Consider the following 43,297-nt stretch of genomic DNA (forward strand, 5'->3'; position numbering starts at 1 on the left):
CGCCCGCGCCGCCCAGCAGCGCGCCGCCCAGGAACGCGGAACCGACGTTCAGCGCCGCTTCGGCGCCAGTCATGCGCTCGCCCAGCGCCTCACGCCCTCGCATCCGGTCGGGCGTCATCGCCAGTTCCTGCCCCGCGTTGATAACGCCTTCGCGAAGCATGGTCTGCAAAACCGTCTTTCCGCCGCCGCCCAGCATCAACGAAAGCGGTCCTGCCGGGCTGTCACCGATGTCCACGGCGGTTCCGCCGATCACATTGGCGGCAAACCCGGACACGCCTCCGCCCCGTGCCAGCGTGGCAAGGTCCGCGTCACGCCCGCCATTCCGGCGGCGGACTTGCACTTCAAATTCTTCTCGCGTCGCGGGAATGTTCTTGAAGGCGCTGGGGTTGCGCTGGCGTTCCGCTTCCACCGCTTGCCAAACCTTGTCACCATCGACGGAGACCGGCCCCAGCAAACCCCACAGCGGATCGCGGCGCAATGAGGCGGGATCGTGCCCCATGTCCTGCAACGTCTGCGCCAGGCCGTCGTATGCCTCATAGACACGTCCGCGCCGCGCATCCTCCGTTTCATCGGCCGCCGTGCGGAAGCTCGCCCCGATCTGGTCAAGGAATGAAGGAGCGGGAGGCGGGGGCGGAAGCGGCGTTTCTTTCGGTGCGGCCCTACGTTCGTTTGAAACTGGATAGGGCATCAGCGACCTCTGTACTCTTTGGCCTGCGCCTCATGTAGGCTCTGCGCATAGGCGTCCGCTTCCTGTGGTGTTCTGAAGATGCCAAGGTGGCGACCCGTTCGATAATAGGTCGCCATCGCTTCCTGATCGGTCATGATGCGACCATCGTCGGAAACCGTTGGCACCAACACTTCGCCCTGATCGGTGCCAAAGCTCATACTGCGAACGGTGGAAATGGAGCCGTCGCTATTGTGAACCACGGGCCGCTTGTGGAGATCGATATTTCCAGCCTGTATCAGGCCCGGAATCGCAGGCGACGGAGTGCGCTTTGCCACATTCCCTGGCGTTGCATCTGCACCAAGCAGAAATGGCCTGCCGCTCTTGGATACCAACCAGTTGCCACCCCGATCTTGCAGGCGGTAATACATTGATCCATCGGGGTCGGCATGGTCGACGACAAGTTGGTAGTTCGCCAGCACGTCCGCCTTGTTCACAGGTTGACCACCCGGATAGCGCACGTCTTTCGCGGCAAAGTCGTATCGGGATAGGCGCGCATCAAATTCGGATTCGTTCCAGCCACGCGGCAGTTCAACTTTGCGCCCGCGCACCGTGCCAAGCCCGCCTTGCCACGTCCCGTCCGGCCGGGCCGTCGCCCCGAACATGATCTTGACCGCCTTTTCGAAGCCGGCGGCGCTCCACGCGCCGGACGTGCCGCCTTTCGCCTGCGATCCCACGTAGAAATCAACGGCCGCCTGATAGATGTCTTCCGCGCCCCCAAGGGAATTCATGATTGCGGGGGAAACGACGCGGCGGAACGTCTCGCGAATTGCGTCCTGATCGATGCCGCCCCCCTTCGTGGGTTTCACCGGCAGAAACGGGGCCTTCGCCGTATCGGGCAACCGCGCCCCCAGCAGCGCGGTATCCTGTTGCGCCGGCGGCAGATTGGCGATCATCGCCAGCTTGTCCTGCCCCATCTTCACGGCAACGCGGTGGCGCTGATCTACCGGCATGGCCGAAAGCCGCGCCATCACTTGCGCCTGTCCGCCTTCGCCGGATTTCCACAGCGTCGATAGGTTGTCCCCCTCGGCATCGTCACGCAGGCCGATTGCCTTGCGTGCAGTCGCTAGGCGGCGCGTTTCTTCCGCCGATGCCGTGCCGGCGTTCACCTTCGCCTGCAACGCGGTCGCCAGGTTGGAAAGTTCGGGCGTTGCCATGCCCCGGTACTGCTGCATCTGCGCGGCGGAATCGGCCATGTAACCGAACTCCAGCAGGTCGGCCTCTTTCAACCCGGCCGACTTCGCCCGGTTGAACGCCGAAACCACTTCGCTTTGCGGCACGGCATCGCCATTCTCGATGCGGACCTTGATCGCAGCCAGCGCATCCTTGGCGGCCGATCGTTCTTCGCTGGCCGCACGCTCCGCCATATAGGCGGCTTCCTTTTCGGCCGCGCCCGCACGCTGGCCATAGAGCCGCATTTCTTCGGGCGTGAACACGCCGTTCAACTGGCCGGATTGCAGGATTTCCTTGGCCGCGCCGAACTGCCCGCCGCCGATCAATCCATCCAGCGTAGCGCCAAAGCCTTGCCGCAGGGCATTGTCCCACAATTTGGCCTTGGCATTACCCGGCCAATCGGCCGCGTCCATCATTTGCTTGATCGGCACGAGGTCACGGATCAGCTTCTGCGGATCGGGTGCGCCAAGCTGCTCGTTGGCAACCGAGTTTATAGCCTTTTCTACCCCGCGCCCTTGCGCTTCTGCGCGCTGACCCAGCGCCCATACCGATTCATCCCCGATCACATCGGCCCGGGCCGAAGCGATGGCGGGGGCGAAGCGCTGCATGACTTCCGGGTCGTTTCCGGCGGCGCTGGAAAGGCCATCCATGAACTTGCCCCAGCGATCGTCCATCGCCTGCGTTACCGCCGCTTCATGGCCCATCGCCCCGTCGGCCGTCTTGGTGCGCAGATCGGCGGCCTGGATGCGGGCCTGCTCTTTTTCGTCAGCCAGCTTGCCAAGCCATACTGCGGTGACCGCGCTCTGCTGGCGTCGCCTTTCCTCCATGGCGATCCGATGTTGGCTCGCCGCTATCTGATCCTGCGTTTGCGCGTTCTGATCGGCGATCCGCGATCCAGCCTGGCCCAGCGTGGAAAGCCCCTCGCCGATGGCGTCCAGTGTTGAGGACTGGCGCACCTGCTGGCGCAGGACGACACTGGAAGGAAGCTTGGCGACGTATCCCTCTGCCATGTCAGTAGCTCCGCAATCCCGGGAAGCTGTTGGCATCGTATTGGCGGGAATATCCGCCAGCGAAGCCGCTTGATGTCGTTCGCGGTGGAGCAACGGTGCTACCGCCAAGCTGCACTCGGCGTTCGGTCGCCAGTTGGGTCTGCAACAGGTTCCGGTTCCGCATATCGTTCGCGCCCGAAAGCACGGTGGAAATCGCGTTGAACGCGCCCGAGATGATCGCGTTGCGCGCCGCCACGCGATGCTGATCCGCGCTCATCAGATAGTTGCGCTGCTCGCCCATGGCCTGGGTGCGCCGCGCCGCGATGTCCAGTTCGGCCTGCTTGGCGCTGGCCGCGATCACGTCGGCCGCGCTGCCCGTGCCCACGGCAATGCCCGATCCGGCCATTTCCGTCAGGGCATCGCCCGCCGCCCGTCGTTCCGCGCGCCGGATCGCGCCCACGTCCTGCTCACCCGCCAGCAGCGAAAGGCGTGCGTTCTCGGCATCGACCGCCGCCGCGGCACTCTCGCTCCGGCTCGCGCCGATCGATTGCGTCAACCCGCCCACCGTCTGCATCGCCAGCGCGGCGGCCGGAAGGATACTTCCCATGATTATACTCTCCGCCAGATTTGCAGGTCGCCGCCATCGGGCGCGGCATCGGTCAGGATCGCATCCGGCCGCAGGCCCAGCAGCCATGCCCAGCGCTTCGCTTCCGCCCGGTCCTCAAGCGTCGCGTCCACGCGCCGGTGCGGCAGGCCGGCGATGAACCGGCGCGTCGCCGTCAGCAGCCGGAACGATGCATGCCGCTTGTCCAGCGCGAACAGGCCCCACAGCGTCGCGTAGCCGGCGTGCTGCTCGATCGCGCCCCCGCAGAAGATCGCCCGGTCGCAGGCATCGCGCACGGTGAAGGCATTGCCCGCTTCGCCAAACCGGTGCGCCGCGCGCTGGCGATCGTGCCAGGAAAGCGCCACCAGCTGCGTCGGTTGCAGCACCAGCTCAAGCGCGTCTTCCGCCCGGAAGGGATTGATCCGGATCATCGCTGCTGCACTTCCGTGGTGCCGCTCCACGCAAGGATCGTGGCCTGAAAGGGCGCAACGCGCCGCGCTTCCAGACGCGGCCGGCGGGTCCAGTCTCCGGCCTGCTCGATAATCCGGATGCCGCTTTCCGGGGCGAAGCCTTCATCGGTCGGGGAATCGCCCTGCAACTGTTCCAGCGGAACCAGGGTGTCGGGCACGCCCACCTCAAGGCCCTGCGACAATTCGACTTCGATCCAGCCTCGCCCGATCCGCGCCATTTTTCCGCGCGCCGGTCCTGTCTCTCCCCCGCTTTCGATGGGCAGGCCGGTCAGCACCGCCTCATAGGGCAGGCCGGCCACAACCGGCGTCGCCGGTTCGGGCAGGGTAAACTGGCCGGCAGCGTCGGTTTCCACCTGATACCACGCGCCGGACGCCACCACGTCGATTGTGCGGTTGCGCAGCACGGGATGGGTAAAGGTCGCCAACGGCTCCGCGTCATCATAGATCGCCGCCATATCCAGCATCACGGCGTTGACGTCGCTATCGCCGTCCTCGCGCCACTGCGCCATGCGCAGCACATGCCACGCCCCGCCGAACTCGGCCGCGATCCAGACTTGATCGTACACCCCATCGGGATCGGTGATGCAGCACAGATCGCGCGCAAGCATCCCGCTTGCCAGTTTGCGCCTGCCCCAGCCCAATACCTGTTCGTCGGGAAGATAGACGGCACAGGCAAGCGTGCCATCGCCCACCACCGCCCACAGATGGTTCAACGGCAGCGACTGCGCGGCCAGGCGAACGAACTTGGATTTGCCGATGTGCCGGGCATAGCGGGTCAGGTCCACGCCCGCTTCGGTGTTCCGGCCCGGATCGTAATCGCCTTCATGCACCCGCCGCCCGGAACGGTCGATGTAGATGGTGCGGCTGTCCAGCGCCACCGGCTCGGGCGTGCCGCAACTGCGGTTGTTCTGCCGATCGACACGCCGGTTGTTCGGCCCTACGCCACTGCCGGTGCCCGCCGGGCCAAGCGCGAACATGCCCGTCTTGTTCAGGATCAGCAGCTTGTCGTCGCCCACCATGTGGAAAACGGGGTTCGGGTCCGGCAACTCGGCCGTCAGGGCCATATCGTTGGTAAGCTCGCCCAGCTCGTTCCAGACGGCGAAGTTGTGCAGGTCGCCCGATGCGCTGCCATAGACGGTGTTGTCCTTGGACAGCCACAGCCGCTCGTTCCAGATGCAGGCGGATTCCGGATGCCCGCGCGTGTCGCTGAACGCGCCGAAGCGCCAGCGCCATGTGCCATAGGCATAGCTGACCGATCCATCGACTGGCACCCATGATCCCCATTCGGGATCGTAGTAGCCGCCGGTGTAGTCGTAATTTCCGTCCACGCTCGAGAACGGCAGGTGCCGAAGCACCGTCGCGCCTACCTCGGTTGCGCTCGTGAAGCTGGTTATGCGCAGGATGCCGATCTTGTCGTGCACGTATTCAAGCTGCACGCCCGCCGCCGGCTTGTCGTTGATGTCGGTGCCATGGCCAACGCCATCCCACTCCACGCCTTCGGTATGCACGGGGCTATAGCCGCCCGTCCGCATCGCCGCGCCGCCACCCACCACGCGATAGACGCGCTCCTCATAGGTCAGCAGTTGCCCGGCGGTTACCGTGATGCCCGGCTCCCATGCCGGAATGTCGCCGAAATCCTCCGCTTCAAGCTGGAACAGGCCGCCAACGTCGGTGGCCGCGAAGATCCCCGTTGTGGCGGTCAGGGTCACGTCGCCGGAAAGCGCGGACGCGGAAACGCGCAGTCCCTTGTCCTCGTTGCGATCTTCGAACGGGCCGTTCTTCAGTTCCAGATCGGCGAAGGAAAACGCGGTCGCGCCATCGCGGCGGAACTCGCGCGGCTTCTTGCCCCGCATCGTGCAATAGAGCACGTCCTTGTCGTGATGCGTGCGCAGCTGCTGCACGTCGGCCCAGCTATAGGGGCTGGCCACTTCCACCGGCACGCCGCCGATCGCGATCAGCGCGTCGTTGGTATAGACGCGGAACTTGCCGGCGCTGGCTTCGATCACATGGCCTTGCGTTGAAAACGGCTCGAAGCGGATCAGCCGGCACGGCCCCGGCGCTTGCGCCACATGGATCGTGCCCGGCATCGCCTCCGCCGGGCCTTCCACCAGCGGCGCCCATCCCACCATCTGCTCCACGGCGATGGCGTAGATGCCCTGGTCGATGCGCGCGGACAGGCGGCGCGAAAGCTCGCCACCGTTGAAGCTGGTCTGAACCGGTGTGGTGCGGCTCATAACACGTCACCGCCAACCGGCGCGAGGGCTGGGCCAGTGTGCCGCTGATAGCCAGTCGCTCTTGACGGCCAGCGCGCTGCGGCTCGTGCGGCCCGTCTGAAGGCCATCGGTGCGCTTGGCCAGTTTCAGCGCGGCGTCTGCGCTCTTGCGCGCGCGATCGGTGATCGATTCCGATTGCGTCACGGCATCGGCCATGCGGGCCGCTAGCTCGGTACGCACGGCCTTGACGAAATGCGCGGGCCAGCGGCTCACCGTCATGCCCAGCTCGGCGGAAATGTAGCGCAAGGGCAATGGCGCTTCCCGGTTGGTCAGGATGCGCCCGCCTTCCTCCTCGCCTTCGAACCACAGATCGGTTTCTTCGCGGTTCGGCACCAGCCACCGCATGTTGTCCACGGGCAGGGCATAGGCATACTTCCAGCCAAGGCCCGCTGGCAGTTCTTCCTGCAGGGGCAGCACCGTGCGGCGGATCGCGAAGTTCCAGGTGTGGGCCGGCAGCAGTTCGCGCACAACGTCGGACCAGTGCTGGCGCGCCTGCGCGGCCGTGTTGCCCCTGTCGTCGATCGATTGCAGGCGGGTTGTGCTGCCAAGGTCCGCCAGCGCACCGTTGACGATACCGGTCTGCGATGGCGTATCGGACATCATGGCCTCATAAGAAAGGCGGCGCGCCGGATGTCCTTCCGATCCCCATCCGAAGTTCCAAACTCCGGCGCGCCGCAGGTTGGCGAGGCGGGCCTTGGGAGAGGTTAAGGCCCGCCTCGCTGGTCGATCAGCGCTTGGTGACGATGAAATCCACGATCAGCGTGCCCGCAGCCGGCCAGTTGGCCGATGGCGTCAGCAGCACTTCTTCGGTGTCGGTGGACGGGTCCGCCGCCAGGGTGGCGATGGTAAGATCGCAACGCTTGGTGGCATTGGCTGCGGGGCCGGCGGTGGCCGTAACGTACTTGGCCGCCGTCGTCGCATTGCCCACGGTGATGTTGGTCGCGGAAATGTTCTGGTCGCTGGAGATGGTGAAGCCCTTGGGCACAACGCCCGCCGGCAACTTCGCCACGCACAGCGGATTCTGCGTTCCGCCCACGCCGGCATCGGCGAAGTTGAACACGTTGCGAAAATGGCGGGTGCCGGCATTCACGCTCGTGCCCGGCGCCTTCTTCAGCGGATCGGTGTCGCTATAGGCGGAACCGTACTTGGTCGGCATGGCCTTGTTCCTTCTGACTGTCCCGGCAGTGGCCGGATGGATGCAGGAAAGCAGGCCGGACGGCGCATGGCCGCCCGGCCGTGCCGGTTACCGGGTCTGGAAGATGAAGCACTTGTCTTCGTCGGTGCGGGCCACCGCCGATCGCGCTTCGCCGTAGAACTGCTGCGAATGGTTCTTGTCGTTCCGGTCGCTGATCTTGCCCCAGAACTCCACCCACTTACCGCGATGGAGGCCGCTGCCGACGAAGCACGGCAACTGCCGCGTCACCCCCGCGTCGGTGTAGAAGTTCGCCCAGCTTTCCGGCATCGATTCGGCGTCGGGCGTGATGCTGAAGAAGCGGAAGCCCATGAACGGCTTGATCTCGCCTTCGACCAGCGGCTTTGACCCGTTGTAGTCGTGGCTCTTGTACTCGGGGATTTGCAGCAGCGCGCTTTCGTCCTCCGGGCACAGCAGGATGATCGGTTTTTCCCGCTGGATGTTGACGTGCCGCTTGCGCAGCAGCTCGCGCATGCCGATCAGCTTGTTCAGCGTCAGGCCCACGCCGCCATGCACCAGGACATTGGCGTTCTTGAACGGCACGGCGGTATCGCCGAACTCGCCGGACCATGCGTTGCCGAAGAAGCCCACGCCGAACATGTCGTCGTGATAGGTCGCGGCAGCGGCGGCCACTTCGCGCACCAGCGGGCTGCCAAGATCGACTTCCGTGGTCTGCGCGTCCTCGCGATCCAGCAGCGGCGCGACGTTCTCCAGCGGGCCGGGCTGAATCCAGCGCGCCACGCTGTCGATGTCGGTATTGTCGGTATCGCTGTTTCGGCCCGTTTTGGGCTTCATCTTCAGCCGGCCGAAGCGGTTCTCGATGCGGGCCTTCTTGTTGCCGGTATAGTCGTTATCGCTGCCGCACAGGGGATAGAGCATCCCCGGTTCCTGCCGCAGCGTGGCGGTCACGTTGTTGCTGAAAGTGACGTTGCGATGCTTATCAGCAAAATCTTCGGACATTTTGCCCTCCTGGGTCAAAAAACGAACGGGTGAGGTTGGTTTTTCGACCGGGGAAGCGGCAGGTGCCGGGCCGATCTGGCGGTTCACGCACCGCGTTGGCGTGGCTGCTTTCGCCAGAGCATCCGGGGCTTTGCAGGGCAAAGGGAGGCCGGAGGGCGCCGCCGGGCATCAACAGGGATGAAAACTGCCCGGCGGCGGCACGTATTTACCGTATAGGTTGAAAAAAGGTCAAGCCCCCCTGCGCGCGATAGCTTGATTGAGCGCGTCCCACTTCTTGGCCTCGGGTGATCCCTTGACCTTCGCCTTGGCCATGAAGTCGGCATCGCCCATCAAGCGATTGGCCTCCTGTTGCGCCGCTTCGGGGGCCATGTTCCCGCCGCGCAGGGCCACTGCCGCGCCATCCACCTTTTCCAGTTCGCCGGTCTTCTCGGCCAGCGTGAACAGTGCGCGCATGGTTGCCCCCGCGCCCTTGGCATTGGCCAGCGAATCCAGTGCCTCAAAGTCCGCGATGCCCGCCGCGCGAAGCATGTTGTTCACGGCCTCAATGCGCGTGTTGTAGCCTTGCGTGCCAAATTCCAGGTCCAGCGCCTGAAAATCGGCCTTGTTCTGCGTGGCGATCTTGGAGACCAGTTCCGCCTGCTGCCGGTTGAAGAACGCCGCGGTGCGTTCGGCAAAGCGCGCCGGGATACCTTCATCGAACGCGAACTGGCGATAGGCGGTCGCCATTTCGCCGCTGTCACCTTCCGGAACCTCGAAGTTGTACTTGTCCGCGCTTTCCGGCCGCAGCTTCTCGCCAAATTCCTTCCACCCCGCATCGTCAGCCGGGATCGGCACGCGCCCGCGCGCCCATGTGCGCGTTTCCTTCAGGCCCTTGGCCAGGTCTTCGACCGTCGCATAGCGGTTCAGGTCGGGATCGGCCCGGTATTCGTCCGGCAGGCCGTTCATCCAGGCCGGCAAGGATGGTGCCGGGGCCGGCGCGGGCGCTGCGGCCGGTGCAGGGGCTGGCGCGGGGGCAGGCGTCGGCGCGGGTGAGGGCGCGGGCGCGGGCGTGCCACCACCGGCAAGCTGCTGGGAAATATCACTCACTTCGGGTCTCCCTTATTTGGCGCGCCAGGCGCGCGAGCTTCTGTGAATCCGCGCGAAAGCGGCTGATCACGTGCAGCACGATCATCCGCGCGCCTTCGGTCATGCGCAGTTCGGTATCGCTGGCGTTGATCCGCGCCTTGCCAAGCCCCGCGATGCGCGAAATGTCGTCCAGCACGATCATCGCGTCCGGCGTCAGCTGCTCGCCGGCCTCCCCACCAAGGAAAAGACGCTGGTAGGCGGCAATAACCCGCTTTTCGTGTTGGTAGGCCCGCAGGCGCGCCAGCACGCCATCGCCATCCGGCTTGTGCCGGGCGGCCATGGCTTCAAGTTCGCGCTCGATCATGCCAGGCCGCCTTGTGGCAGCGGTTGGCCGCCCGCCGCATTGGCCTGCGCCGCATCGGTCAGCACCGGCACGGTTTTCAGCAGCTGGTCAAGCTGGGCCTTCTGCGCCTTGTCGGCGTCGAACGCCTCGCGTTCTTCCTCCGTGGCCCGCATCGATGCCGGCACCCCGGCGATGCGCGCCAGTTCGGGGATCACGCGCTGCATCGGGAACTCGCGGCGGAAGTCGTCGACCACGGACGGATCGAATTGCGCCAGCGAACCCACTTGCGATGCCAGGTTCAGGAACGCGGCGCTTTTTCCAGCCTCCTGCAAGGCCGTCAGGCCATTGTCATAGCGGATGCCAAGGCCGCCGCTATAGGCGAGATATTCCGCCACTTCGGGCGGCGCGTCGTCGAACAGGCCGATTTCCGCCATCAGCACAAGTTCCGCTTCCGTCATCGGGGAAAGCCAGTGCTGTTCCTGAATGGCCAGCGGGGACAGCAGCAGGCCCTTTTCCGCCGATTCCTCCGCGATCCGCGCCGCCGGGATGTGGCTTTTGTATTCGCGGTTCAGTTGCAGCAGATCGCGGTAGAAAACCCGGTCGATCAGCTGCTTTGCTTCGGCAGACAGTTCCTGCGCGTCGCGCGCGTCGCTGTTGGTCAGCATTTCGCGCACCATCGGCTCGCCGCGCTCGTTCATCCCGCCAAAGGTCAGGCCGAACGGCTTGATCTCCACCACGTCGATGTCATCATCGGGCAGCAGCAGCGGCGGTTTCAGGTTCAGTTCCGCCGCGAACACGCGATCGGTCCAGATCTCCAGTTCCATGCAAACGCGCGAAAGCACCTTCATCGAAGGGCTGCGGCCCCACGTCGATTTGTTGGACCGATTGAAGCAGCTTACGATCCGGCGTTGCGAGTTGTAGCCGCCTTCCTTGAACAGCATTTCGTCTTCAACGGACCAGTAGCCGGCCGACCACACCTTGCCCTTTGCGTCCAGGCGCTCCGGATCATAGGCCCGGTTGGGCTCGATCACATGCAGGAACGTCATCGAATGGTTCGGCTGTGCATTCGGCCCGGTCATGTACTCACGAACCTTGGGCGGCGCATCGTCACCCCATTTCGCCAGCGCCTGTTCCGCCGTCAGCTCGATGGCACGGTGCGATCGCATCACGTTGCCTTCGGCATCGCGTTCGATCCACACGTCACCCACGAACTCGGATTGATAGGAAAGCCCCGCGATCCGGCCCAGCTGGTCACGGCGTTTGTCCACCCACAGGCTTTGCGGGCCGAATGAGAATATGCTCATGGCCGATTCATGCACGTTGCCAACGAAGCCGCTGCGCGGATCGTTGCGGAGGCTGAAAAGCTGCTTTTCCTTGGCTTCCAGCCATTGCTGATGCGCCACCTTCCGCATCAGGCTTTCATCGCCCAGTTCCAGCTTCTGCCAGCGCTGGCCCTTTGGCATCACGTAGGATTCGAACACCGATACGCCGTCTTCCAGCGCCTGCGTGGTATAGGGTTCGTGGTTCATCCCCATCATGGGCTGGTTTTGCAGCCACTTGCTCTTGCCCATGCCCCCGGAAAACAGATTGTCCTGCTCGGGGAACACAAGCCGCGCGATCAAGGCCCACACGGTATCGTAATTCGATCGGGCGGCTTCCATGCGCGCCTGATTGGCCTTCACCTTGTCGGGATCGATCATCGCGGCTTGCCCTCTCTCGGATCAGTCGAAGCGCAGGAAACTGGCGGGGATTTTGGCGCTGCGGCCACCGCCCACCGGCAACGGCTGCAACAGGCTGGACTTCGCCCAGGCGTCGCCTTCGTCATCCAGCAGCCAGACAGACATGACTTCGGCCGCGTCCACATGCACGGGGAAGGCAATTTCCGCCGTCAGCATGAATGAATTGTCGAAATGGCGGAATGCGAACTTGTCGCGGGTAAAGCGCAGCCGGGAAATCGATGCGATTTCCACGTCATCGGCATCCGCAAACGCCACCGTTACCGATCCGGTCAGCGACGGGATGCCAGTGGCGATTTTCATCTTCTCGCGAACGATGGCCGGCGCTGGTTCCTTGCCGATCTGCGCAAGGACGTCCTTCGCCTTCTCAAGTTCGTCGAACAGGTTGCCGATCGCATCCGTGGCGATCACGATCACGGAATCGTCGCCTTCGACAACGTAGCCGGCGCGCTCGAGTGCAGCGCGCAGCACAAGAATGTTGCCGTCACTCTGCGATTCGTCGTTGGGCAACGGTGCATCGGGGAAGTCGCCGGGGGCAGCACCGCCGGTCTGATCGGACAGGGCCGCGCCAGTTGCCTCGCCCCCGCCCTGGGCGTCGCTCTCATGCGCGGTACGCCCGGCCATTTCCGCTTCGATCGCCTTCACCAGCGTCGTTCGCGCATGGCCGGCATGTTCCAGTTCCAGCATGGCGGCCAGATCGCCCGTGCGAATATCAGGCAGCTTGGCTTCGATGGATGCGACGGTGCCCTTGATCAATTCGGACAGGTCGTATTCCACGGTCTTTCCGTCTTCCATGGTCGTTCCTTTCGGTCAGGTGCCCAGCTTGCTTTTCGTACCGCTGGACGGGTCAGCTTCCGCGCCAAGGCCGCCGGTGCGGCGGTTCACGCGGCTCCCGCGGCGACTGGCCAGTTCGTCGGAAATGGTGCCGCTCGTGCGGTCCACCCGCTGTACCGGCGCGGCATAGGTCTTTGGTTTCGGCGCCAGCGCGGACGAAAGCGCCGCCGTCGCGCCAGCGCTCGCCACGCCGGCTATCAGCAAAGGTGCGATGGCTCCCATTATCGATGCTCCTTGTGGGCGAATTGACCGGTTCCGAAGTCCGCACGCCGGCGCGAACGGTGCTGCTCGCCATCGGCGCGCCCACGGCTGCGCCCGTCGCTATCGGCGCGCGCGCCGCGCTTGGTCAGGCCCAGCGCCAGGTACTGGCCGCCGTCATGAACGTGGCTGAAGTCGTTCTTCAGCGGCTTGTCGGCCCAGCGGCCGGAACCGTTGGAAAGCTGGCTGCGCAGGATCACGTAGCCGTTCTTGAAGCCGCGCCGCAGGAACCGGCACTTGTCCGAAATCGACAATGCGGGTTGCCCGCCAATCATCTTGGTCAATGGTCGGCGCACCGCCTCCAGTCGCTCGGGCAGGCGGTTTCCGTTGCACGGCGCGGGCTTGATCTTCCATGCCGCAGCGTTGATCCCGCCCTCTTTCAGCGTCTTCTGGAATGCCTTCCAGAATAGCTTGATCCAGCCATAATCGTCGCGATCTTCGCCGTAAAAGGCGGCCGGATCAGCCCACGCCCCGCCGAATGTGAAGTGGGCATAATGCTCAAGCCAGAACTCGCCCACGATGCGGCCGAACACTTCCGGCCCCATCTGCTCAAGGCCCTTGTCGGCATCGTCCTGAAACACCACGCATTCAGCGGTCCAGCGTTGCCGTCCAAGATCGTCAATCTGGCCGAACACAGCAGCCGGCGTTGAGCCACCATCCACCGCAAGGCACATCGGCAAGTCGCGTTGCGGCAGCAGGTCTGGCACGCAATGGATGTCGTCGTTGTACTCGGGATAGACCGGCTGACCGTTGCGCACGGCGCCGAACTCGTTGTCCACGAAGCGGCGGATGTCGTTGGCCGTCAGGCCCAGCATCAGCGATTCGTAGTAACCATCCGGCAGGTTGCGGATGTTTTCCGGCAGCGGGTCTTTCGATCGCCCGCCGGGCTGGCGATGGAACCCGATGTTGAAGCGCGGCCCCAGCGCCTTGCGCAATTCCGCCGCCAGGTCGTCGCTGATCGGCAATTTCTGCTCGACCAGCAGTTCGTAAGTCCAGTTGTCGATGTCCGGCGCGTTGAAATCCGCGATCACCGTGCGATACTGGCATCCGCCATGCGCGGCCGAGGGGTAGCGCCCGGTTCGCGGCAGGCCGAACCGCAGCACGCCCTTGTCCAGCGTATCCACCTCGTTCAGCCACAGGCCGGTAAGCTCCAGCCCCTTGAGCACGTCCTCCGCCTTCTGGTCGCCCATGGCGCGGAAATAGACCTCAATTTCCCAGCGCTCCGGCTCGCTCCCGTCCAGCAGCGCCACATCGAAGGATAGGCGGTGCACCATTTCCCGCCCGTTCCAGTTGTCTTTCGTCTTGGGGAACCAGGTGAACCACGAATTGAGAACGTTGGTTTCCAACTGGCCATAGGTGTCGCGCACCACGCACCAGCGCACGCGGCGCACGCCGTCCGGCCCCTTGTTCTGGAAACGCGGGCTTTGGATGATCTTGCGGATGCAGCTTGTAGTTTTCGCGGAGCCGTACGGCCCCATGATCGCGCAAATCAGGCTTTCGTCCGCGATGAACGCTTCGGAGACCGGGCCGACAGGGGCCAGCATGGCAATGCTGCTCATGCCTCGCCTCCGCTATCGGCGTCGCCGTCGTCGACGTCATCCCATTCGGCATCGACCAGTTGCCCGTCGCGCAGCGTCATGCCCGCCAGCATGTCCGATGTGATCTGGCCGCCTTCCAGCGCCTTCTGGATCAGCGCGCCCGCATGGCGCGTGCGATCATCCAGCTGATCGAAGCCGCCAGCCACGCCACCGGGGAACACCAGCACGCCATCGGACTTGACGTTGACGTTCGCCTCGACCGGTTTCTTGCTGTGGACGTACTCCGCCGTGGCTTTCTGCGCGGCAAGCTGCACGTTCAGCGCCTTGATCGCAACATCGCCCGGCTTGCCCTGCGATCGGCGCGCCGCGCTTTCCAGCGCCTCGCAGGCATCGGCCAGGCGGTTGATGCTATCGGCCGAGACATTGCCGCGCGATGCCTTCACCAGATCATGCACGCCCCGCGCCAGCTCGCTGACCAGTTCGTCTAGCTGGCGTTGGCGCTCCTGGGTGCCGTCCGCGATCAACACCAGCTCGACAAGCTGGTCCAGCGGCGTCGCGTAGAGGCTTGCCATGGCCTCTACGGGATCTCCGTACTTGTGGATGATAAGCCGCGACAATTGCTCGCTGCGCTTGTTCCCCGCGCCCTTTGGACGGCCCGGTCCGCGCGCTGCAGGTGGCGATCGACGCAGGATGCGGAACACGTCGGGCGGCAACGTGCCATCGGCCCGGCGCAGAGCGTCCACGGCGGAGGCATCCGCTTCCACGCCGAACAGGCCCGCCTGCGCCGGTTCTTCCGCTGCGCGGCGCATGGCGCTTTCAAGGGACGAGGGCTTGCTTGACATGCCCGTCACCCCCGGCCTAGCCTGCGCGGGCTGTCACCGCAGAGCGATTCATGCGCCCCACACCGGCCATTGACCCCAACCCGCTCCGCATCGCGCCGATTTTTCGCGCGCAGTAGCAAATCCGGCCTGATGCAAGCCCACACCCCGGACCCCGCGCCCCGGCGACAGACGATCCGCGCCTTCGGTCCGGTCGGGATGGTGCTGCCAGTGGTCGGGGCAAAGCCGCTGGCCGACTTTTCCAGATTTCCGGCCCGGTGTCCGGAACCCGCGTACCTGGGCGCGGCCATGCCGAAGGGGGAAGCCACCCCCCGGCGGCCTTCGGCCGCCGGCCGTCGCGCCGCGCGGATCGCGATCGGCAGGCCGCCCCGCGTCGCCAGACAGGCAATTTGACGACGCACCCCACGAAAGGCGCGGAACTCCGCCGATCCGCTGGCCCGTTGCGACGCTGCCGTTGCGACGGTGCCCAGCGCCAGCCCGCTAAGTGCTTGATTTCCGGCTATCGAGGCCAGGCGGTGTGAGCGCCTGGCCTCGCTGCCGCAGCTGCACGAGCGGATGCTGTCACCAGCGCCGCCGCAGCAGATCGCGCCGTGGACCGCCGCGAAATTCCCCAGCCCGCCGCACGCCCGCCCCCTCAACACCCGTCCGGGCCAATATCCAGCCCTTAGAATATTCGCGAAGGCGGAAGCGTGCCGAGCCATGGCGGCAGGTTTCACCACATACGGCGAATTAACGCAATCTCGGACTGCAAGCGTTCCGAATGTTCTACACTGGAACGCTCTTTAGAACATATATCCTATTGAACTATATAGATAATATGAAGTGTTCCGAATGTTCTGCGTTAGCGCGCGTGTGAAGCGCGCGCGCGTCCCGCGCGTACATCATGAGACCGGCTCGGAAAGCTGGAACGCTGGAACGCCTCACACAAGGCATTGATTTATAAACATATATTGCGTTCCAACACCCTAGAACGCTCGGAACATCGGGAACGCCCACAAGCCTCTCCAAGCCGTCCCATCAACTGCCTGCAAAACCGGGTCCGGGTCCGGGTGGATATAGAGGCGCGAAGGCTCATATTATCCCGTTGTGAGAATAGGTTAGGCGAAGTGAGGCCCGCCGCACCGCGCGTCTATCGACGCGCTGGCGGGCCGCGTCATTTTGTGTATTGACATCCATTTTTCACCATATACGGTAAAAAGCGTCCGCCGCATTCGGCGCTGACAATCCGGCATAGGAGGCCGACCGAAATGACCAAGTTTGCAGAGATGACACCCCCGCAGCGCAACCGCTGGCTGTCATGGGCTGACAGCCATGACTGGGGCGGCGACAAGCCCGCCCGGTTCGTCGACCATCCGGAACACGGCTTTGTCATGGAAACCACCGGCGGTTTCTTCAGCACTGACGAACTCGAAAGCGAGCAAATCGAAACCGCGCACCACGCCACGCCGGCCGACCTGCGCGCTTGGGCGGGGTATTGACCGATGCGCCGCCAACCCGTCACTCGCGAGGATCATATCCCGGCCGGCGCGATCAAGGTCGCGCACAAGCATTCCAGCGCCGTCGCCTATCTCTATGAGAGCGGCGGAAAGCCGGCCGCCATGGTCTTTCATGGCCGCCTGCGTAAGCCCGCGTGGCGCTATCGGTTCCAGAGCGTCCAGCGCCGGGATGCATCGATCGCAGGCTATTTCGCCAGCGTCCAGCACCGCGAAGAATCCCGCGCCGCGCTGAAGGCGAAGGGCCGGGGCGTGGTCGTTGGCGATATTCTGGCCACCTCGTGGGGCTATGAACAGACCAACATAGAATGGTTCGAGGTCACGGCGCTGATCGGCACAACCATGGTCGAAGTGCGCGAGCTGGCCGCCGGCATAGAGGAAACCCACTGGCAGCAAGGCAAGACCGTGCCGCTTCCCGGAGCCTACAAGGGCGAACCCCTGCGCCGGCACGCCCGCAACGGCAGCGTGCGTATCGATGACGTCCGCACCGCCTACCGCGTGGAGCCCACGCACCGGATCGGCGGCAAGGGCGTTTACGCCGCCCGGCACTACACCGCTTACCATTGACCGCTCATTGCGCCGCCGGGTCCGGGATCGGGGCCGGCGGCCATGTGAGCGGCCATCCGGCCGCGTCACTCCCGAAAGGAAACCTCATGCGCAAGAAAATCCGCATCGGCGATCGCATCAAGTTCAAGGCCGCCACGCGGTCCAGCTATCGCGTCGCGGTCCGCAAGGTAAACGGCTTCACGCCAGACGGTCGCCCGACCGTGGGCTATCATGGATGGTCGAACTTCGTTGTTGAGCCTCACGAGATAATCGACCGGCTCGATCGCGAAGGTTGAGGCCCGCACCATGGCAACCCAACTCGATCTATTCGCCACCCCGCCCACAGCCGACGAGCTGGGCGCGCGCATCCTTTCGGCCGGCCTTGCTCCCAATGCGTTCCTGCTCGATCTCAACCGATCGCTGTCCAGCGACAATCAGGCGCTCCCGTGGCCGTGGAATCTCCCCTCCCGCCTCATGCGCGGCCCGATCGCGGTGCAGCAGCCCGAAACCGACTGGCAGGGCAATCATCATCCGCGCCGCATCGGGCTGCGCCATCCGCGCTTGGCCGATCATCCGTTCGTCAAGCAGGCAGAGGCCGCGCTGGGCATGACGATAGACCGCGAACCGCCCCGCAACCGCCACGGTTATTCTGATTCCGATACCGCGCGCTATTGGCACGCGGTCGACCTGATCAGCGCCGGCCGTGTGGATGACTTGTTGCGAACGCTCGATTTCACAGATCCCGGTGCGGTGCTGTCAGCGGTCGCCTATGGGCTGGATTTCGGGCCGCACGAAGGCAAGGCCAAGGGCCGGCCGCACCTCACCCCCAAGGCCGCGCGAACGGTGCTGGCCGCGATCGGCGCGGACTGTCCGGCCGAGGCAGATGACGCCCTGCGCGCGGCGGACTTCGCGGAGGTCAAGCAGGAGCGCGGCAAGCCGCACCGCGTCGTCAATTGGCGCAACACCTTTACCAAGGCCGCGAACGTGTGGGGCCGCATTCTCGGCATCGAACGGGGCTGGCTGAAACAGGGGCCGTTCATCGCATGGACCGATGCCGGCAAGGCTCGCACCGGCGCGCTGATCTAGCGCTTTCGGCGGGTCGGGGCCTTCGATCGCTGCTCTATCACGGCAGCGATGGCCCGGCCGCGCACTTCGTTGCGCATGGTCGCCGTCTGCTGGTTGGCATATTCCCACGAATTATCGAGAACCTTGACGATTTCATTCGTCCATCGGCGATAGTCGCGCTCGCCATCCGCACACAGACCCAAGGCGGCATCGGCGATCGTGGCCGCCGGTTCGGCATTGCCGCGCGCCAGGCGCGATGCATTGCCCAGCGTGCAGCTTTCCCAGGCGGCCAGTGCCTTCTGCCTTTCGGCAATCCGCATCGCCTCGATGTCGCTGCGGCCGGCCGCCGCCACACCCTGCCCCATCAGCACCAGCGCCAGCGCCGCGAACATAGCTTACCCCCTTGCCGAATCGTTCCGCATCCGTTCTCTTTCCAGCATGGCGAAAAGAAGTGGCGCGATAAAGTCTTGGGTGCAGACGCTGGACGTGGCCATCGCGGAAGGCGCGGAAATCCGCATGATCTGCACCACGTGCAAGCAATACCGCGATGTCGATCTTGTGGCCCTGCGCGCCAAGCTGGGCGGCTCCTACAGCCTGATTAACCGCCGCTGCCGCTGCCGCATCACCCCCGGTTGCGAAGGCTGGAACCAGCCTTGGTATCGCGAAGGCGTCTATCGCCATCTGTGGGACGAGGAGACGAACGAACGGTGGATGCGGATCGATTGGGAACGCCAACGCCACGTTAAGAACAAATAGGGAACAAATGCTTTCCTACAAGCATCCGATTCGGCATGATGCCCGCTTCCGGGAATCGCCGGCAGGATGGAAAGGGGACCAAATGGACAACATCACGCAGCTGCACCCGGCCGAACCCATGTTCACGCCGCGCGATCCCGAAGGCGATTACGAGCGCGCCCGCATGGCGCTGGTCGCCCTGCGTGATCTTCTGGAAGCCGTGCCCAGCGTCAACGCGATCGATCCGCCTTCGCTCGGCGCGATGCTTGGCCTGATCGCGGAAAGTCTGCCGGAATGGCCGGGGCTGGAGGATTGATGTTTGCAGTCTTGGCTCAAGCTGCCCGCTCAATGTTCACAGACGCTGGGCATCAGGAGCGCTCCTTGCGCGGCGGATCGTAATACGGGCAGTACGTCCGCATCAGTTCATCCCGCAGTGGGCAGTTGTTCGCGTAAGCCATGCGTTGCTGTCGATCAAAGCCGCAGTTCGGGCATAAGGCTTGCACGGGAACTCGTGGTTCAGTGGTCATGGGGCAGACTCCCAATATCGAATTTGGTATTCATCAATTAGCGATACGGCGCCATCTTCCGACCAGTCGAATAGTGGATCACCGAACTGGCAATTCTCGTCTTCGCAGAATGCCTTCAATGTTTCGACAGCATCGTTCCAGGCAATACGCGGGTCCATCGTCGGATCAACGGCCAGTTGTCGAAGCTGCATCGCTTTCACGAACTGGATGCGCGGATTATTGGCGATAGCCCGGTCAATCGCATTGTTCATCTTTGCGTCGATAGTTTCGCGTACGGTTTTTTCGACGGTGCGCCGGATCATCCAATCAAGCATCGCCCCTGACCTCCCCCTTCATGGCTGCGATGAATGCTCGTGCCTTTTTCCCGCCATCGGCCTGCAATGCGTGTCGTCCCGTATCGCCTTCGCTATGGATCAGTCGGGCCAAGCGCGCTTGTTCACCGTACCATGCCAGCGTCTCGATCAGTTTCTCCACCCTAGGCACCGGCACAAGCTCGCCGGACCTGTAAGCGTTGACGAGGGCAACGATGAACGCGGCGTTTGCGGCGCTGGTCGGACCGCAACCGGTTATCGCAGGGCACTTGCCATCGGCGTCCAGCATGACAAGGGAGTTGCCGATAGGGTCGGTGTGATGCACTTGCTCGATCAACTCTTGGATGGCCGCATCGGCTTTTCCGTTGATTTGCTCGAACCAGATGCCCCACTCCCCTTGAGTTGCCTTTGCACTCAGCGCGGCGAGGGTGTCCTTGAGGTCGGTCATGACGTCTGCCTCACGATTATGGTGGGGGAATTGACTTTCGCGACCTTGACCAAGGCGGCGTGGAGCATGGCCCCCAGAAACGCGGCCCTTTCCTTCGCGTAGCAGGTCAGCGCTAAATCGATGATCTTAATTGCTTCAAGCGACTGGTAACGTTCGCGATCCGACACAGGGATTTGCTTCCAGAAATCGGGATGAGCACCGACGTAATCGCGTCCCTCGTACTTGAACGATATTACGTGATCGGTTGGGAATTTGTTCCATGTAGCGAACACCGGGGCTCGGGGCATTGCATCGACCAGACGCTTGGCGGCCCGCAATTTTTCCAGCGTGAAACTGTTCGGACGCTCCATATCCTCGCTCACCCCTCATCCCCCTGCAAGGCGGTCAACGGCACCGCCAGCGCGTTGTCCGGCTTTCCGCTGAACCGCACTTTCAGGCCCTTTTCCACGCCGTCGATCTTGGCCAGAGATTGCCGCCATCCGCCGTTGGCCCACTCGCTGCCCTTGAACACTTCGCACAGCGACTTGTTGGTTTCGTAGGCCACGGCCAGGTACTGGCCCTCCCACACTTCCGGCCGCGCATCGTCGATGCGCCAACCGCCCTTGTCGTTCCGCGTCAGCGAAATTACCCGAAGGCCATAGCTTTTCAGCTTGCGCCGCGCTTCTTCGTCGATCGTGGAATCCGGTTCGTCGGTGGCGAACTGGCCGGGCGTGATTTTCAGGGACATTGCCCGGTCCAGCCACGCGCCGATCGGCTCGGGAGACTTGCCCGGCGCGCCCGGCAGCATGTGCGAAAGCAGGTGCAGCTGCACGCGCTCCACGTCGGTTCGCGCCTCGCGCTTGCCCACGGCCATCAGCGGCAGGATCATCGTCACCGCGTTGGCGATGCGTTCCTTGCCCGTGCCCGGCTCGATGTGCATGGCGTCGATCGGGTCCTGCGGCAGATCGTCGTACAGCAGCAGGTCGGCACAGGCGAGGAAGGTGCCATAGGTATCGCGCCAGCGCCCTTCGAAGCGCCGCCGGCCGATCTCTCGGCGATAGAGGTTCAGCGTCGCGTTGAAGCGCGGCCATTGCTCCACCATGCGCCGGTGCATCCGCCGCCCCACCTTGCGCCATTCGGGCAGGTTCTCGGCCAGCTGCTCGGCATCTTCGGGCAGGCCCAGCAGTTCCAGGATGGCGATGCGGTTGCGATCCTCGCCGCGCATCGATGCTATCAGCACGGAAGAAAGCAGGAACGCCGATTGTCCCGTGAACTCCTGCGCCTTGTGATCGGTGGAACCGCGATGCATTTTCGCGCCGCTCGATGATTTCTTCATCAGGTTCATGATCTGCGCCAGGCGCTCGGGCCGATCGTGCGCCTCGGCTTCGTCGATCATCACTGGCAGCGTGTCGTCGCCCAGCATCTGCCGCAGCGCCGCTTCGCTGGCGTCTTCCGTGGCAAGGCACCAATCGGCGTGAATGGCGCGGATCAGCCGTTGCAGCGCCGATTTGCCCGATGCCGTCGGCGCCGCCAGCCACACATGCGCGCGCCACTCCAGCGCGCCACAGATGAACATTTGCGCGATGTGGCCCAGCAGCAGCAACGGCCCGGCCTGCCGGTCCACCCAGCGCCAGTTCTGCAGGTGCTTCAGCAGCGTTTGCGCTTCCAGCGTGGTCGCGGCCTCCGCGCCGGGTTCGGGCAGGCCGGGCAGCGCCGGGAAATAGCTGTCCCCCACCTGCCCCGGCCGCACGTATTCCGGTGCCTTCACATGGCCCTTGCGATCGCGGGCGTTGGCCAGCAGCACCTTGCGGCCCATGTGCAGCACCAGCTGCTCCTCGTCATCCCGCGCGCGGTGCGCCCCTCGGCCGAACACGCGCCCTTGCGGGTTGAAGATGCCCTTCGCGCGGCAATCCTCTACCAGCGCCGTCTGCGCATGATCCTGATTGAATTTGACGACGTTGCCCTTGGCGTCTTTCTGCGGGAAATAGGTTTCCAGCCAGTCGTTGCCGAACCACAGCTTTAGCTCGCCCTTCTTGCAGTCGGGCGGCGAGGTGCAAATCTGGTTCAGGCTGTCCAGAAAGAAGATTTTGGTGCCCTGCACGCCCAGCGGCGTAACCGGGCAAGGCTGCGGCAGTTCCGGCGCGCGCCCGAACACCTCCGGCCCCGCGTCCGCCCCGAAAAAATCGGGTGCGTCCACCGGCTCGGCCGCCGCAATCCCTTCGATGTTCCGCTTGCGGGCCATCAGGCGGCGCGCTCTGGTTGCGGCGAATGCCCGGCGCTATCCATCGTTCCGTATCCCCCGCAATTGGTCATTGAAATCCTTAAATCCCGGGGCCGGCCACAGGCATCGCACCTTGCGCGGACTGCCCTGTTCGCGCGCGCGCAGCTGCTGCGCGCGGATCTGCTTTTCCAGGCTGTCAGATGCCTTCGACCCCTCCGGATCGTTGTCACAGATCAGGATCAGGTCGCCGGCCTGCGGTGGCAGTTCCATCGCGCCCAGGTTGCCCAGCGTGCCCGCCGCCACGATCCGTTCATCCGGGCGCGCCATCGCCACGCTGGCCGCGTTCTCGATCCCTTCGGCGGCATAGACCGGCATTCCCGCCGGAATATCGCGCAGCGGCCCCTTGAACGCGCCCTTGCAGATCGGGATATGCGCGCCCCAATAGGTCGGCCCCCGGATTTTCTTGGCCACCTTCACCCGTTTCCCGTCGATCAGCATATCCGGCAGCTTGTCCCAGCGCCCATCGGGCAGGCGGTGCAGGAACGTCAGGTGACAGCCCACGATCCGCGCATCCACGGACCAGAAGGCGCTGCACATCGCCGGCAACTTGCGCTGATGCTCCCCGTGATACACATCACCGCGGAACCGCAACGCGCTCGGGATCGCGCCGATCGCCGCGAAGTCGATGCCCCGCGTGGCCCGCAGGTATTCCATGGCCGGCGATCCGATCAGCTTGCCCGCGCCAATCCACATGCCTTCGGCCTGCTGGCGCTTGTCCTCGCGCACGCCGTCGCGCCGCTGCTCTGCCCGCCGCTGCGCCATTTCCATGCGCTTGCGCTGTTTCTCCAGCGCGTCGCCGTCCATGCTCTCGATGCCCAGCCAGCCTTTCGCCCAGCGCACCGCTTCCGCATAGTCGGCATGGCCCAGCGCCAGCTTGGCCAGCTTGAGCATATCGCCTTTGCCGGCTTCCTCGCCTTCGTCGCACGAATAGTCCGCCCATGTGCCGGCCTTGTCGCCGGACAGGCGGATTTTCAGCGAATGGCCGCTTTCGCCTGCCACCGATCCGATGGTGAAGAAGCCGCCGGCTTCCACGCCCGCCGGGAAAAGCGTTCGCGCCAGCGCCAGCGCGTTGCCGTTCAGCATCAGCGCAATGTCGCGCGCTTTCAGATCATCGCTCGCCATGGCGTCACGCCGCCGCCTCGACCTTTTCGAACCAGTCTTCGGCTGTGCAGATGCCGCGCGCCGTGATGTCGCGCATGACGGTGCCGTTCGGCAGATAGCCGTTCTCGATGCGGTAGAGTTGCGTCATGCTGATGCCGAACATTTCCGCGAAGGTTTCGCCGGAAATGCGGGGCCTCTGCGCCTTCCGCCATTGCCTGATTTTCAGGCCGGCCATGTGCAATGTTTCGGACATTGCCTTTTTTTGCCTCATATGGTGAAATATGCAAGAGCCGGTTTGGCGATATTTTCACCTAGAAAGGATAACGCGTTGTGACGGCAAGGGTTTTACAATTCACCATTATGCCCAAGGTGATCGAACGCTCTTATCCGAACCGCATTCGCGAATGGCGCAAGGCCGCCGGTCTTACGCTGGCCAAGCTCGGCAAGGCGGTCGGCGTGCCCGGCTCGATGGTCCAGCGCTGGGAAATCGGCGAACGCGATTTGCCGCTGGCGCGCCTGGAACAGATCGCGCGCGCGCTCGGCTGCTCCACCGCCGATCTGCTCAATCTCGAACACGGCGGGCTTCGGCCGGGCGAGCGCGAAATGCTGGACACGTACCGCCAGCTGCCAGAGGTCAATCAGAAGGTCGTGGATTCCGTGATGGAAAGCCAGCAGGCGTTCCGCATCCAGCCAGACGTGGTGCAGCTGCCCCGCAAGACCGGCTGACAGACTTCCATCGCTGAACCGAACGGCCCGCCGGCACCCGCCGCGCGGGCCTTTTTCATGCGCCGATTCGGCCGCGCGAACGGCCCGCTGCAAGGCCGCTGAAATTGTTTCACCATATGTGGCGAAAAAAGCGCTTTTCCTTTTTCACCAAATAAGGCAAAAACGCTCCTAGGTTGATTTCACCCCAGGAGGTTTATTGCATGGCCGCCCAACTTATCGACTTTCCATCCGGCAGGCCGGGGCCAGGCCCCGTTGCCATCCTGTCCGCCCCCACCATGCCCGGTTCGGAAATGGCGGCACGCGCGCCGTCCCGGCCGTTCGCCCAGGCGCGCCGGGAATATACCTTGTGGGAAGTCGCCCGCCTTACCGGGCTGGCGCACGTCTCGCCCAAGGTGATGATTTCCACCTTGCGCAAGCTGGCCGAACAGAACGGCATGCCCCTGCCCAAGACACCGCGCGTCCACAAGGGCCGGATCGTCACCGGCCCGCGCGCCATTGGCCGCCGTTCGCGCTGGGATGCACTGCGCTTCGATGATTGGCTTGATGATTGGACCCCGCCCGGCGGCGGCGCCATCGGCCGCGCCATCGCCGCGCCGGCCGTCCCCGCCGTCTCCCGCGCCATGCGCGATGGCATGGCCGCCCGCGCGGCCGAACTCGCCACCAGCGGAAGGAAGCGGGCATGATCGGCGATGTCGTTGTGAAGTTCGCCGCCATCGTGGCGCTGGCGTTCTCGGTGGGGCTGCTTTTGCAGGCTCTGGCCGAATGGGCCAGTCTCGGCGGCATCTTCCTGTCCAACGGTGAACGCGTAGGCCCCGGCACGGCCACGGCAGGCTTTCTGTGCCTTCTGTGCTGCATGGTGCTCGCCATCAGGGAACTCGCGCAATGATCGGCCGGCGCGCGCTGATCCGCTGCGAACGGCTTGGCGCGGGGCTACTGGCGCTGATCGTCACCGGTGGCCTTTATCACATCGCGGACCGCGTGATCGCGGGCCTGATTGAAACTGGCGCGCTGTGATCGTGGAACACCGCCTTGAACCCGATCCGCCGCCGGGATGCGGTCCATGGTTCCTCATGCCCTGCCTGATGTCCGCAGGGGCCGTGCTGGGCGCGCTGGCGGCATGGCTGGGCTGGTGAGCCGCTACCGCTCCATCGGCCGCCAGAACGCGCGCAGGGCCGAACTGATCGCGTTGCGCGCGCAACGCACGCTCACCCAGGCCGAACGCCTCGAATGGGAGTTGCTCGATGGTCGATACTGGCACCGTGAATTCATGCGCGAACGCCGCGCCCGCAGCCGCGCCCACAACCGCGCCCACTCCGTCGAAGCAGGCTGAACGCCTGCGCCGCCACCGCGCCGCGATGGAATACGCGCGCGCCCACAACTGCACGCCGCTCCAGGCCGAACGCCTGATCCAGCTCGAACAGACCGAACGCAGGCTGGACGCCCGCCGCAAGGCCCGCGCCGCTCGCCACATGCTCACCGAAGAACCCGCGCAATCCCCCTTCTGGTGGCAGCGCGAGGACTGACGGCTCCAACAGGGGAATTTCATGGCTGACCGCCTTACCTCCCGGCATAGCGGCGTCACCCACGCCATGGGCGGATGCTTCGACTGCAACGGGACAGATGCCCTCTGGCACGCCCGCAACGCGGTGGCCTGCGCGGCAAATCACGCACGCGCCACCGGGCATCACACTTGGGCCGAACAGGTCATCTCGACCGTCTATAACCGGAAGGAGCTTCGGTCATGACCGCCCGCGTCCTGATCGGCTGCGAACGCTCCGGCGTCCTGCGGCGCGCGTTCCTGGCATTGGGCTTCGATGCATGGTCCTGCGATCTGGAAGCTGCCGACGATGGCAGCAACCGCCACATTCGCGGCGACCTGCGCGAACACCTCAACGATGGCTGGGATTTGCTCGCCGTCATGCATCCGCCCTGCACGATCCTGTGCAATTCGGGCGTGCGCTGGCTCTACATCGGCGGCAAGCGGGCGAATGGCCTTAATCCTGTCCGCTGGTCAGAACTGGAACAGGCCGCCGCGTTCTATCGAACGGTGCGCGATGAAGGCCGGATCACACGGCGCGTCATCGAAAACCCCGTGATGCACGAACACGCGCTGGAACTGACGCGGCGCGGCCCCACGCAATTTGTCCAGCCATGGTGGTTCGGAGATCCCCACTTCAAGGGGATCGGTCTGGAACTCATCAACCTGCCGCCCCTGCGGGAAACCAACCGGTTGACGCCACCCCGGCCGGGCACGGCCGAACACAAGGCATGGTCCGGCATCCACCGGCACACGGGCTGGGGCCGCAAGGGCAAGGAACGCGCGCGCAACCGATCGCAGACTTTCCCCGGCTTCGCCGCCGCGCTGGCTGATCAATACGGCAACTTGCTCGACGTGAGGGCCGCCGCATGAACCCCACATGGAAGCCCGCCGCCTGCGGCTGCGGCGCGCCACACCCCTCATTCAGTCGCGACGGCAGCGCCGGCCCGTGGCGCTGCTGGAAATGCCATGCCCTCGCCGTCGCCAGCGCACCCCGCGCGTGGCCCGAAGCGCCGTCAACGGCTCCCGTGGCCCCTTCCGCACAAGGTTCCCTGCTATGACCCGCACCGTCATCATCGGCCCGGAACACGCGCCCGTCGCCACGCTGATCCTTGGCGATGCCTATCAGGTCACGCCCACACTGGGATGGTTCGATGCCTTGTGCATGGACCCGCCCTACAAGTTCAACAACGAAGGCGGCGGCCACTGGCGAGAGGAACGCGGCGCGGCCGAACAGATGATGGAGGAAGGTCTGACCGAAGGGTTTGACCACACCATCATCAATTCGCTGCTCTGCGGCAGCGTCGTCGTGTTCTGCCACAACGATCAGCTGGCGGACCTGCTGCCCTATCTGCGTGGCAACTTTCACCGGCACGTCGTCTGCATGTGGATCAAGAGCAATCCCGCGCCCCACCGCAACAAGCACTACCTGGCCGATACCGAGCCTTACGTGCACGCGTGGAACCGCAGCTTTCACCCAGTGGGCGAGCATCACGATATGCACCGCTTCGTCCTTGCCACGTCCATGCCCCGCAAGGTGTTCGGTCATGCCACGGTCAAGCCGCTGTCCGTGATGGACAAGATCATGCGCAACCTTGCCGGGCAGACCGTGCTGGACCCGTTCATGGGCACGGGCAGCACCGGCATTTCCGCGATCCGCGCCGGCAAGCGCTTCACCGGCATCGAACACAACCCCGTCCACTTCGAGACCGCCTGCGCCCGCATCCGCGACGCCTGGGCGCAACTCGAAGCGGCCAGCAAGGAGAAGGTAGCGTGAATACGATTTTCGAACACAGGCAAGAGAACTTCATGTTCTCTCTGGCCGAAGGGGGCGACGGCGAAATTTTCGCCATAGTCGACAACAAGGGCCTGCGCATTCCGCTGCAGCAGGAAGAAACGATGCTTACGATCCTGTGCGCTAGAGCCATCAAGCGCCAGCAGCGCGCGCAGGAGGAACCGGAAACCGACGCGCAAGCGCAGGGCATGGATAGCGAACAGCAAAGCGTCCGGCCTGTGGGTAGGCATGTGACAAATCCGGAAACTGTGATGCGAGAAGCCATTGTGAGCGTTCTCGGACCGTGGGCGGAATCGCTCGGCACCGGATTGACTGCGCTGACGGAAGCCGTCTGCGCAGCCTATGGCCGGCACCAGACCGGCGAAGCCTATGGCATTCCCGCCTTCGAACCGGCGACCTGCGGAACCGGGCATCTGATTGCCGAACGCACGTTGCGCATTCTCGGCCGGGCCACCGTCTTGGAAGGCGCTCCAACCGCAGAGACGGCGGAAGCCATCGAAAGCCTCGTCGATCGCGCTGGCATCGCCTTTGCCCGCGAAGCCCTAGCCGCCGACACCAAGGTTCGGCGGTTTAACGACGACCTCCCCTTCTGAACCCGCGCGCGGCGGTTCCGCGCATCCAAATGCGAGTATCAATATGCCCGAAGTCGATAGCACGAGCGATCAGCGCACGGTCAACAACACCATGCGGCACGCTTATCGCGTCCTGACGGACGAGGAGAAGGCGGCAATGGCCTCGATCAAGGATCAGGGCCTTGCCTTCCATGACTATTTGGCCGGCCTTGGCAACAGTCGCGAACTCTCTCTGGCGAAGACCAAGATTGTGGAAGCCGTGATGTGGGCGGTCAAGCACATCACCGCCTGATTCCACGTCGGCAGAAAGCCCGACGGGTCGCGCCGGGGGCGGTCGCATCGGCCGCCCCCACAACCCACGAAAGGAAACACCATGGCGGAAGCCACAGACGATCGCCTACGCCTGCTGATCGAACGGATCGAGCGGCTCGAGGAAGAAAAGAAGGGCATCAGCGACGACATCAAGGATGTCTATAACGAGGGCAAGGCGGTCGGATACGACGCGGCCATGATGCGCCAGATCGTCAAGCTGCGGAAGATGAACCCGGCCGATCGGCGCGAAATGGAAATCATCCTCGATACCTACAAAGCCGCGCTGGGGCTGGAATGATGGAGCGCGCCATGGATTGGAAGCCTGATGTGTTCATCTATCACGCGCCCTGCGATGATGGATTTGGCGCCGCCTGGGCCGTGTGGAAGCGCTGGGGAGACAGCGTTGAGTTCGTTCCCACCAACTACGGCCATCGACCGCCGGAGGTGCTGGGCAAGCACGTCCTGATCGGCGATTTCAGTTACAAGGGAGAAGCACTGGAAACGGTGCTGCTGGGCGCGGCCTCAACCGTCATTCTCGATCATCATGTCACCGCGCAGGCGGACCTTGAGCAATTCAGGATAACGCTGCGGGATGACCTCTCCCTGTCCGTGCACATGGTGCCGGGCATGTTGCGCGATCTGTCCGCCATGGGCCGCCCTCCATGCGTCGCATTCTTCGATATGGATCAATCCGGCGCTGCCTTGACATGGCGCTTCTGCTTTCCGGATACGCCCACGCCATGGCTGATCCGGCTTGTCGAAGATCGCGACCTGTGGCGTTTCAATCTCGATCAGACCGAAGCGTTCAGCAGCTTGCTGCGGTCGCACGACTACGATTTCGAGACGTGGAACGATATCCATGAAGCGCTGGAAGATCAGGAAGGGCATGACATTCTGATGCTCGAAGCGCGGGGCATCCTGCGTTTTTATCAGCAGCAGGTGAAGAAGCAGGCGGCGTCCGCCTATTGGACAAGCATCGCCGGGCACGACGTTCCGACCGTCAATTGCTTCAACCAATTGTTCGCCAGCGATGTCGGCCATGCCTTGCTCGATGCCTTTCCCGCCGCGCCTTTTGTCGCGACATGGTCTGCCGTCGATGGCGCGATGGGTTTTTCGCTCCGCAGCCAGGATCATCGGCTTGACGTGTCGCAGATTGCGCGCCGCTTTGGCGGCGGCGGCCATCGCAACGCGGCAGGATTTACCCTCCCGCGACCTTGACCCCATCCCCACCACGGGCGCAGCTTCGCCGCTGCGCCCGCCGGCATAGGAGGCCGAACCTGTGACTGACCAATCCCCCGCCGCGCCGCGCCTGCTGTCCAGGCGCAACAACGATCGGCTGCGCAAGGCTCTGCGCACCTGCATCAACGCGATCGGCGTCGATGCCTTCGCCAGCACCTTTGGCATATCGCCCCGCAGCGTGGAGCGAATCATCAACGGCGAGCGGGATTGCTCGCTGGAACGGGCGCAACAGGTGGCGGATTTCATCGCGTCGTCGGCCGATGGTCTGCCGCCGCATGTGATCGATGCCGGCGCCACCATCGCCGCCGTTCTCGCCACCATCCCGCAGGGGAACCGCCATGGCGCGTGAAATCCCCTATCTCCACTGGCACCAGCAGAAGGACGGGACAGAGGTCGCGCACTGGAAGCCCTCCCCGGCCTTGCGCAAGGCCGGTTTTCAGAACGTCCGCTTGGGCACCCGCGCCGAATATCGGCAGGTGATCGAAAAGGCGCTCGACCAGAACGAGAAGGTGGAGGCATGGAAGCAGGGCGCGGCCACGCAACACCAGCTCCGCCACGTGCCCCGCATCTGGCGCTTCGCCGATCTGATCGAAGCCTATGAGGAAACCGACGAGTTCAAGGCGCTGAAAGAAAAGTCCCGCGCCGAATATCAGGTGCGGTTCCGCCAGCTCACCTATTGGGCCGATGAAGGCCGCTTGCCCGTCGCATCGATCGACAAGGCCATGGTCACGGATCTCAAGAAAGCCATGATGGAGGTCAGCGTGTTCCGCACCGCCGCCATCCTGCGCATTCTACGCCTGCTCATGCGCTGGTCGGTCTCGGAAAAGATCATCGGCGCCGATCCCACCGACAAGGTGGCCGTGCCCAGCGTGCCCAAGCGGCAAATCCTGTTCACCGAAGCCGAAGTGCAGGACGTGGAAGCGGCGGCCATGGGGCTGCAATTCCCCTCGCTGGCGCTGGCGTGGCAGCTTGGCCTGTGGACGTTCCAGCGCGAGGCCGACTTGCTGGCGCTCACCCGCATGAACTGGCGCACGATCGACAATTGCGATGCGGCCGATGCCGCCGTGCTGGCCAACAGCCGCGGCGAAGTGAAGGGCTTTCGTCTCCAGCAGCAGAAGACCGGAACATGGGTGGATTGCCCCGTGCCGCCGGAACTGCATGACCGGATCGAAGCCGCCTTCGCCGTAGCGGCGGCCCACAAGGGCCAGCATCTGCTCTATGACGATCGCGATCCCGCCCGCGCCTATCCCGATTACCTGTTCCAGCGCCGCGCCCGCCAGGCGATGACCGGCGCCGGCCAGGCCGGCAAGCGATTCCGAGACCTGCGCCGCTCCGGCATGTCCATGTTCCGCGATTTGGGCGTGGAAACCGCCGGCATCGTCACCATCAGCGGCCACCAGATCATCGGCAAGGCATCGATCCTTGACGATTACATGCCCGCCAACACCCGCGCCGCCTGCGCCGCCATGGCCAAGGCCCTGCGCACCCGCAAAGCGCGCGACGCCAGAAAGGAAGCACAGTGACCAAGCACCTTTGGGAAGTCGAACACGCTTACTACTGCGAAGGCCCGCTCGATCGTGGCTTTGGCAGCCACTACAAAAGCTGGGCCGATTTCATCGACGAGGAAGGTGAGAGCGATCCTTACTGGAACATGCTTTTCCGCTGGGACTGGCGGGAAGATGGCTGGGATCACGCAGGCCCATACAACGGCGATGACTACTACCGGAACGGCAACCTGCAACTGTTCTTCATGGGCCAGCGCAAGGGCATCTTCCGCGCCGTGAACGTATCGGTCTGCCGCGCCGACGAACCCGCCGTGATCGCCTACCTCAAGCCGCGCTGGGAACACATGCGCGAGCTATGGGCACCGTTGGTCGAGACCGAGTAAGACTTATGGGCATCAACATCATCATCGAGCGTCCAGAGGACTACGAGCGGCATTCCGATTGGAACTCGACCCGATATGCCGGAGACCGAGACTTTTTCAAACATTTCGGCGACCTGCTAACGGAAGAACGATTGCCGGATGGCTTTCCCTATGAGGATGATCGTATCTGGTATCGACCGGCGGATTTCGATGCCTTTCGCACCCGCGCCACGTCGGCTGAATGGCCCGAACGATGGTTGAAAGCCGCAGACATTCTGGAAGGCAATCCGGACTTCTGGTTTTACCTGTCCTACTGATTCGCGGCCGCCGTCGCAATTGCGACGGAAACCCCGTCGCAACGGGCTGCTGCGACGGGGCTTGACTGGCCAATTTCTGCGGTCTAGAGGCCGCCCTCCGTTGCCCGATCGTCTAATGGTAAGTTTCCGAACGATCCATATATTTCAACGATTTAGATGGCATTTTTGGTGCGATTTTCTCCATAATTTCCGAGTTCGTCGCATCAAAATTTTAGATGCTAGGCAGGTGCCGCCAGAATCGCATCGTGGATGCACTGTGCCATGTACGGGTAGCACGCGGGCAACTCGTGCTGCTGATCGTAGAAGTATGGTCCGATGCGGGCGTCCCCCGCGCCAAGCGACGTATCAAGGACATTGCTGCCCCACGCGCCGGGGATCGGCATACACAACGGAACTTCCGCCCGCCGCACCTTGCCTTCGTTCACACCACCCGTCTGTGCCCGGAAGTCCGAGAAAAAGTTGGACGAACGGAAGCGGCTGCGCAGTTGCGTCAATGCCGCGCTGTAGGTGCCCGATCCCGGCAGCGTGATCGATGCCAGGTACTCCATGCCCTTGGAGAGATAACTCGTCGCATCGGTATCGACGAGCGCTTGCAGGCGCGTGTAAATCTCATCGCCACGCGCGGTAGAGCCGGTCGCGGACACATAGCCCGATCCGGTGTCGCCCGCGTCGTTATAGAACGTCTCCAGTGCCACCACGTTGCGCCCGCCGAGCTTCCACCGCGATGTAAAGAAGCTGTTGTTGGCATAGTCGCGACGGTTGGACAGGCCCTTGTCCAGGTCCGTGCCGGTCGCGCCGGTATCGGCGAGTATCTTCGAACCACCGCGCGCCAACTGGACCACGCGCCAACTCGTCGGTAGGCAGTATGGCTTGCCCGGTTCGGTGAAGAACGTGCCGAAGTTGAGCGACGGCGAAAGGCTGGTGGAGGTAAGGCCGAAATCCGCGAACCGGCTGTCGCCCTCAATTACAAGCTGGTTCGAAATCGGGTCCAGCGCATAGGCCGCCATGATCGCCGCGATGTTCGCCTGAACCTGCGCCGTCGTCATCGTAGCGCGCTTCACGAACAGGCCGTAGAGATAGAATGAGCCATAGTTGGTGGATGTGTTCGGGGCCTGCGAATAGCGCCCGACCTCCGCGCCGTTGACGCTGGTCGTGCCGGTGTTGATCGTCGCCATGCCCGACACGTATTCGTCGTTCATGTGGATGTGCGCGGCGTTCGATGCGGCACCGGATACGGCCACGACTTGCAACCCGGTATGACAGATCATTTTGCCGATCGACACGCCCGAGGATTTCTCCGTGCCGGTCACCGTCGTGCCGTTCACGATGTATTTGCCGCCCATGCAGGGCATCGGGGGAAAGCTGTTCGCGGCGACGCCGTTGGACGCGGTATTGCCCAGCGAGTTCATGAAGGCGCGCAGGGTGTTCGGCGGCGTGTTGACGTTGCGTCCAAGGCTGAAAATGGACTGCGCGGCCGAGCCGTTCGGGTTGAGATAGCGCACGATGGCAATGACCGTGCAGGTGTTTCCGGTATAGCTCGCCAGCGTATCCGCAAGTTGCGCCGCCTGCGTACCCTCGAATAGCAGGCATTTGCGGCCCCAAGCATCGGTGACCAGCTTCGGCGCGCCGCCCGGTGGGACCGCGCCCGTGGAGATCGGCGTCATGTCCGCCAGGCCGTTCATGTCCGGAACCAGTGTTATGCGGTTGGAGCCGTCCACCGTGTTCGTGGTGAATGTCGGCTCGATGCGCACGTCCATGGCGTTCGGGATCGAATAGAGCGTGGTGCCCGGTGCCGGCGCCGGGCTTCCACCGGCCGGCCGGCGGGTCAAGAAGGCAAAGCCGGTGCCGAAGCCAAACCCAGGCATCAGACGAGACCGTGCAGGGTCGCCGTCGCTGCGGTGACTAATCGCGCTCGAATAGGCAGGATTTCGCCCGCCACCATGTTGATGGTTACCGGCACGGTGTCACCCGCAGCCTGCAACGTCACGGAACCGGCTGTATCCGCGCGGATCGCCTTGGGCAGAACGGCAAGTTCGTTCCCGCTCGGCACGATGGCGAACATGCGAAGCGCGGGCGTCATCGCTCCGTCTTCGCCAATATACGGTTGCGTCATGATGTTCTCCTGCGGTTCAAGGGATGGATTCAAGTTCGGACAGGCGCTCGTTGATCGTGTCGAGCCGGCTTTGCAGCGTCTCCGCCACGCCACCGGGAATCGCGCCGTTGATCGTGTCCGCCAGTTCCACGACGGCGCTCACCTGCCCGGCAACGTCGCGCTGCTGGGCGGCAACCGCCTGCGCCATGATGCGGTTGGTGCGGGCGGCGGAGGGTTTAGCGCGCGGCATGATCCTTGCCCCCGCACGCGGCATCCCACGCCGCGTTGTGCCCCAGCACCTCGTTGACGGTCGGATCGCTGTCGTACTTGTTGCCGGGATCGTCGATGCCGGCGGCCGGCGCTACTTCAAGGCTGATCCGGTTGAAGATCAGGCAGGAATCGCTTGCAGTTCGCGGGCGTTCTTGCTGACCGCAGGCACTGACCATAGCGAGCATCACTGGCAGGATCGCGAATCGCGTTGCGCGCCGCATTGGCTTTCTCCGTTCGTTGGATGGTTTCGTGCAGATCGTCCGCGCGCTGGATCGCCGCGCCGGCTTCCTGTTGCCCTTGGGCGAAGCGTTCCACGCTCCCCGCGCAGCGGCTTGCCATGGCCAGCACGAAGGCAACCAGGATCAGGATCAGAAGCCAGCGGGGCGCGCCGAACGCGGCCTTTGCGGAAAGCCATTCAGGCATTGTTTCGTCCTTCCGTGCTGGGCGGCGGGCTGTCCTCGCCACCATCGAAACCGACTTCCGCCGCGCCGATCCGCCCCCGGAAGCTGCGCCGGTTGATCGCCATGCCCAGGCCCACCAGCACTACCGCGATGGCGCCCACGGCAATCCACAACACCCATCGGATCGTGATGACGCGCTCGGCCTCGCTCGTGGTCGACCAATGCCCCGATGGCAGCAGAGCTGCGCACCCCCACCAAACGAACAGGGTCAGCACCGCCGCGCCCAGGATCGAACCGACCAGCGCCACGAAAGCGCGCCAGTCCTTTGGCGGCCAGACGTCCAGCAGCCGGCCCATCACGCCGCCATCCTTTGCGCCAGCTTCTCGTCATAGCGGTTCTTGCGATAGGCAGGGCCATTGTAGGCAGCGGCGAAGGCCCGGCATGAGGCCGGATTGCTGGACAGCGCGCGCAATTCGTCCTGCAACTGGAAGTGCTCGATGTAGCGCACCAGCATTTCCAGATGGTCGCCTTCGGACTGCGCGCAGGTCCACGCCATCGCGAAGGGGTTGGGATAGCCCAGCTCATCCCACCATTCCCCCATGATCTGGAAAGCGCCCCAGCTGCACGCCATGAACGCCGCATCGACGGCGCCGGTGGCGATCGCGTCGGAGAGCTTGTCCCAGCTGTCGTTGATGCCGTTGTTGTTGGCATCGGTGCTGTAGCCACCGGCAACCGACTGGCTGAACCATGTGGGCGAAAAGCGCCCGGCGGTGAACCGGTGGAACTTGTGCCGCTCGAACAGGATTTTGGGGCGGCCGGCGGGATCGAAGCCCTTTCCGGCCGCCTCCACCGCGCGCACGGCAGACAGTTGCAGCACGCTGCATCCCAAGCGCTGCGCCGCCGCCTGCATGTCGGACGGCGAGATCGCGTTGGCTTGCGTGTTCGCAAAGGCATCGAGCAACGCCAGCTTCGATCGCGTACCCCAGATACCATCTGCGCCCGTGCCCAGGCGCTGCTGCAATTGCGCGATATTCATGCCTTGCTGTCCTTTCCGTGACGCACGCGATCGATGAAGCGCAGCGCCCACCACGTCAGCGTCGCCAGCGCGATCAGGAAGGTCAGGATCGGGGTGAGGACTTCGGCCCAATGGGACAGCAGCACGATCAGCCCTGTGGCCGTTGCGCTGATGTCTCCTGCGTGCTTCAAGGCGGCGGCATGATCGTGCGTCATGACTGGGTAAGATCCTCTCCGGTGTTGCTGACCGGATTGCCCGCGTCACAGACTTCGACGATCGTGACGATTGCGCCGGGCGGCATTTGCTCACGCCACGCTTCCGCTTCTTCGATGGTCCCGCACTCTTCGCGCCCGATCGCGCGAAAATCGCTGTCTGTCGCTCGCACCAGATATGGCATCGTCCGATGTCCCCCCTATCGCGTCCCGAAGGTGATGCCGCCCACGGCCAGCCACGCCGTGGCCGGGCAAGCGGCCACCAGCACCACGTTGCCGCCGGGCTCGAAGCGCAGCGGCACCGGCGTGCCGGCATCGGTGAAGGCGAAGCGCACGATGCTGTCGCGCGGCCGCGCCTTTTGCGGCATCGTCCACAGGCGCGTGTTGATCGTGCGCGTGCCGGGCGCCAGCATGCCTTCCAGCGTCACCTGTCCAGCGGATTCGCGCTTGAACTCAAGGCCAAGAAACCCGGCATAGTTTGTCCAGCCATTGTCGTGCGAGGTCAGGAACTGCACGCCAGGCTTGTCCCAGCGCAGCCGTTCGTGGCGCGGAAACACATCGTCCATCCACGCGCCGATCCACATCGGCTGCGGCACGCCCAGCGTGTGCACGGCGGATCCGTCGCCAAAGGGATTGTCCATCCCGTGCGTCTTGCCGGCCAGCCACCCCACGTTGCCCGGCATCAGCGGATAGGGATCGAAGTAGTAGAGCCCGTGCTTCAGCGCGATCGCCGTTTCCACCGCGCGCGTCCGCTCGTAGAAGATGTTGGTGCGGTTGTGCAGCGGGTCATAGGTGTTGGTGGACCCGATCAGCATCAACGCGCAGTTCCAGCGCGAACAGTAAGGATCGGCACGCACGGCGGTGTACAGCGCGTCAAGATCGGCATAATAGGCGGCCAGCCCCGTATCCGGGTCATCCGCCTCGTCGCGGTTCTGGTTGGTGGAAAACGGCCCGAAGCTCATGACGTCCAACGATCCGCCGGCGGTATCCTGGGCGAACACCACGTCGCGCACTTGGAAGCCGCCAACCGAGCGCGTGGTGAAGTTCAGGTTCACGATGTTGCTCACGCCGTTGGCGTCCAGGCACGCCTTGATGAAGGCGCCCACCTCGTAATCGGTCCCGGCATAGGAACCGCCGTTGTCGGCCACCATCGTCCGGCTCGAAACCGTCTGCGATACCGAAACGGTATAGGTTCCTGCCCCGCCCCGCCCGGTGCCATAGGCCGTCACGCGCGTGTTCGCGGCAACGCCGGATCCGGTTATCAACGTGCCCACGTTGATCCGCACGTCAGTCGCGCTCGCGTCCGGTCCGGCCGAAACGGTCATCACCGTGCCCGCGATCGCGGCGGTGATGTTGGTCGATCCGGTCGCGGTCAGGCTGTTGCCATGGTGCACCCACGTCAGGTCCTGTGGCGCACCGCCCGCCGCGATCGCTTCGGCCGAAAGGCGCAGGCGCAGTAACAGGCGATACAGCGCGATGCGGTTGAAGCTCGATCGCAGCTCGTCGGCATAGGTCTGCAGCGTGTGTTGATGGAATCCGCCCGGCGCGGCCGAGGTCAGCAGCCGCCCCTTGCCACGGATACGACTGCCCAGCGGACTGTCCAGCGCGCCCGCCTGCACCGCGCCGCGCAGGCCGATGTCCGCCCCCGCCGCCCGCGCGATCGCCTTGGCCATGGCGGCCGTTTCGTCGCCGGCGCCCGTGGTGAACTCGGCGGCATCCACAAGGTCGCGCGCCTTGTCTTCGGCCGTGCGCGGCAAGGCGCCGTCGCCTGATTGCTGGAAGCCCGAAAGCGATAAACCATCGGGCTGCGCCATGTCTGCGCGAAGGTCCGAATCGTCGCCGCTTCCGGTAGCCACCACCGGATTTCCTGCCGCGTCGAAGGCAAGATACTTCCCCTTGCGATCGTCGATGTTGGGAAAGATGATCGCAATCTCGCCCATGGGAACGATAATCGCGCGGCCCATGTGGCGCTTTAGCTCCTGCGCCATCCGCACGGCATCATCCAGGCCGCCTTCCAGCGAGGTCGCCGGCAGGGGGCCATGCGTGGGAATCCGCCGCTGCTGCCAGAACGTCGTGTTGCGTTCCACATACCAGCGCTCGCCCGCATCCCAGGCGGCCAGCGGTGTGATCGTGCCCATCGCCAGGCGACCATCGCCGGCGATCGTATAATCCTCATCGCGGTGGAGCAGCACCGGATCGCCGCCATCGGCCGGCAGGTGCAGCACGGTCAGTTCGTCCACATCGACGAACACGATGTCCGTCAACGCCTGCGTGGCCATCGCCCCGCCGGGATGAAAGATCAGATCGCAGGCAGTCGCGGTAACGGTCACGGCCCATCCACCAGAACGCGCCGCACACGGAAGCCCGCGCTGCGGCCGGATGGATGGGGATCGGAAAAGGACCGGCTTGGGCAGCGTTCTACGCCGCCCGAATCGCGCGGTCAATCTCCCCGCATGACAAGCATGAAGGGTCAGTTTGCCAAATTGCGCAAGTTACAGGTCGGGCCGCGCCTTCTCCCCGCCGATGGCATTGCCAAGGTTCGGCGCGCGCATTGGCGCTCCCGCACCGGTCAACGCGCCCGGACCTGCCCAATAGGCAGTGTCTTGCTGATGCGCATAGTCCCGCGCACGGGCATAGGCATCGGCATAGTTCGGATCGCTCCATTCGTGGATCAGGTCGCCCAGCAGGCGCGAATAGCCCAGGCGCACATACCAGAGCGATAGGCCCGGCACTTCCGGCTCCACCGTCTTCACCAGGTCTTTCGCTACCGTCGTTTGCGTCTCGGGATCGCCATCAAGCGCCGCCTTCGCGTTGCCGATCGTCAGGCGTCCCACGTTTTCCAGCGTCTGCGCTGCCGGCCCCAGCAACGTCCGGCCAAGCCCGCCGCCGAAACGGTCGGTGCTGCTGCCGATCAGGTCGCCGAAGATGCCAAGCCCGCCACCCTGCAACAACGCCGCCGCCATGAACCGGCGGTTATCCATCTGCTGCGGGTCGCGTCCCTTGGCCAGTTCCTTGAGTTGCAACCCCAGCGCGCCCATGGTCGTTGTCAGGGCCAGCATCGTCAGGCCATAGCGCCATTTCGCACCGGTGCCCGGCAGTTCCATCATGCGCCGGCCGTAAAGGTTCAGCATCGAGATCGGGAAGCCTTTGAACAGGAACAGGCTGCGGCCCAGTTCGCCCACCCATGTTCCCCGTGGCAACGTCGAATTGATCAGCGCCCGCGTGCGCAGGTCCGGCGTCACCACGGCGTAATCCAGTTCGGTCTGGATCATGCGCAACAGGTCATCCGCCGCTTGCGGCCCCGCCGGCCCCTTGGCGATGTCCTCGGGAAAAAACCAGTCGGTGCCCCGTTCCGTCCGTGTCGGCGTCTGCCGCAACTTGTCCCAGCGCGCCGCATCGAATCCATACCGCTCCAGCATCCCGCGAAAGGCTGGATCGATGGCGCTCCAGTCATGCGTGCGCAGCTGCACGAGGTTGGCCAGCGTCTCGAGACCGAAGCCCATGCGCGCGGCTTCGGTGTGCAGCGATAGCCCACTGGCCCGCAACACGCCTTCGGCCAGGCGGCGGCTCACTTCATGGGTCAGTTCCTCGCCGGTATAGCGCCATTGCGCACCGGCCAGGTTCACCCATTCCTCGCTCACCAGGCCAAGCCGCGCCGCCATTTCCCGATCGCCCAGGTTCGCAGGGTTCATCAGCGAAAGGTAACGGCGCATGGTGCCCATCACGGGCAGGCCGTTGAAGCCGGCGGCATGAATCATCGTGCCATAGTCGGCCACGGCCGAAAGCGCCGCGCCTCCCAGCTTCGCCGCCGTCTGCTGGCTTCGCAGGATCGAAAAACCCAGCGCCAGCTTGCGACTTTCGGGCCGGTGTGACCCGCCCGAGAACTCGCCGTACAACCGCTCAAGTTGGCGGCGGCCGGCAAAGCCCTTGTCGATGGCCTTCTGATCCAGCGATTCCGCCGCGCTCTTTTCCAGCCAGTCGCCTTGAAAGCGCAGCGTCGATTCCGGGTTCGGTCCCATCCGCTCCATGGCCGCGATGTCGCGGCTCATGCGCTCCACATGCGCCAGCATCGCATCGAACGGCGTGGCCGATCCGCCGAAGCGCGCGGCATAGGCGCGCCATTCGTCCGGGCCGGCGAAGTGCAGCACGCGATGCTCGCTGTTGCGGTTCGCCACCGATCCGCCATGGATGCCGCCGGGTTCCTGCCGGCTCCACCCGTCCGTGGCGATGGCCTGCCACATATCCTGCATCAGCGTGTCCAGCGTATCGTCCGCCAGCGGCAGGCCAGTATCCCAATCGATCATCTTGGACCGGTCCAGCAACGGCACGGTGGCATCACGCCATGCCGGGTAACCGGCATCGCGGATGCGGCGCGCGTCATGCAGCTGCGGCAGCGCCCACCCTTCCAGCTTGGCGATGCGCCCACCCGCCGCGTTGAAGCGGCTGCGCAGCCATTCGGCCGTGCGCGTCCAGGCTTCGGCCAGTTCCTTGGCGTTCACGCTGCCGCTGTCCCGGCCATGCAGTTCGTCGACCAGATCGTTCAGGTCGGATTTCGCGCGCACTTCGCCGATCAGGTTGCGGCGATGCTTGGCCAGGATGCCGGACATCATGCCCATGGCCTGCCCGCGCACCGCGATGCGGTGCTTGTCCATCGCCACGATCTCATCCTGCGCGGCGCGCGGCAGGATCGCGCCCTTGGCGTCGCGGTGCGCGCCCATGCGCTCCAGCCAGTCCATCTGGCTTTTCGCCTGCAACAGCGTCACCCGCTTCTTTTGCAGGTGCGCGGCTTCCAGCGCTCGGATCGTGCGCTCGCTGGCTTCGCTGGCCGCCGCGCTCATGCCCATCGTGTGTTTCAGGGCATGGAACTGGCGATTGTACAGCTTCTCGGCCTCGGCCGCGCTGCCCTTGCTGATGCGACCATCCGCGATCAGGCCCGCGACGCAAACCGAAATCGTCATGCTTCACCTTTTGGCTTGGGATTCATGCAGCTTCTGATCGCGTCTAGATCGGCCGCGTCTTCGTCCAGGCTGGCGAGAAGGTCTTTCACGGATTTGGCGCTGCTGTCCGGGCCAAGGTCGAACTGCGGATTGTCCGCGGCATCGAACAGGCCAAGGCCCATCGTGCCGTCCTGCGCCTGCCCGCTGGCGTTCTCGCCACGCAACGGCGCTTCGGCGCGCAACTGCGCTTCCTGTTTCTGGCGGGCGGCGATGTTGGGATCGATCGCCGCGCGGGCGTCATGCTCAAGGCTATCCGCCTGCACGCGGCCCGCTTCGCCACCGGGATCGAGAAACAGCCCCGCTTCCTCGCGGGGCAGGTCTTCTAGCGGGATTCGTCCGCCTTCTTCACCGCTTCCAGCAGGAACAAAGCTGTCTTCGCTCGCCGCTGGGTCGTATCCGTCAGGCGGGTATCCTGCGTTGCGAAACGCATCTGCGCTATCTTGGCGTCGATATTCGGGATCGCCTTCATAAATGTCCTCATAGCGCTGATCGCCCGCTTCGTCCAATGCATCGTAGCGTTCGGCGTTGGCATAGTCGTTCACCGATCGGCGGAACGCTTCATCCGGCTCCATGCCGCTCTGTGCAAACCAGCGCAGGTTCGCGGCATAGGTAAGGAACTCTTCATCAAGCGCGTTCGGATCGATGCCGAAATGGCGCTCGGCCGCGTCCGCGATCTCGCGCATGTAGAAGTCCAGTTCTTCCGGATCGAGCGGGCGAACGCCGGATGCCGGAGAGGCATTAGACGGCATGGCCGCCGCCGCCTTGGCATCGCGCGCGCGCTGGGCATCTTCGGTAAAGCGGCGCTGCCCGTGCAGTTCGTTGGTCATCGCATCGATCAGCGATTGCGTGTCCAGCTCCTGCGGTGGGATATGCGCCAGTTCGGGGAAGTACCCTTCGTCCACCGCCGCGCGCAGCGTCGAATCCAGCCCGAAGTCACCCGCGCCGGAAATGCCGCCCGTGCTGGCCCGCGGATCGAAGGACCGGATCAGCTTGCGGCGGAACGGTCCCTCCCGGTGCCAGCGATCAAGACCGATGGCTTTCAGGTCGCCACCGGTATCGTTCACGCCGCCGCGCTGGGCGATCCATTCCAGCAAGGAAAGATCGCGCGTGATCTTCGGCGGCCGGCGCACGAACGCTCCGCTATCGCGCCGCTGGGAAAGACTGCCTTCGCGAACCAGCGTGGTCAGCCCTTCCCGCAAATCCTGCACCGGCACGCCAAGGTCTTTGGCCAGCACGTCCAGGTCTTTCAGGCTGCGCTGCCGATCGTCCACAATCTGCCGAAGCTGCGGCAGGATGGCCTGCACTTCCGCGCGCGGTTCGTCCGGGTTCGGCGCGCGCGGGGCCGGGGCGGCTTCCGCCAGGGTGGGCAGGTCGCTGGCGGTGCGCTCCACGGGCACCAGCCCTGCCTGCCCGTCCATGCCGGCGATCAGCGCTTCGGTATCCACGCCCTGCGCGCGCAACTCGGCATCGATGCGGGCGTTGTCCGCGCGCAACCGCGCCAGATCATCGTCAATCTGTGCGCGAATGCCGGCTTCGATGTCCACGTCGGGCCGCAGGTGCAGGCCGGCGCCATCGCTGCCGGCGCTGCCCATCTTCCGGTCTGCGAACCGGATGGCGTCACCTGCCTTGCGCCCGCGCAGGATCGATGCATTCGCCTCGATCGAAGCGTACGAGATCAGCCCTTCAAGCGGCGTATCCGGATGCGCGCGCAACACTTTCTCCGCATCGCCGGGGCCAAGGAAGTGCATGAGGTACAGATTGCCCTCGGTCACCGGTGCCCCGATGCGGCGCAAATGGGCGGCGCTGTCGGCGGTCATATCCGCCATCAGGATGTCCTGCAGGCGGCCATCGCTTCGCTTGGCGAGGATCTCGGCGCGCGTCAGGCCGGCGGTGCCAAAGCGGCGTTCGAAATAGGAAATCCATGTGCCCTTGGTGAACTGGTATCGGCCATAGGCGCTGCTGGTTCCCGCCGCCGCCGCGTCGTTTCCGCTGCTCTCGGCCGCGCGCACCTTGCCCATAAACCGGCTCTGCGCATCGCCGGCCACCGTGCCGCTGCCGATCGCGGTATCCCCACGGCCAAGGCCCGGCAGCGCTTCCCCGGCACGCGGGCGCACGAAAGCCGGCTTCTCGGCCGGTGTGTCGCTGATGATCCGCGCCATGGTCTGTGCCAACGCGTCCATGTGCGCCGCCGTGCCCGCGCCATTGCCAACGAACGGGTTGGCTGCATCGATCTGGCCTTCCCGGCGCAGAAGGCCCGCCGCGCCCACCTCCACCTGGCTCATGTTGCCTTTGCCGATCACCGCTTCGGATAGGTCGGCCAGCAGCACGTCCTGCCCCGCCGGGTCCAGCGTTGCCCGCGCTTCCCAGCGGGTGCGCAACCCATCCGGCAGCCGGTCCCAATTCGCGGCGATGGCCTTTTCCAGCCCCGCCCGCGAATCGCCCGCGCCGCCCAGCAGCGCGC

54 protein-coding genes and 1 pseudogene are annotated in these 43,297 nt (G+C 64.4%); 22 read left to right on the plus strand and 33 right to left on the minus strand.

The genetic code is table 11. From position 1 onward, the window contains the following. The 15 genes from B3547_RS04180 to B3547_RS04250 form a co-directional block, all read right to left on the minus strand. Positions 1–499: hypothetical protein (locus B3547_RS04180; protein ID WP_292960499.1), on the minus strand; the 499-nt coding region annotated here is incomplete at its 3' end. A gap of 188 nt (positions 500–687) precedes the next feature. Next, entirely contained in the window at positions 688–2,907 is a 2,220-nt protein-coding gene (locus B3547_RS04185) for a hypothetical protein (protein WP_292960501.1), read from the minus strand. Between the two features lies 1 nt (position 2,908). After that, positions 2,909–3,493 carry a hypothetical protein gene (locus B3547_RS04190; protein ID WP_292960503.1) on the minus strand — a complete coding sequence of 195 codons (585 nt, stop codon included), beginning with the start codon at positions 3,491–3,493 and terminating at the stop codon, positions 2,909–2,911. A 2-nt stretch (positions 3,494–3,495) separates the two neighbouring features. Then, positions 3,496–3,921: a hypothetical protein gene (locus B3547_RS04195; RefSeq protein WP_292960505.1), complete on the minus strand. Its 426-nt coding sequence runs from the start codon at positions 3,919–3,921 to the stop codon at positions 3,496–3,498. Continuing rightward, the gene (locus B3547_RS04200; RefSeq protein ID WP_292960508.1) at positions 3,918–6,194 is read right to left on the minus strand and encodes a hypothetical protein; all 2,277 of its coding nucleotides are present in this window, start codon (positions 6,192–6,194) and stop codon (positions 3,918–3,920) included. Before B3547_RS04200 ends, B3547_RS04195 begins: the two co-directional genes overlap by 4 nt. Positions 6,195–6,200: 6 nt before the next feature. Further along, positions 6,201–6,833: a hypothetical protein gene (locus B3547_RS04205; RefSeq protein ID WP_292960510.1), complete on the minus strand. Its 633-nt coding sequence runs from the start codon at positions 6,831–6,833 to the stop codon at positions 6,201–6,203. Between the two features lie 127 nt (positions 6,834–6,960). Beyond that, entirely contained in the window at positions 6,961–7,389 is a 429-nt protein-coding gene (locus B3547_RS04210) for a hypothetical protein (RefSeq protein WP_292960512.1), read from the minus strand. A gap of 87 nt (positions 7,390–7,476) precedes the next feature. Further along, a complete protein-coding gene (locus B3547_RS04215) occupies positions 7,477–8,385 on the minus strand; it encodes a phage capsid protein (RefSeq protein WP_292960514.1) in 909 nt (302 codons plus the stop codon). A 228-nt stretch (positions 8,386–8,613) separates the two neighbouring features. Next, positions 8,614–9,471: a hypothetical protein gene (locus tag B3547_RS04220; protein ID WP_292960515.1), complete on the minus strand. Its 858-nt coding sequence runs from the start codon at positions 9,469–9,471 to the stop codon at positions 8,614–8,616. Next, positions 9,464–9,814 (minus strand): hypothetical protein, encoded by a 351-nt coding sequence (locus tag B3547_RS04225; protein ID WP_292960516.1) that lies wholly within the window; start codon positions 9,812–9,814, stop codon positions 9,464–9,466. The genes B3547_RS04220 and B3547_RS04225 overlap by 8 nt, the downstream gene beginning before the upstream one ends. Next, the gene (locus tag B3547_RS04230) at positions 9,811–11,493 is read right to left on the minus strand and encodes a portal protein (RefSeq protein ID WP_292960518.1); all 1,683 of its coding nucleotides are present in this window, start codon (positions 11,491–11,493) and stop codon (positions 9,811–9,813) included. The genes B3547_RS04225 and B3547_RS04230 overlap by 4 nt, the downstream gene beginning before the upstream one ends. Before the next feature lie 21 nt (positions 11,494–11,514). Further along, on the minus strand, positions 11,515–12,324 hold the full coding sequence (locus B3547_RS04235) for a hypothetical protein (protein ID WP_292960519.1): 810 nt from the start codon (positions 12,322–12,324) through the stop codon (positions 11,515–11,517). Between the two features lie 15 nt (positions 12,325–12,339). Further along, on the minus strand, positions 12,340–12,585 hold the full coding sequence (locus B3547_RS04240; protein WP_292960520.1) for a hypothetical protein: 246 nt from the start codon (positions 12,583–12,585) through the stop codon (positions 12,340–12,342). Then, positions 12,585–14,180: a hypothetical protein gene (locus B3547_RS04245; RefSeq protein ID WP_292960521.1), complete on the minus strand. Its 1,596-nt coding sequence runs from the start codon at positions 14,178–14,180 to the stop codon at positions 12,585–12,587. The genes B3547_RS04240 and B3547_RS04245 overlap by 1 nt, the downstream gene beginning before the upstream one ends. Then, a complete protein-coding gene (locus tag B3547_RS04250; RefSeq protein ID WP_292960522.1) occupies positions 14,177–15,001 on the minus strand; it encodes a hypothetical protein in 825 nt (274 codons plus the stop codon). Before B3547_RS04250 ends, B3547_RS04245 begins: the two co-directional genes overlap by 4 nt. Before the next feature lie 1,244 nt (positions 15,002–16,245). Here B3547_RS04250 and B3547_RS04255 point away from each other — a divergent pair. From B3547_RS04255 to B3547_RS04270, 4 genes are all read left to right on the plus strand, one after another. Beyond that, positions 16,246–16,476 (plus strand): hypothetical protein, encoded by a 231-nt coding sequence (locus B3547_RS04255; protein WP_292960523.1) that lies wholly within the window; start codon positions 16,246–16,248, stop codon positions 16,474–16,476. 3 nt (positions 16,477–16,479) lie between these two features. Next, complete coding sequence (locus B3547_RS04260; protein ID WP_292960524.1) at positions 16,480–17,058, plus strand: hypothetical protein; 579 nt, start codon at positions 16,480–16,482, stop codon at positions 17,056–17,058. 86 nt (positions 17,059–17,144) lie between these two features. Then, a complete protein-coding gene (locus tag B3547_RS04265; RefSeq protein WP_292960525.1) occupies positions 17,145–17,333 on the plus strand; it encodes a hypothetical protein in 189 nt (62 codons plus the stop codon). Positions 17,334–17,343: 10 nt separating this feature from the next. Further along, positions 17,344–18,123, plus strand: a complete 780-nt coding sequence (locus B3547_RS04270) for a hypothetical protein (RefSeq protein WP_292960526.1) — start codon at positions 17,344–17,346, stop codon at positions 18,121–18,123. Here the strand turns inward: B3547_RS04270 and B3547_RS04275 are convergent. Continuing rightward, positions 18,120–18,494 carry a hypothetical protein gene (locus B3547_RS04275; protein WP_292960527.1) on the minus strand — a complete coding sequence of 125 codons (375 nt, stop codon included), beginning with the start codon at positions 18,492–18,494 and terminating at the stop codon, positions 18,120–18,122. The two genes, B3547_RS04270 and B3547_RS04275, sit on opposite strands and share 4 nt — an antisense overlap. Positions 18,495–18,540: 46 nt before the next feature. Between B3547_RS04275 and B3547_RS04280 the strand changes: the two genes are divergently transcribed. Next, positions 18,541–18,858 carry a hypothetical protein gene (locus B3547_RS04280; RefSeq protein ID WP_292960528.1) on the plus strand — a complete coding sequence of 106 codons (318 nt, stop codon included), beginning with the start codon at positions 18,541–18,543 and terminating at the stop codon, positions 18,856–18,858. Positions 18,859–18,940: 82 nt separating this feature from the next. Further along, complete coding sequence (locus tag B3547_RS04285; protein WP_292960529.1) at positions 18,941–19,153, plus strand: hypothetical protein; 213 nt, start codon at positions 18,941–18,943, stop codon at positions 19,151–19,153. Positions 19,154–19,360: 207 nt separating this feature from the next. Here B3547_RS04285 and B3547_RS04290 read toward each other — a convergent pair whose 3' ends face one another. Genes B3547_RS04290 through B3547_RS04315 form a run of 6 tightly spaced genes read right to left on the minus strand, consistent with a single transcriptional unit; the run spans position 19,361 to position 23,719 of the window. Next, the gene (locus B3547_RS04290) at positions 19,361–19,678 is read right to left on the minus strand and encodes a hypothetical protein (protein WP_292960530.1); all 318 of its coding nucleotides are present in this window, start codon (positions 19,676–19,678) and stop codon (positions 19,361–19,363) included. Further along, a complete protein-coding gene (locus B3547_RS04295) occupies positions 19,671–20,123 on the minus strand; it encodes a hypothetical protein (RefSeq protein WP_292960531.1) in 453 nt (150 codons plus the stop codon). The genes B3547_RS04290 and B3547_RS04295 overlap by 8 nt, the downstream gene beginning before the upstream one ends. Next, the gene (locus B3547_RS04300) at positions 20,120–20,485 is read right to left on the minus strand and encodes a hypothetical protein (protein WP_292960532.1); all 366 of its coding nucleotides are present in this window, start codon (positions 20,483–20,485) and stop codon (positions 20,120–20,122) included. Before B3547_RS04300 ends, B3547_RS04295 begins: the two co-directional genes overlap by 4 nt. After that, the gene (locus B3547_RS04305; RefSeq protein ID WP_292960533.1) at positions 20,482–22,344 is read right to left on the minus strand and encodes a hypothetical protein; all 1,863 of its coding nucleotides are present in this window, start codon (positions 22,342–22,344) and stop codon (positions 20,482–20,484) included. Before B3547_RS04305 ends, B3547_RS04300 begins: the two co-directional genes overlap by 4 nt. Positions 22,345–22,380: 36 nt before the next feature. Then, positions 22,381–23,505: a DUF7146 domain-containing protein gene (locus tag B3547_RS04310; RefSeq protein ID WP_292960534.1), complete on the minus strand. Its 1,125-nt coding sequence runs from the start codon at positions 23,503–23,505 to the stop codon at positions 22,381–22,383. Between the two features lie 4 nt (positions 23,506–23,509). Continuing rightward, positions 23,510–23,719, minus strand: a complete 210-nt coding sequence (locus tag B3547_RS04315) for a helix-turn-helix domain-containing protein (protein ID WP_292960535.1) — start codon at positions 23,717–23,719, stop codon at positions 23,510–23,512. Positions 23,720–23,853: 134 nt separating this feature from the next. On the opposite strand from B3547_RS04315, the gene B3547_RS04320 reads away from it, so the two are divergent. The 16 genes from B3547_RS04320 to B3547_RS04395 all read left to right on the plus strand — a co-directional run bounded on the left by B3547_RS04320 (position 23,854) and on the right by B3547_RS04395 (position 31,849). Next, the gene (locus B3547_RS04320; protein WP_292960536.1) at positions 23,854–24,210 is read left to right on the plus strand and encodes a helix-turn-helix domain-containing protein; all 357 of its coding nucleotides are present in this window, start codon (positions 23,854–23,856) and stop codon (positions 24,208–24,210) included. A 200-nt stretch (positions 24,211–24,410) separates the two neighbouring features. Beyond that, positions 24,411–24,893: a hypothetical protein gene (locus B3547_RS04325; RefSeq protein ID WP_292960537.1), complete on the plus strand. Its 483-nt coding sequence runs from the start codon at positions 24,411–24,413 to the stop codon at positions 24,891–24,893. Continuing rightward, a complete protein-coding gene (locus tag B3547_RS04330; protein WP_292960539.1) occupies positions 24,890–25,096 on the plus strand; it encodes a hypothetical protein in 207 nt (68 codons plus the stop codon). The genes B3547_RS04325 and B3547_RS04330 overlap by 4 nt, the downstream gene beginning before the upstream one ends. Further along, on the plus strand, positions 25,093–25,224 hold the full coding sequence (locus B3547_RS04335; RefSeq protein ID WP_292960541.1) for a hypothetical protein: 132 nt from the start codon (positions 25,093–25,095) through the stop codon (positions 25,222–25,224). The genes B3547_RS04330 and B3547_RS04335 overlap by 4 nt, the downstream gene beginning before the upstream one ends. Before the next feature lie 103 nt (positions 25,225–25,327). Continuing rightward, entirely contained in the window at positions 25,328–25,540 is a 213-nt protein-coding gene (locus B3547_RS04340) for a hypothetical protein (RefSeq protein WP_292960543.1), read from the plus strand. Positions 25,541–25,565: 25 nt separating this feature from the next. After that, complete coding sequence (locus B3547_RS04345; RefSeq protein WP_292960545.1) at positions 25,566–25,733, plus strand: hypothetical protein; 168 nt, start codon at positions 25,566–25,568, stop codon at positions 25,731–25,733. Positions 25,734–25,951: 218 nt separating this feature from the next. Next, entirely contained in the window at positions 25,952–26,620 is a 669-nt protein-coding gene (locus B3547_RS04350) for a hypothetical protein (RefSeq protein ID WP_292960548.1), read from the plus strand. Positions 26,621–26,804: 184 nt separating this feature from the next. Next, positions 26,805–27,524, plus strand: a complete 720-nt coding sequence (locus B3547_RS04355) for a DNA methyltransferase (protein WP_292960550.1) — start codon at positions 26,805–26,807, stop codon at positions 27,522–27,524. Then, complete coding sequence (locus B3547_RS04360) at positions 27,521–28,135, plus strand: hypothetical protein (protein WP_292960552.1); 615 nt, start codon at positions 27,521–27,523, stop codon at positions 28,133–28,135. Before B3547_RS04355 ends, B3547_RS04360 begins: the two co-directional genes overlap by 4 nt. A gap of 43 nt (positions 28,136–28,178) precedes the next feature. Further along, positions 28,179–28,406: a DUF7681 family protein gene (locus B3547_RS04365; RefSeq protein WP_292960554.1), complete on the plus strand. Its 228-nt coding sequence runs from the start codon at positions 28,179–28,181 to the stop codon at positions 28,404–28,406. An 81-nt stretch (positions 28,407–28,487) separates the two neighbouring features. Beyond that, the gene (locus tag B3547_RS04370; RefSeq protein ID WP_292960557.1) at positions 28,488–28,724 is read left to right on the plus strand and encodes a DUF2312 domain-containing protein; all 237 of its coding nucleotides are present in this window, start codon (positions 28,488–28,490) and stop codon (positions 28,722–28,724) included. Positions 28,725–28,930: 206 nt separating this feature from the next. Next, the gene (locus B3547_RS04375) at positions 28,931–29,644 is read left to right on the plus strand and encodes a DHHA1 domain-containing protein (RefSeq protein ID WP_292960559.1); all 714 of its coding nucleotides are present in this window, start codon (positions 28,931–28,933) and stop codon (positions 29,642–29,644) included. A 61-nt stretch (positions 29,645–29,705) separates the two neighbouring features. Next, positions 29,706–30,014 carry a helix-turn-helix domain-containing protein gene (locus B3547_RS04380; RefSeq protein ID WP_292960561.1) on the plus strand — a complete coding sequence of 103 codons (309 nt, stop codon included), beginning with the start codon at positions 29,706–29,708 and terminating at the stop codon, positions 30,012–30,014. Next, positions 30,004–31,188 (plus strand): hypothetical protein, encoded by a 1,185-nt coding sequence (locus B3547_RS04385; protein ID WP_292960563.1) that lies wholly within the window; start codon positions 30,004–30,006, stop codon positions 31,186–31,188. The genes B3547_RS04380 and B3547_RS04385 overlap by 11 nt, the downstream gene beginning before the upstream one ends. Further along, a complete protein-coding gene (locus B3547_RS04390; protein ID WP_292960565.1) occupies positions 31,185–31,553 on the plus strand; it encodes a hypothetical protein in 369 nt (122 codons plus the stop codon). The genes B3547_RS04385 and B3547_RS04390 overlap by 4 nt, the downstream gene beginning before the upstream one ends. Before the next feature lie 5 nt (positions 31,554–31,558). Further along, the gene (locus B3547_RS04395; RefSeq protein ID WP_292960567.1) at positions 31,559–31,849 is read left to right on the plus strand and encodes a hypothetical protein; all 291 of its coding nucleotides are present in this window, start codon (positions 31,559–31,561) and stop codon (positions 31,847–31,849) included. A gap of 218 nt (positions 31,850–32,067) precedes the next feature. Here B3547_RS04395 and B3547_RS04400 read toward each other — a convergent pair whose 3' ends face one another. The 11 genes and pseudogenes from B3547_RS04400 to B3547_RS04450 form a co-directional block, all read right to left on the minus strand. Next, the gene (locus B3547_RS04400; protein ID WP_292960569.1) at positions 32,068–33,714 is read right to left on the minus strand and encodes a hypothetical protein; all 1,647 of its coding nucleotides are present in this window, start codon (positions 33,712–33,714) and stop codon (positions 32,068–32,070) included. Further along, entirely contained in the window at positions 33,714–33,962 is a 249-nt protein-coding gene (locus B3547_RS04405) for a spike base protein, RCAP_Rcc01079 family (RefSeq protein ID WP_414690491.1), read from the minus strand. Before B3547_RS04405 ends, B3547_RS04400 begins: the two co-directional genes overlap by 1 nt. Positions 33,963–33,978: 16 nt before the next feature. After that, entirely contained in the window at positions 33,979–34,191 is a 213-nt protein-coding gene (locus B3547_RS04410) for a hypothetical protein (protein WP_292960573.1), read from the minus strand. 116 nt (positions 34,192–34,307) lie between these two features. Beyond that, a complete protein-coding gene (locus B3547_RS04415; RefSeq protein ID WP_292960575.1) occupies positions 34,308–34,634 on the minus strand; it encodes a hypothetical protein in 327 nt (108 codons plus the stop codon). After that, a complete protein-coding gene (locus tag B3547_RS04420; RefSeq protein ID WP_292960577.1) occupies positions 34,627–34,968 on the minus strand; it encodes a hypothetical protein in 342 nt (113 codons plus the stop codon). The genes B3547_RS04415 and B3547_RS04420 overlap by 8 nt, the downstream gene beginning before the upstream one ends. Then, positions 34,968–35,648: an N-acetylmuramidase domain-containing protein gene (locus B3547_RS04425; RefSeq protein ID WP_292960579.1), complete on the minus strand. Its 681-nt coding sequence runs from the start codon at positions 35,646–35,648 to the stop codon at positions 34,968–34,970. The genes B3547_RS04420 and B3547_RS04425 overlap by 1 nt, the downstream gene beginning before the upstream one ends. Continuing rightward, positions 35,645–35,842: a hypothetical protein gene (locus B3547_RS04430; protein WP_292960582.1), complete on the minus strand. Its 198-nt coding sequence runs from the start codon at positions 35,840–35,842 to the stop codon at positions 35,645–35,647. The genes B3547_RS04425 and B3547_RS04430 overlap by 4 nt, the downstream gene beginning before the upstream one ends. Then, entirely contained in the window at positions 35,839–36,024 is a 186-nt protein-coding gene (locus tag B3547_RS04435; RefSeq protein WP_292960584.1) for a hypothetical protein, read from the minus strand. The genes B3547_RS04430 and B3547_RS04435 overlap by 4 nt, the downstream gene beginning before the upstream one ends. Positions 36,025–36,039: 15 nt before the next feature. After that, positions 36,040–38,169 (minus strand): hypothetical protein, encoded by a 2,130-nt coding sequence (locus B3547_RS04440; RefSeq protein ID WP_292960587.1) that lies wholly within the window; start codon positions 38,167–38,169, stop codon positions 36,040–36,042. A 162-nt stretch (positions 38,170–38,331) separates the two neighbouring features. Further along, positions 38,332–40,797 (minus strand): hypothetical protein, encoded by a 2,466-nt coding sequence (locus B3547_RS04445; RefSeq protein WP_292960590.1) that lies wholly within the window; start codon positions 40,795–40,797, stop codon positions 38,332–38,334. Continuing rightward, a pseudogene (locus B3547_RS04450) lies at positions 40,794–43,297 on the minus strand (hypothetical protein); the annotation flags it as partial. The gene B3547_RS04445 and the pseudogene B3547_RS04450, both read right to left, overlap by 4 nt.

It is taken from the genome of Novosphingobium sp. UBA1939, from assembly GCF_002336885.1.
Classification (GTDB): Bacteria; Pseudomonadota; Alphaproteobacteria; order Sphingomonadales; family Sphingomonadaceae; genus Novosphingobium.

Excerpts from the sequence above, each read along its gene's own strand:
- B3547_RS04185 (WP_292960501.1), bottom strand. The coding sequence starts at position 2,907 with ATGGCAGAGGGATACGTCGCCAAGCTTCCTTCCAGTGTCGTCCTGCGC.
- B3547_RS04190 (WP_292960503.1), bottom strand. The coding sequence starts at position 3,493 with ATGGGAAGTATCCTTCCGGCCGCCGCGCTGGCGATGCAGACGGTGGGC.
- B3547_RS04195 (WP_292960505.1), bottom strand. The coding sequence starts at position 3,921 with ATGATCCGGATCAATCCCTTCCGGGCGGAAGACGCGCTTGAGCTGGTG.
- B3547_RS04200 (WP_292960508.1), bottom strand. The coding sequence starts at position 6,194 with ATGAGCCGCACCACACCGGTTCAGACCAGCTTCAACGGTGGCGAGCTT.
- B3547_RS04205 (WP_292960510.1), bottom strand. The coding sequence starts at position 6,833 with ATGTCCGATACGCCATCGCAGACCGGTATCGTCAACGGTGCGCTGGCG.
- B3547_RS04210 (WP_292960512.1), bottom strand. The coding sequence starts at position 7,389 with ATGCCGACCAAGTACGGTTCCGCCTATAGCGACACCGATCCGCTGAAG.
- B3547_RS04215 (WP_292960514.1), bottom strand. The coding sequence starts at position 8,385 with ATGTCCGAAGATTTTGCTGATAAGCATCGCAACGTCACTTTCAGCAAC.
- B3547_RS04225 (WP_292960516.1), bottom strand. The coding sequence starts at position 9,814 with ATGATCGAGCGCGAACTTGAAGCCATGGCCGCCCGGCACAAGCCGGAT.
- B3547_RS04230 (WP_292960518.1), bottom strand. The coding sequence starts at position 11,493 with ATGATCGATCCCGACAAGGTGAAGGCCAATCAGGCGCGCATGGAAGCC.
- B3547_RS04235 (WP_292960519.1), bottom strand. The coding sequence starts at position 12,324 with ATGGAAGACGGAAAGACCGTGGAATACGACCTGTCCGAATTGATCAAG.
- B3547_RS04240 (WP_292960520.1), bottom strand. The coding sequence starts at position 12,585 with ATGGGAGCCATCGCACCTTTGCTGATAGCCGGCGTGGCGAGCGCTGGC.
- B3547_RS04245 (WP_292960521.1), bottom strand. The coding sequence starts at position 14,180 with ATGAGCAGCATTGCCATGCTGGCCCCTGTCGGCCCGGTCTCCGAAGCG.
- B3547_RS04250 (WP_292960522.1), bottom strand. The coding sequence starts at position 15,001 with ATGTCAAGCAAGCCCTCGTCCCTTGAAAGCGCCATGCGCCGCGCAGCG.
- B3547_RS04255 (WP_292960523.1), top strand. The coding sequence starts at position 16,246 with ATGACCAAGTTTGCAGAGATGACACCCCCGCAGCGCAACCGCTGGCTG.
- B3547_RS04260 (WP_292960524.1), top strand. The coding sequence starts at position 16,480 with ATGCGCCGCCAACCCGTCACTCGCGAGGATCATATCCCGGCCGGCGCG.
- B3547_RS04265 (WP_292960525.1), top strand. The coding sequence starts at position 17,145 with ATGCGCAAGAAAATCCGCATCGGCGATCGCATCAAGTTCAAGGCCGCC.
- B3547_RS04270 (WP_292960526.1), top strand. The coding sequence starts at position 17,344 with ATGGCAACCCAACTCGATCTATTCGCCACCCCGCCCACAGCCGACGAG.
- B3547_RS04275 (WP_292960527.1), bottom strand. The coding sequence starts at position 18,494 with ATGTTCGCGGCGCTGGCGCTGGTGCTGATGGGGCAGGGTGTGGCGGCG.
- B3547_RS04280 (WP_292960528.1), top strand. The coding sequence starts at position 18,541 with ATGGCGAAAAGAAGTGGCGCGATAAAGTCTTGGGTGCAGACGCTGGAC.
- B3547_RS04285 (WP_292960529.1), top strand. The coding sequence starts at position 18,941 with ATGGACAACATCACGCAGCTGCACCCGGCCGAACCCATGTTCACGCCG.
- B3547_RS04290 (WP_292960530.1), bottom strand. The coding sequence starts at position 19,678 with ATGCTTGATTGGATGATCCGGCGCACCGTCGAAAAAACCGTACGCGAA.
- B3547_RS04295 (WP_292960531.1), bottom strand. The coding sequence starts at position 20,123 with ATGACCGACCTCAAGGACACCCTCGCCGCGCTGAGTGCAAAGGCAACT.
- B3547_RS04305 (WP_292960533.1), bottom strand. The coding sequence starts at position 22,344 with ATGGCCCGCAAGCGGAACATCGAAGGGATTGCGGCGGCCGAGCCGGTG.
- B3547_RS04310 (WP_292960534.1), bottom strand. The coding sequence starts at position 23,505 with ATGGCGAGCGATGATCTGAAAGCGCGCGACATTGCGCTGATGCTGAAC.
- B3547_RS04315 (WP_292960535.1), bottom strand. The coding sequence starts at position 23,719 with ATGGCCGGCCTGAAAATCAGGCAATGGCGGAAGGCGCAGAGGCCCCGC.
- B3547_RS04325 (WP_292960537.1), top strand. The coding sequence starts at position 24,411 with ATGGCCGCCCAACTTATCGACTTTCCATCCGGCAGGCCGGGGCCAGGC.
- B3547_RS04330 (WP_292960539.1), top strand. The coding sequence starts at position 24,890 with ATGATCGGCGATGTCGTTGTGAAGTTCGCCGCCATCGTGGCGCTGGCG.
- B3547_RS04335 (WP_292960541.1), top strand. The coding sequence starts at position 25,093 with ATGATCGGCCGGCGCGCGCTGATCCGCTGCGAACGGCTTGGCGCGGGG.
- B3547_RS04340 (WP_292960543.1), top strand. The coding sequence starts at position 25,328 with ATGGCTGGGCTGGTGAGCCGCTACCGCTCCATCGGCCGCCAGAACGCG.
- B3547_RS04345 (WP_292960545.1), top strand. The coding sequence starts at position 25,566 with ATGGAATACGCGCGCGCCCACAACTGCACGCCGCTCCAGGCCGAACGC.
- B3547_RS04350 (WP_292960548.1), top strand. The coding sequence starts at position 25,952 with ATGACCGCCCGCGTCCTGATCGGCTGCGAACGCTCCGGCGTCCTGCGG.
- B3547_RS04355 (WP_292960550.1), top strand. The coding sequence starts at position 26,805 with ATGACCCGCACCGTCATCATCGGCCCGGAACACGCGCCCGTCGCCACG.
- B3547_RS04365 (WP_292960554.1), top strand. The coding sequence starts at position 28,179 with ATGCCCGAAGTCGATAGCACGAGCGATCAGCGCACGGTCAACAACACC.
- B3547_RS04370 (WP_292960557.1), top strand. The coding sequence starts at position 28,488 with ATGGCGGAAGCCACAGACGATCGCCTACGCCTGCTGATCGAACGGATC.
- B3547_RS04385 (WP_292960563.1), top strand. The coding sequence starts at position 30,004 with ATGGCGCGTGAAATCCCCTATCTCCACTGGCACCAGCAGAAGGACGGG.
- B3547_RS04395 (WP_292960567.1), top strand. The coding sequence starts at position 31,559 with ATGGGCATCAACATCATCATCGAGCGTCCAGAGGACTACGAGCGGCAT.
- B3547_RS04400 (WP_292960569.1), bottom strand. The coding sequence starts at position 33,714 with ATGCCTGGGTTTGGCTTCGGCACCGGCTTTGCCTTCTTGACCCGCCGG.
- B3547_RS04405 (WP_414690491.1), bottom strand. The coding sequence starts at position 33,962 with ATGACGCAACCGTATATTGGCGAAGACGGAGCGATGACGCCCGCGCTT.
- B3547_RS04410 (WP_292960573.1), bottom strand. The coding sequence starts at position 34,191 with ATGCCGCGCGCTAAACCCTCCGCCGCCCGCACCAACCGCATCATGGCG.
- B3547_RS04415 (WP_292960575.1), bottom strand. The coding sequence starts at position 34,634 with ATGCCTGAATGGCTTTCCGCAAAGGCCGCGTTCGGCGCGCCCCGCTGG.
- B3547_RS04420 (WP_292960577.1), bottom strand. The coding sequence starts at position 34,968 with ATGGGCCGGCTGCTGGACGTCTGGCCGCCAAAGGACTGGCGCGCTTTC.
- B3547_RS04425 (WP_292960579.1), bottom strand. The coding sequence starts at position 35,648 with ATGAATATCGCGCAATTGCAGCAGCGCCTGGGCACGGGCGCAGATGGT.
- B3547_RS04430 (WP_292960582.1), bottom strand. The coding sequence starts at position 35,842 with ATGACGCACGATCATGCCGCCGCCTTGAAGCACGCAGGAGACATCAGC.
- B3547_RS04435 (WP_292960584.1), bottom strand. The coding sequence starts at position 36,024 with ATGCCATATCTGGTGCGAGCGACAGACAGCGATTTTCGCGCGATCGGG.
- B3547_RS04445 (WP_292960590.1), bottom strand. The coding sequence starts at position 40,797 with ATGACGATTTCGGTTTGCGTCGCGGGCCTGATCGCGGATGGTCGCATC.